Annotated in this window: 53 protein-coding genes (1 of these 53 running past the window's edge); 25 read left to right on the top strand and 28 right to left on the bottom strand. The window is 72.3% G+C overall.

The annotated features are described in order from the left end of the window. Both KUM40_RS40650 and KUM40_RS40645 read right to left on the bottom strand, forming a co-directional pair. Positions 1–850, bottom strand: the 5' portion of a protein-coding gene (locus KUM40_RS40650) for an MFS transporter (RefSeq protein WP_254396448.1). It extends 644 nt beyond the left edge of the window; the window shows 850 of its 1,494 coding nt (coding positions 1–850); its start codon is at positions 848–850; its stop codon lies beyond the left edge, outside the window. Between the two features lie 173 nt (positions 851–1,023). Further along, positions 1,024–1,668, bottom strand: a complete 645-nt coding sequence (locus tag KUM40_RS40645; RefSeq protein ID WP_217171417.1) for a TetR/AcrR family transcriptional regulator — start codon at positions 1,666–1,668, stop codon at positions 1,024–1,026. A gap of 70 nt (positions 1,669–1,738) precedes the next feature. Between KUM40_RS40645 and KUM40_RS40640 the strand changes: the two genes are divergently transcribed. Beyond that, entirely contained in the window at positions 1,739–2,629 is an 891-nt protein-coding gene (locus KUM40_RS40640) for a virginiamycin B lyase (RefSeq protein ID WP_217171416.1), read from the top strand. 107 nt (positions 2,630–2,736) lie between these two features. After that, entirely contained in the window at positions 2,737–3,444 is a 708-nt protein-coding gene (locus tag KUM40_RS40635) for a DUF5701 family protein (protein ID WP_217171447.1), read from the top strand. A 20-nt stretch (positions 3,445–3,464) separates the two neighbouring features. Here the strand turns inward: KUM40_RS40635 and KUM40_RS40630 are convergent, their stop codons facing one another. Continuing rightward, positions 3,465–4,565, bottom strand: a complete 1,101-nt coding sequence (locus KUM40_RS40630; protein ID WP_217171415.1) for a PP2C family protein-serine/threonine phosphatase — start codon at positions 4,563–4,565, stop codon at positions 3,465–3,467. A 166-nt stretch (positions 4,566–4,731) separates the two neighbouring features. Further along, positions 4,732–5,958 (bottom strand): MFS transporter, encoded by a 1,227-nt coding sequence (locus KUM40_RS40625; RefSeq protein WP_217171414.1) that lies wholly within the window; start codon positions 5,956–5,958, stop codon positions 4,732–4,734. A gap of 91 nt (positions 5,959–6,049) precedes the next feature. On the opposite strand from KUM40_RS40625, the gene KUM40_RS40620 reads away from it, so the two are divergent. From KUM40_RS40620 to KUM40_RS40610, 3 genes are all read left to right on the top strand, one after another. Beyond that, positions 6,050–7,039, top strand: a complete 990-nt coding sequence (locus KUM40_RS40620) for a helix-turn-helix transcriptional regulator (RefSeq protein WP_217171413.1) — start codon at positions 6,050–6,052, stop codon at positions 7,037–7,039. A 31-nt stretch (positions 7,040–7,070) separates the two neighbouring features. Next, positions 7,071–7,601, top strand: a complete 531-nt coding sequence (locus KUM40_RS40615; protein ID WP_254396411.1) for a glutathione peroxidase — start codon at positions 7,071–7,073, stop codon at positions 7,599–7,601. 92 nt (positions 7,602–7,693) lie between these two features. Continuing rightward, on the top strand, positions 7,694–8,575 hold the full coding sequence (locus KUM40_RS40610) for a MerR family transcriptional regulator (RefSeq protein WP_217171412.1): 882 nt from the start codon (positions 7,694–7,696) through the stop codon (positions 8,573–8,575). A gap of 68 nt (positions 8,576–8,643) precedes the next feature. Here the strand turns inward: KUM40_RS40610 and KUM40_RS40605 are convergent, their stop codons facing one another. The 3 genes from KUM40_RS40605 to KUM40_RS40595 all read right to left on the bottom strand — a co-directional run bounded on the left by KUM40_RS40605 (position 8,644) and on the right by KUM40_RS40595 (position 10,973). Continuing rightward, entirely contained in the window at positions 8,644–8,835 is a 192-nt protein-coding gene (locus KUM40_RS40605) for a DUF397 domain-containing protein (protein WP_217171411.1), read from the bottom strand. Between the two features lie 185 nt (positions 8,836–9,020). After that, positions 9,021–9,878 carry a helix-turn-helix transcriptional regulator gene (locus tag KUM40_RS40600; protein WP_217171410.1) on the bottom strand — a complete coding sequence of 286 codons (858 nt, stop codon included), beginning with the start codon at positions 9,876–9,878 and terminating at the stop codon, positions 9,021–9,023. Positions 9,879–10,229: 351 nt separating this feature from the next. Next, positions 10,230–10,973: a GPP34 family phosphoprotein gene (locus KUM40_RS40595; RefSeq protein ID WP_217171409.1), complete on the bottom strand. Its 744-nt coding sequence runs from the start codon at positions 10,971–10,973 to the stop codon at positions 10,230–10,232. A gap of 189 nt (positions 10,974–11,162) precedes the next feature. Between KUM40_RS40595 and KUM40_RS40590 the strand changes: the two genes are divergently transcribed. The 3 genes from KUM40_RS40590 to KUM40_RS40580 all read left to right on the top strand — a co-directional run bounded on the left by KUM40_RS40590 (position 11,163) and on the right by KUM40_RS40580 (position 17,870). Further along, on the top strand, positions 11,163–13,835 hold the full coding sequence (locus KUM40_RS40590) for a D-alanyl-D-alanine carboxypeptidase (protein ID WP_254396410.1): 2,673 nt from the start codon (positions 11,163–11,165) through the stop codon (positions 13,833–13,835). Between the two features lie 239 nt (positions 13,836–14,074). Then, positions 14,075–16,045 (top strand): MFS transporter, encoded by a 1,971-nt coding sequence (locus tag KUM40_RS40585; RefSeq protein WP_217171408.1) that lies wholly within the window; start codon positions 14,075–14,077, stop codon positions 16,043–16,045. 235 nt (positions 16,046–16,280) lie between these two features. Further along, a complete protein-coding gene (locus KUM40_RS40580) occupies positions 16,281–17,870 on the top strand; it encodes a sodium:solute symporter family protein (RefSeq protein ID WP_217171407.1) in 1,590 nt (529 codons plus the stop codon). 83 nt (positions 17,871–17,953) lie between these two features. Here KUM40_RS40580 and KUM40_RS40575 read toward each other — a convergent pair whose 3' ends face one another. After that, complete coding sequence (locus KUM40_RS40575; protein WP_217171406.1) at positions 17,954–18,364, bottom strand: VOC family protein; 411 nt, start codon at positions 18,362–18,364, stop codon at positions 17,954–17,956. A gap of 90 nt (positions 18,365–18,454) precedes the next feature. Next, positions 18,455–19,570, bottom strand: a complete 1,116-nt coding sequence (locus tag KUM40_RS40570; RefSeq protein WP_217171405.1) for an ADP-ribosylglycohydrolase family protein — start codon at positions 19,568–19,570, stop codon at positions 18,455–18,457. Between the two features lie 314 nt (positions 19,571–19,884). On the opposite strand from KUM40_RS40570, the gene KUM40_RS40565 reads away from it, so the two are divergent. Then, a complete protein-coding gene (locus KUM40_RS40565) occupies positions 19,885–21,042 on the top strand; it encodes a serine hydrolase (RefSeq protein WP_217171444.1) in 1,158 nt (385 codons plus the stop codon). Between the two features lie 122 nt (positions 21,043–21,164). On the opposite strand, the gene KUM40_RS40560 is transcribed toward KUM40_RS40565, so the two are convergent. Together KUM40_RS40560 and KUM40_RS40555 are read right to left on the bottom strand one after the other, a co-directional pair. Further along, positions 21,165–22,028 (bottom strand): helix-turn-helix domain-containing protein, encoded by an 864-nt coding sequence (locus KUM40_RS40560; protein ID WP_217171404.1) that lies wholly within the window; start codon positions 22,026–22,028, stop codon positions 21,165–21,167. 226 nt (positions 22,029–22,254) lie between these two features. Continuing rightward, positions 22,255–22,686 carry an ATP-binding protein gene (locus KUM40_RS40555; protein ID WP_217171443.1) on the bottom strand — a complete coding sequence of 144 codons (432 nt, stop codon included), beginning with the start codon at positions 22,684–22,686 and terminating at the stop codon, positions 22,255–22,257. A 116-nt stretch (positions 22,687–22,802) separates the two neighbouring features. Here KUM40_RS40555 and KUM40_RS40550 point away from each other — a divergent pair, with 116 nt between their 5' ends. Both KUM40_RS40550 and KUM40_RS40545 read left to right on the top strand, forming a co-directional pair. After that, positions 22,803–23,615, top strand: coding sequence for a helix-turn-helix transcriptional regulator (locus KUM40_RS40550; RefSeq protein ID WP_217171403.1), 813 nt, complete (start codon positions 22,803–22,805; stop codon positions 23,613–23,615). Next, a complete protein-coding gene (locus KUM40_RS40545) occupies positions 23,612–23,803 on the top strand; it encodes a DUF397 domain-containing protein (protein WP_217171402.1) in 192 nt (63 codons plus the stop codon). The genes KUM40_RS40550 and KUM40_RS40545 overlap by 4 nt, the downstream gene beginning before the upstream one ends. A 4-nt stretch (positions 23,804–23,807) precedes the next feature. On the opposite strand, the gene KUM40_RS40540 is transcribed toward KUM40_RS40545, so the two are convergent. Next, the gene (locus tag KUM40_RS40540) at positions 23,808–24,383 is read right to left on the bottom strand and encodes a hypothetical protein (RefSeq protein WP_217171401.1); all 576 of its coding nucleotides are present in this window, start codon (positions 24,381–24,383) and stop codon (positions 23,808–23,810) included. A 51-nt stretch (positions 24,384–24,434) separates the two neighbouring features. Between KUM40_RS40540 and KUM40_RS40535 the strand changes: the two genes are divergently transcribed. Then, positions 24,435–24,950 carry a DUF2165 domain-containing protein gene (locus tag KUM40_RS40535; protein ID WP_217171400.1) on the top strand — a complete coding sequence of 172 codons (516 nt, stop codon included), beginning with the start codon at positions 24,435–24,437 and terminating at the stop codon, positions 24,948–24,950. Here KUM40_RS40535 and KUM40_RS40530 read toward each other — a convergent pair. Both KUM40_RS40530 and KUM40_RS40525 read right to left on the bottom strand, forming a co-directional pair. Next, positions 24,934–25,497 (bottom strand): hypothetical protein, encoded by a 564-nt coding sequence (locus tag KUM40_RS40530; RefSeq protein WP_217171399.1) that lies wholly within the window; start codon positions 25,495–25,497, stop codon positions 24,934–24,936. The genes KUM40_RS40535 and KUM40_RS40530 overlap by 17 nt on opposite strands. A gap of 97 nt (positions 25,498–25,594) precedes the next feature. Further along, on the bottom strand, positions 25,595–28,198 hold the full coding sequence (locus tag KUM40_RS40525) for a bifunctional FO biosynthesis protein CofGH (RefSeq protein ID WP_217171398.1): 2,604 nt from the start codon (positions 28,196–28,198) through the stop codon (positions 25,595–25,597). Positions 28,199–28,430: 232 nt separating this feature from the next. Between KUM40_RS40525 and KUM40_RS40520 the strand changes: the two genes are divergently transcribed. Further along, positions 28,431–29,972, top strand: coding sequence for a CehA/McbA family metallohydrolase (locus KUM40_RS40520; RefSeq protein WP_217171397.1), 1,542 nt, complete (start codon positions 28,431–28,433; stop codon positions 29,970–29,972). Here the strand turns inward: KUM40_RS40520 and KUM40_RS40515 are convergent. After that, positions 29,944–30,825, bottom strand: coding sequence for an endonuclease/exonuclease/phosphatase family protein (locus KUM40_RS40515; protein WP_217171442.1), 882 nt, complete (start codon positions 30,823–30,825; stop codon positions 29,944–29,946). The genes KUM40_RS40520 and KUM40_RS40515 overlap by 29 nt on opposite strands. A 98-nt stretch (positions 30,826–30,923) precedes the next feature. Between KUM40_RS40515 and KUM40_RS40510 the strand changes: the two genes are divergently transcribed. From KUM40_RS40510 to KUM40_RS42560, 4 genes are all read left to right on the top strand, one after another. Next, positions 30,924–31,373, top strand: coding sequence for a nitroreductase/quinone reductase family protein (locus KUM40_RS40510; protein WP_217171396.1), 450 nt, complete (start codon positions 30,924–30,926; stop codon positions 31,371–31,373). A 108-nt stretch (positions 31,374–31,481) separates the two neighbouring features. Continuing rightward, complete coding sequence (locus KUM40_RS40505) at positions 31,482–34,460, top strand: BTAD domain-containing putative transcriptional regulator (protein ID WP_217171395.1); 2,979 nt, start codon at positions 31,482–31,484, stop codon at positions 34,458–34,460. A 212-nt stretch (positions 34,461–34,672) separates the two neighbouring features. Further along, entirely contained in the window at positions 34,673–34,864 is a 192-nt protein-coding gene (locus tag KUM40_RS40500) for a hypothetical protein (protein WP_217171394.1), read from the top strand. A 388-nt stretch (positions 34,865–35,252) separates the two neighbouring features. After that, the gene (locus KUM40_RS42560) at positions 35,253–35,396 is read left to right on the top strand and encodes a DUF397 domain-containing protein (protein WP_217171393.1); all 144 of its coding nucleotides are present in this window, start codon (positions 35,253–35,255) and stop codon (positions 35,394–35,396) included. A 25-nt stretch (positions 35,397–35,421) separates the two neighbouring features. On the opposite strand, the gene KUM40_RS40490 is transcribed toward KUM40_RS42560, so the two are convergent. Continuing rightward, positions 35,422–36,306: an aminoglycoside phosphotransferase family protein gene (locus KUM40_RS40490; protein ID WP_217171392.1), complete on the bottom strand. Its 885-nt coding sequence runs from the start codon at positions 36,304–36,306 to the stop codon at positions 35,422–35,424. A gap of 254 nt (positions 36,307–36,560) precedes the next feature. Here KUM40_RS40490 and KUM40_RS41980 point away from each other — a divergent pair, with 254 nt between their 5' ends. Beyond that, positions 36,561–37,367, top strand: coding sequence for a hypothetical protein (locus KUM40_RS41980; RefSeq protein ID WP_254396408.1), 807 nt, complete (start codon positions 36,561–36,563; stop codon positions 37,365–37,367). Between the two features lie 36 nt (positions 37,368–37,403). On the opposite strand, the gene KUM40_RS40480 is transcribed toward KUM40_RS41980, so the two are convergent. The 4 genes from KUM40_RS40480 to KUM40_RS40465 all read right to left on the bottom strand — a co-directional run bounded on the left by KUM40_RS40480 (position 37,404) and on the right by KUM40_RS40465 (position 42,075). After that, the gene (locus KUM40_RS40480; protein WP_217171391.1) at positions 37,404–37,985 is read right to left on the bottom strand and encodes a hypothetical protein; all 582 of its coding nucleotides are present in this window, start codon (positions 37,983–37,985) and stop codon (positions 37,404–37,406) included. A 59-nt stretch (positions 37,986–38,044) separates the two neighbouring features. Beyond that, positions 38,045–38,578, bottom strand: a complete 534-nt coding sequence (locus KUM40_RS40475; RefSeq protein ID WP_217171390.1) for a hypothetical protein — start codon at positions 38,576–38,578, stop codon at positions 38,045–38,047. Positions 38,579–38,673: 95 nt separating this feature from the next. After that, a complete protein-coding gene (locus KUM40_RS40470; protein WP_217171389.1) occupies positions 38,674–41,088 on the bottom strand; it encodes a PQQ-binding-like beta-propeller repeat protein in 2,415 nt (804 codons plus the stop codon). 207 nt (positions 41,089–41,295) lie between these two features. Continuing rightward, on the bottom strand, positions 41,296–42,075 hold the full coding sequence (locus KUM40_RS40465; protein ID WP_217171388.1) for a VOC family protein: 780 nt from the start codon (positions 42,073–42,075) through the stop codon (positions 41,296–41,298). Positions 42,076–42,209: 134 nt separating this feature from the next. On the opposite strand from KUM40_RS40465, the gene KUM40_RS40460 reads away from it, so the two are divergent. The 3 genes from KUM40_RS40460 (at position 42,210) to KUM40_RS40450 (ending at position 44,218) form a co-directional block, all read left to right on the top strand. Continuing rightward, a complete protein-coding gene (locus KUM40_RS40460; protein ID WP_217171387.1) occupies positions 42,210–42,845 on the top strand; it encodes a TetR family transcriptional regulator in 636 nt (211 codons plus the stop codon). A gap of 240 nt (positions 42,846–43,085) precedes the next feature. Next, on the top strand, positions 43,086–43,511 hold the full coding sequence (locus tag KUM40_RS40455) for a pyridoxamine 5'-phosphate oxidase family protein (RefSeq protein WP_217171386.1): 426 nt from the start codon (positions 43,086–43,088) through the stop codon (positions 43,509–43,511). 35 nt (positions 43,512–43,546) lie between these two features. Beyond that, positions 43,547–44,218 (top strand): pyridoxal 5'-phosphate synthase, encoded by a 672-nt coding sequence (locus KUM40_RS40450; protein WP_217171385.1) that lies wholly within the window; start codon positions 43,547–43,549, stop codon positions 44,216–44,218. 362 nt (positions 44,219–44,580) lie between these two features. Here the strand turns inward: KUM40_RS40450 and KUM40_RS40445 are convergent, their stop codons facing one another. Continuing rightward, entirely contained in the window at positions 44,581–45,198 is a 618-nt protein-coding gene (locus tag KUM40_RS40445) for a GNAT family N-acetyltransferase (RefSeq protein WP_217171384.1), read from the bottom strand. A 98-nt stretch (positions 45,199–45,296) separates the two neighbouring features. On the opposite strand from KUM40_RS40445, the gene KUM40_RS40440 reads away from it, so the two are divergent. Further along, complete coding sequence (locus KUM40_RS40440; protein ID WP_217171383.1) at positions 45,297–46,520, top strand: NAD(P)/FAD-dependent oxidoreductase; 1,224 nt, start codon at positions 45,297–45,299, stop codon at positions 46,518–46,520. A gap of 6 nt (positions 46,521–46,526) precedes the next feature. On the opposite strand, the gene KUM40_RS40435 is transcribed toward KUM40_RS40440, so the two are convergent. Then, positions 46,527–47,432 (bottom strand): hypothetical protein, encoded by a 906-nt coding sequence (locus KUM40_RS40435; protein WP_217171382.1) that lies wholly within the window; start codon positions 47,430–47,432, stop codon positions 46,527–46,529. A 20-nt stretch (positions 47,433–47,452) separates the two neighbouring features. Beyond that, positions 47,453–48,778, bottom strand: coding sequence for an MFS transporter (locus KUM40_RS40430; protein WP_217171381.1), 1,326 nt, complete (start codon positions 48,776–48,778; stop codon positions 47,453–47,455). Positions 48,779–48,849: 71 nt separating this feature from the next. Between KUM40_RS40430 and KUM40_RS40425 the strand changes: the two genes are divergently transcribed. Continuing rightward, positions 48,850–49,863: a GlxA family transcriptional regulator gene (locus KUM40_RS40425; protein WP_217171380.1), complete on the top strand. Its 1,014-nt coding sequence runs from the start codon at positions 48,850–48,852 to the stop codon at positions 49,861–49,863. Positions 49,864–50,271: 408 nt separating this feature from the next. Here the strand turns inward: KUM40_RS40425 and KUM40_RS40420 are convergent, their stop codons facing one another. The 3 genes from KUM40_RS40420 to KUM40_RS40410 form a co-directional block, all read right to left on the bottom strand. Beyond that, entirely contained in the window at positions 50,272–50,754 is a 483-nt protein-coding gene (locus tag KUM40_RS40420; RefSeq protein ID WP_217171441.1) for an ATP-binding protein, read from the bottom strand. Positions 50,755–51,258: 504 nt separating this feature from the next. Then, the gene (calD, locus tag KUM40_RS40415; protein ID WP_217171379.1) at positions 51,259–51,771 is read right to left on the bottom strand and encodes a calcium binding protein CalD; all 513 of its coding nucleotides are present in this window, start codon (positions 51,769–51,771) and stop codon (positions 51,259–51,261) included. 129 nt (positions 51,772–51,900) lie between these two features. Continuing rightward, positions 51,901–52,281, bottom strand: coding sequence for an STAS domain-containing protein (locus KUM40_RS40410; protein WP_217171440.1), 381 nt, complete (start codon positions 52,279–52,281; stop codon positions 51,901–51,903). Between the two features lie 372 nt (positions 52,282–52,653). On the opposite strand from KUM40_RS40410, the gene KUM40_RS40405 reads away from it, so the two are divergent. Then, on the top strand, positions 52,654–53,247 hold the full coding sequence (locus KUM40_RS40405; protein WP_217171378.1) for a sigma-70 family RNA polymerase sigma factor: 594 nt from the start codon (positions 52,654–52,656) through the stop codon (positions 53,245–53,247). Then, the gene (locus KUM40_RS40400; protein WP_217171377.1) at positions 53,244–54,524 is read left to right on the top strand and encodes a zf-HC2 domain-containing protein; all 1,281 of its coding nucleotides are present in this window, start codon (positions 53,244–53,246) and stop codon (positions 54,522–54,524) included. The genes KUM40_RS40405 and KUM40_RS40400 overlap by 4 nt, the downstream gene beginning before the upstream one ends. A gap of 141 nt (positions 54,525–54,665) precedes the next feature. Here KUM40_RS40400 and purU read toward each other — a convergent pair whose 3' ends face one another. Beyond that, entirely contained in the window at positions 54,666–55,571 is a 906-nt protein-coding gene (purU, locus tag KUM40_RS40395; protein WP_217171376.1) for a formyltetrahydrofolate deformylase, read from the bottom strand. A gap of 47 nt (positions 55,572–55,618) precedes the next feature. Next, complete coding sequence (locus KUM40_RS40390; protein ID WP_217171375.1) at positions 55,619–56,119, bottom strand: hypothetical protein; 501 nt, start codon at positions 56,117–56,119, stop codon at positions 55,619–55,621. Between the last annotated feature and the right edge of the window lie 36 nt (positions 56,120–56,155).

The raw sequence follows: 56,155 nt of genomic DNA, 5'->3' as shown, positions 1-56,155 counted from the left end.
AGGCGCTGAGTGAGACCTGGGCGTAGACCGAGGCGAAGAAGAAGAGCGGGACGAACGCCAGCATGGCGAAGAAGAGCACCAGCACGTCCACCGTGAAGGCGCGGTCGCGGAAGACCGCGAGGTTGACCAGCGGGTGGTGGGTGCGCAGTTCGTATCGGCAGAAGACGTAGAGCACGGCCAGGCCGCCCGCGATGCAGGCCCAGGTCGCCGCGCTGTCCCAGCCCCAGGCGGCCGCCTGCTGGAAGCCGAGCACGCTCAGGCCCATGCCGACGACGATCAGCAGGGCGCCCTTCACGTCCAGCGACTCCTCGCGCCGGCGGTCGGAGATGCCGGCCAGCACGGTGAGGACCAACGCGACGATCGCGACGGGGACGTTGACCCAGAAGATCGCCCGCCAGGTCCAGGCGATGAGCCAGCCGCCGAGCAGGGGTCCTACGGCGGTGAGGGCGCCGGTGAGGCCGAAGAAGAGGGCCAGCGCGCGCCCCCTGCGCTCGAGGGGGAACACCGCGACGACCACGGCGAGCGCGGCCGGGAAGAGCAGCGCGGCGCCCAGGCCCTGGGTGGCGCGGAAGACGATGAGCCAGGTCAGCGCGTAGTCCTCGGAGGGTACGCAGCCGCAGAGCACCGAGGAGACGACGAAGATCAGGGTGCCCGCCACCACGATCCGGCGTGGGCCCCACAGGTCTGCGAGGCGGCCGCCGAGGGCGAAGAACGCGGCCAGGGCCAGCAGGTAGGCGTTGATCACCCACTGCATGCCCGTGGCGGAGAGGCCGAGTTCGGAGACGATGTCGGGGGCCGCGATCGAGACGATCGTCTGGTCGATGAACGTCATCGCCACCGCGAACATCATGGCGGCGAGCGCCAACGACTGGGAGGTGGCGTGACCGTGGCCGGCGCCGGCGCCGGCGCCGGGTGTGCTCTTGTCGCGATTCGTGTGCGTTTCGCTCACCCGGTCAGTCTGCGCTCGCGCCGGTGACCGCGCATCCGGACCCGAGCCCGGGGCGCCCCGCCCGACGACGGCAACTACGCGCGCCCGTACTCCGCGAGGGCCGGTGTCAGCAGGTCGAACGCCCGAGGGGCCTCCCGGGTCAGGACCTCCGCGATCTCGGGGTTGGTGCGGCCCGCCAGGGTCAGCTCCTGGATGCGGGTGAACAGGACGCGGTGGACCCCGCACAGCAGGGCCGCGGCGGTGCGCGGCGTGATGTCGTCGGGCGAGGCGGCCGTCGTGTCGGCCAGGGCCTCGGTCAGCGCCTCCTCCCGCCGGTCGTGCAGACTCCGCAGGCACGAGGTGAGGGTGGGGCTGTCGGCGATCATGCGGGTGAAGGCCTCGCCCGCGAAGCCCGCGACGGGGTCCTGGGCCGTCACGGCCGCCAGGAAGGCACGGCGCAGGGCCGTCAAAGGGGTCTCGCCGGGTTCGCGCGCGGTCACGGTGGCGGCCAGGGCGGCGGCGAACTCGTCCTGGTGGTCGAGGGCCAGGTCCTCCTTGCGCGGGAAGTAGTTCGTCACCGTCTTCTTGGCGACGCGGGCGGCGTCGGCGATCTCGGCGATCGTCGTGTGCTCGAAGCCGCGCTCGATGAAGAGCCTGGTCGCGTGGTCGGAGATCAACTGCCGCGTCTCGCGCTTCTTGGTCTCGCGCAGGCCCAGTGCAGCCGGTGTGTTCGGTTCCATGGAGGGAATCTTACCTCGGTAGTATTTTTATGTTGACAGTCATGATACGTCGAACGTAAGGTTACCTTCAATGAATGAATTTATCGATGCCGGGCCTGTCCGGGAGTTCACCGTGAGCGACGCCGAGGCCGGTCCCTACGCCCTCGCCGAGGGTCCGGACGGCGCCCTGTGGTTCACGCTCGTCCACCGGGACGCCGTCGCCCGCAGGGACCCGGGCGACGGGCGGGTCACCGTCCACCCGGTCGGGGACGGCCCGACCGTGATCGCGCGGGGCCCGGACGGCGCCCTGTGGTTCACCGAGTACCGCGCGCACCGCATCGGCCGGATCACCGCCGACGGCGACTACTCCTCCTTCGCGCCTCTCACCCCCGAGGGCGGGCCGTTCGGGATCACCGCCGGGCCGGACGGGGCCATGTGGTTCACGCTCTCCTCGGTCGACCGCGTCGGCCGCGTCACCGTGGACGGCCGCGTCACCGAGTACCCGGCGCCCGGTGCCTTCCCGTCCGCCATCACCACCGGGCCGGACGGCGCCCTGTGGTGCACCCTCAACCAGCACAACGCCGTCGGGCGGCTCACCACCGACGGCCACGGCACCGCGTACCCCCTGCCCACCGAGGGCGCCGCGCCGGTGGGCATCACGGCGGGGCCCGACGGCGCGCTGTGGTTCACCGAGATCGGGGCCGGGCGGATCGGCCGGATCACCGTCGACGGCGCCATCACCGAGTACCCGCTGTCCGATCCCGCGGCCAGACCGCACGCGGTGACGGCGGGGCCCGACGGCGCGCTGTGGTTCACCGAGTGGGGCAGTGGCCGGGTCGGCCGGATCACCGTCGACGGCCACGTCACCTCGTACGCGCTCTCCCGCACCGACAGCGAACCGCACGGCATCGCCGAGCACGACGGCGCCCTGTGGTGCGCCCTGGAAACCGGCTCCCTGGCCAGAATCGAGGTCCAGCCATGACCGCCATGACCGCTGGCGCCATGACCGCCATGACCGCCATGACCGCGACCACGGCGCTCCTGACCGGCACCGGCCGCACCGCCGAAGCATCCACGGAAGGAACCCGCTTGACCGACCCGACGCACTCCCCCGCCTTCGACGCCCCCGTCTTCGACGCCGCCGCCGAGTTCGACCGGCAGGTCCGCACGCTCGTCGCGCTCGGATACCCGGCGCTGTCCGGCAGCACCCCGCGGCGGTTCGCCGAGGCGGTGGCGCCGCTGCGCGCCGAGGCCGTGGCCCGCACGGGCGGCACGCCCGGGTCGGCGGAGCCGCCGTACGAGCCCGCCGTCACCGGCCGGGTGCCCTTCGTGCTGGTCGTCGGCCGTGAACTCGCCCCGGTCGAAGCGACCATGCCGCTGACCACGCTGCACGGCGGCCGGCTGCCCGGGTTCGTCGACCGCACCTTCGAACCGGGCTCCCTGGAACGGTTCGTCGCCACCGAGGCGGCCGAGCCGCCCGGCCGGTACGGCATCCACCTGCTGTTCGACGTCGAGCGCGGGGAGGAGTTCTGCGGGGCCGTGCCGGGCGACGCGATGGCCGCCCTCGGCCAACGGGGCCGCACCCTGCTCACCATCGAGGAGGGCATCGCGCTGATGACCCACGTCCCGGAGATCCTGGTCAAGAACAAGTGCTTCTCGCTGGGCGGTTCACGGTGCGGTGACCGCCGGGTCCCGGCGATCTGGATCAGCAAGAGGGCCCCGAAGCTCGGCTGGTGCTGGGAGGGCAATCCGCACACCTGGCTCGGCATGGCGTCCGCCGGCGCGCGCCACGCCTGAGCGCCGGGCCCGGCGAGTGCTCACGCCGGGCCGGTCACTCCCCCGCCGTCCTGGCCCTGGCCCTCGCCCTGGTACCGCAGCAGCAGCATCGCCGCGTCGTCGTGGTGGGGTCCCGCCGCGTGCCGTACGAGGTCCTCTCGCAGGGCGTCCAGCGCTCGGTGGACATCGGGATCCTTCAGGAGGTGGGCGCGGTCGGGCAACGGATAGAAGCCGCCCCGCTCGTCCCGGGCCTCCGTGACGCCGTCGGTGTAGAGGAGCAGTTGGTCACCGGGGCGGAAGGGCACCGGGAACGGGGTCGGGCCGGGGCCGCCGTGCGCCGCCAGGCCCAGCGGGAGGGCGTACGCGGGCGGTTCGGGGAAGTCGGCGGTGCCGTCGCCGTGGACGAGCATCGGCGCCGGGTGGCCGTAGTTGAGGAGGACGACCTGATGGTCGTGGCCGATCTCGGCGAGGATCGCGGTCACGAACTTCTCGTCCTCCAGCTCCCGGGCGACGCTGCGCTCGAGCCGCTCACCGAGCTTGACGAGGTCCTTCTCGTCGTACGCCGCCTCCCGGAACGCGCCGAGGACCCGGGCCGCGGTCTCCACCGCCGCCAGCCCCTTGCCCTGTACGTCGCCCACGATCACCCGGACGCCGTGCGGCGAGGCCACCACCTCGTACAAGTCGCCGCCGATCCGGGCCTCGGCGAGCGCCGAGGTGTACGAGACGGCGGCGTGCAGCGGGCCCGCGGTCAGCGGCACCGGGCGCAGCAGGACCCGCTGCGCCGCCTCCGCGATCGAGCGCACGCTGGCCAGCTCCGCCTCGCGGCGCGAGCGCGTCACGGCCGCCGCGATGCCGACGCCGGTCACACCGGCCACCGACACCATGGCGGTGTAGCCGCGGGGCCGGTCGAAGAGGCCGTTGTACATCCCGAGGCCGACGCAGAGCAGCAGCGCGACCAGTCCGATCACCGCCGTACGCCGCCAGCCGCCGACCAGCCCGGCGAACGCCGGTCCCAGCGACACCAGCGGCAGCAGCCCCACGCCCGGTCCGGCCGTGACGTCCACGACGGCGACGACGGCCATGGCCGCGGCGGGCATCCAGGAAAGCACCGCGGAACCGGCCGGCTCCTTCTTCACGGTCATGACTACTCCGGTGTCGCAGCGCTCAAGAGCCGCCCTCTCCCTGTCCCCAGGCGTCCCTCCCCAGTCTCTTAGACTATGCACGGGCCGGAGCGCGCAGGAGTTCCCCGGCGCTCCTTAACCCAATCGAGGCCGAGTCGCACCGGGCAGACCGGCACGTCACGTCGCCTCACGCGGACCGTACCGCCGCCCGCGCCGCCCGCGTCGGCAGCAGTCCGCCGTCGGTCGCGTCCCGTCGGCTCGCCACCGTCAGCGTGAGCGTCACCGCGAGCGAGGCGAGGGCCATCACGGTCATGGCCGTCGCCGGGGAACTGAACTGGGCCACCGTTCCGGCCAGGGTCGCGGCGACGCCCTGCATGGTGAGCATCCCGGCGGAGTGCAGGCCGAGGGCGTGCCCGGAGAGTTCGTCGGGGGTCAGGCCGACCAGGCGCTCCTGCTGCACCAGGCTCGAGCCGAAGCCCACGGCGGCCAACGCGACCAGGACGGCCGTCACCGGCAGCGGCGGACGCAGGAAGAGGACGAGGTACGGCGCGGCCAGCAGCACCAGCAGCGGGATGCCGAGACGCGGGCGCAGCCGGGCCGGCAGCAGCCGCCCGATCGTCACGTCCCCGGCCAGCATGCCGAGCGCGGCGCAGGCGAACAGCGTGCCCGCGGCGCGGGGGTCATAGGAGACGTACAGGGACTCGCAGCCGACGACGAGGCCGTTGGGGATCCACAGGGCCAAGTACACGTGGCGGCGCGGACGGGCGGACCACAGCCGGGCGTTGGCGCGCCAGGTGGCTTTCACGGAGGGGCGGCCCGCGGTGCGCGGCGGGCGGCGGGTCAGCCGGAGGGCGAGGCCGGCCGCCACGCCGTACAGAGCGGCCGCGAGCAGCAGGCACAGGCGCGGCGACAGCAGGGTCACCAGGACGCCGCCGGCCGCGTATCCGGCGATCTGCATGATGCCGCTCATCATGTTGAAGAGCGAACGCCCCGACAGGTATCCGTCCTTGGCGAGGATCTCGGTCAGCAGGCCCCAGCGGACACCGCCGCCGAGGGAGGCGATCAGGCCCTCGACGAGGACGATGGCGAGCATCCCCCAGACCGGCAGGCCGGGCAGCGCGAGGGCCGCGGTGGCGACGGCGAAGGAGAGCGAGAGACCCGCCAGCGTCGCGCGCGGGGCCAGCCGGTCGGCCCCGGAGAGGAAGAGCGTGGCCCCCAGCACCTGGGCCAGCGCCGGCCCGAACATGCTGACCGCGGACAGCAGCGGCGAGTTCGTCGCCCGGAACACCAGCGTGCCGAGCGCAAGGCCGCTCACCGTCTGGGCGGCGATGTTGGCCGAGGAGGAGAGGAAGAGGGGGCTGAACTCGGGGGTGCGGAAGAGGTCCGCGTAGCTCTTGCGGCTCGTGTCTGGCATGCGGGGAGTGTGGGGTGATCGCGAGAGAGGCCGTTAATGTTTCGCGTGGACGCGAAAGACCAAAGAAGGGAGAAGGGAGGGGAGGGGCCGCATGGGCTGGTGGGAGATCGACACCGACACGCTCGCCCGCAGCCGTTTCGTCGTCTCGCCGCTCGACGAGACCCTCGCCTGCCTGAAGATGCTGCACGCCGGTGTGGCCGGCCACCCCGGCGAACGGGCCTGGCTCGACACCCACCGGCCCGCCCATCTGCGCCGCATGGCGGCCGACCCGGTGGCCGCGCTGCTCGTCGGCTCGGGTCTCGGCCGGGAGTGGAACGCCGACTTCCTCACCCCCACCCCGTACGAGGGCGAGAGCTTCGAGGAGGGCGTCGCGCGGATCCGGGCGGCCCGCCCCGACGAGGCCCGCGCGGACCTGGCCGTCTCGCTCGGGGGCACGCTCCCCGCCGCCCTGGACCGCGACGACCTGCCCGAGCGGGCCGCCGCGCTCCTGGAGGACGTCTGGACGGAGGCGGTACGGCCGGACTGGGACCGGCGCCGCCGGGTCCTGGAGGCGGATGTCGTCGCGCGGATCGCGCAGGTGAGCCGAGGAGGCTGGGCGGCCGTGCTGGACACGCTGCGGCCGGGCACCCGCTGGCTGGGCGACAGCCGGCTGCAGATCAACCTGAACCCGTACCCGCCCCGCGATCTGTCCGGCGCCGAGCTGATCCTGGTACCGATCACCGCCCAGCGGCACGGCTGGGTGGCGTGGGAGGAGCCCGAGCGGTACGCGGTGGTCTACCCGTGCACGGGTGCGCTCGCGGACGACGGTGCCCGTGCCGTGCCCGCGGCCCTTGGCGCGCTGCTCGGTCCGGCGCGGGCGGGGGTGCTGATGCTGCTCGGCTCCCCGATGAGCACCAGCCAGTTGGTCGGCGTGACCGGGCAGACCCTCGGCTCTGTGGGCCGGCATCTGCGGGTGCTGCTGGACGCGGGTCTGGTGGAGCGGCGGCGGGCGGGCCGGTCGGTGCTGTACTCGCGGACGGCCGCCGGGGAGGTGCTCGTCGAGGCGGGCGGGGCGGGCGAGGCGGGCGAGGGGTGGACGTGACGCGTCCCGGCCCCGGACTAGCATCCGTTCCATGACGACCTCACAGAACGCGCGAAGCAACGGCAACGACGACAGCCTCCCCCTCGACGTCGGGATCGGTGCCCTCCAGGGCGGGACCGCGGACCTCTCCCAGTACGCGGGCCGGGTCGTGCTGGTGGTCAACGTGGCCTCCAAGTGCGGGCTGACCCCGCAGTACTCCGGCCTGGAGCGGCTGCACGAGCGCTACGCGGAGCAGGGCCTCACCGTGCTCGGCGTGCCGTGCAACCAGTTCATGGGCCAGGAGCCGGGCAGCGCCGACGAGATCGCCGAGTTCTGCTCGGCGACGTACGGCGTCACCTTCCCGATGACCGAGAAGGTGGAGGTCAACGGGGAGGGCCGGCATCCGCTGTACGACCGGCTGACCGGATTCGCCGACGCCGAGGGCCACAGCGGGGACATCCGCTGGAACTTCGAGAAGTTCCTGATCGGGCGGGACGGCAAGGTCGCCGCCCGGTTCTCGCCGCAGACCGAGCCGGAGGCGGCGGAGGTCGTGGCGGCGGTCGAGGCACGGCTGGCGGGTTGACCACGCGGGTCCGAGCGAGTCCGGGCGGAACGCTTGACCTTGCCCCTGGGGCAGACCCGAGTGTCGTCGTCGCCGGGCGGACCAGCCACCCGGTGACGGAGGACGACGACGTGGACGGTGCGGGCGACGGCGAGTTGCTGACCATCGGTGCGTTCGCCGCGCGGGCCCGGCTGTCGGCCAAGGCACTCAGGCTGTACGACCGGATGGGCCTGCTGGCGCCCGCCCATGTGGACGAGACCACTGGCTACCGCTACTACCGCGCCGGTCAGACCGAGCGTGCCCGGCTCGTGGCGCTGCTGCGTCAACTGGACATGCCGCTCGCGCGGGTCGCGGAGGTGGTCCACGCGGACGGGCCCGGAGCCGCCGCCGCGCTGCTCGACGCCTACTGGGCGGGAGTGGAGGCCCGGGTGGCCGGTCAGCGCACGCTCGCCGAATACCTCCGTGGACGGCTTTCGGGGAGGAGCTCCGAGGTGTACGGAAAGTTCGTGGTCGAGACGGTGGACGTGCCAGGGCAGGTGGTGCTCAGCGAGACCCGGCACATGACGCCGGCCGAGCTGCCGGCGTGGATAGGTGCCTCGCTGGGGCGTCTTGAGGAGGCGGCCGGAGGATGCGGGGGTGTGACGGCGGCGCCGTTCGTCGTCTACCACTCCGAGGTGTCGGTGGAGAGCGACGGCCCGGCCGAGTCGTGCGTGCCGGTCGCCGACGAGGCGGCCGCGCGGGCGTGGAGCGAGGAGGGCGGACGGGCCCGGCAGACGCGGGTGCGGGTGGAGCCGGCCGGGCGGCTGGCCTACACCCGGATCACCAAGGCCCAGGTGGCCCATCCGCAGCTCCTGGCCGCCTTCGAGGCGGTGGAGGAGTGGATCGCCGGGCAGGGTCTGACGGTGGCGGGGCCGTGTCGCGAGGTGTACTTCGCCGACTGGGACGCCGCGGGCCCCGAGGACCCGGTGTGCGACATCGCGTTCCCGGTGCGGTGAGACAGAGCCCTCTCGGCAAGGTCGGCGAACTGGTCGAGAGGGCTCCGCCGTCGGCACTCCTGGGAGTGCTACTCCTTGACCGAGGTCACGAACGCGGTCCACGCGTCGGCGGGGAAGGCCAGGACCGGACCCTGCTGGACCTTGGAGTCACGGACGGCGAGTGCCGCCACGACCGGTGACCTGACCTCGACGCACGCGCCGTTTCCTCCGGAGTAGGAGGACTTGGTCCACGATTCCTGGGCGCCCTGAAGAATTGCCATGTCTGCTCCGATGGTGAGTCGCTGAGCGTGGTTCACGCCAATGACGCTTGATCTTTGGCGTGATCGACGCTACTCGCTGACCTCACCGTTCGGAGCAGCCATTCACTCGACCGGATGGCATATTCCAGGTGAGTCTTCCAGTGCCGCCAGTCAGGGGTGTACCATCCGCCGCCCGTCGGCGCGGGTCAGCGCGCGTACTCCTTCGCCACGTCCTCGATGCGCTGCCGCGACTGCTCCACGTTCAGGGCCTGCGCCCGCAGATGCTCGTACATCACCGTGTACTTCTGCACGTCAGGCGCCTTCTCCAGGTACAGGTCGCTGGTGACGCCCTCGATGTACACCACGCTCGAGTCGGCCGCGTCGGCGAACTCCAGGATCGAGTACTGGCCGTTGATGCCCGGATGCGCCCCGACGTCGAACGGCAGCACCTGCACGGTGATGTGCGGTAGCTGCGACATCTCGGCGAGGTGCTCCAACTGCTCCCGCATCACCTGCCTGCTGCCCACCACGCGGCGCAGGCCGGCCTCGTCGAGCACCACCCACAGCCGCAGCGGATTGTTCTCGGCGGAGATGCGCTCCTGGCGCCGTATGCGGACCTGCACCCGTTTCTCGACGTCGGCGACCGACGTCTCGGGCAGGGCACCCTGGATGAGCGCCTCGGCGTACGCCCGGGTCTGCAACAGGCCCGTGATGATCTGGGGTTCGTAGGTGCGCAGCGACTCCGCGTCGGTCTCCAGACCGATGTAGACGCTGTACGGGATGTCGCCGAAGGCGTGCCACCAGCCCTGCTGGCGCGAGTCCTTCGCCATCTGCATCAGCGAGTCGACGATCCGCTGGTCCTCGACCTCGTACACCCCGCACAGGTCACGGACGTCCCGCTGGCTGATGCTGCGCCGGCCGTTCTCCAGGCGGCTGATCTTCGACTGCGAGACCAGCAGTCGCTCCGCGACCTCCTCGGCCGTCATGTTCTTGAGCTCACGGAGCCGGCGCAGCTCCTGGCCCAGCCGACGCCGCCTTACGGTGGGATTGACACTCGACGCCACGGGACGTGCACCTCCGGCTGCGTGACTCGTACTTGCCACTTTGTGTATCTGCTGCTGAGCAGACTGCCACCAAGGTGCTTTCTACCGCTGGGAAACGGTCGATATGCGCCGCGTACACGCCAGTTCGGGGCGCCACCCTCGCAGGCGGCCGCGCGGGGCGGCGGGGCCGGGCCGTCACCCGGGCATGCCGGACGTACGGCCGGCCCCGCCGCCCCGCGCGGACCTGCGGCTCCCGTGACCGGGCTTGGGGACTGACGGTGCGGCGGTGCGGCGGTGCGGTACTGCGCGTGTACGCGTGCTCAGGTACTCAGAGTGCTCAAGCGTTCAGGGTGCTCAAGGTGCTCAAGGTGCTCAGTGGGCCACCGCTCGCGCCATGGATCCGTGGCGTGGTTGCGCCGGAACACCGCGAGCGGGTTCCGAGGCCGGCCTGGCGGCACCCGGTCCCGGGGCCGGACTGCGGCGTGGCTGGGCCACGGCGCCGTTCTGGACGTCCATCACCGCGTGCGCCACCAGTCCGCCCATGGGGTCGTGCCTGATGAGGTCCCGCAGCCGGGACCGCGACGAACGCCCTTCGTTGCCCGGGTAGAGGTGCTTGCCGAGACCGACCGCGTGGGCCAGCGCGGCGAGCGCCGCGGTCCGCGGATCCGGCGGGACGCCGGTGCGGATCGCCGAGTCGAGACGGGCCTTGATCTCCCTGCTGATCGCCGTCTCCGTCGCCTGGTAGCGCGTCGTCGGCAGCACCCCGCACATCTGGCCCTCCACGGCATGCACCATGCCGCATCGCTCCAGATGCGAGAGATAGGTCTGGCGCAGCCCCAGGCGGGGTCCGCCAATCCAGTTGACCGCCCGTACGGGAGCGCCACGCCTTCGCAGCAACTCCAACGCGCAGTCGAGTGTTGGATCTCCTGTCGGCCGTGGGGCCACCACGGCGATACGATCCCCGTCTGGGGCTATCCGTCCGGCCAGCGCCAGCTCCACAAGCTGTGCTCCGGCCAGACCGAGGTCGAGCGACTGCGGCTGTGCGGTGGTACCCGTGGTCGGGTCCAACGCCAGCAGTAGCAGCTCTTCCGGAAGTGTTCTGCGGCTCCTGCCCATCCATGCCTCCCCGCGTGGATGAAAGACAGGGTGACCCCTCTCACATTGGTCTGTCGAGGGTGCGTGACCGCTTCGTAGTGGAACCAGTAGGTATGTCGTTCTCGTCTACCGCGTGGGTTCCCCCCGTACACAGGACACTGGTAAATGGTTTCGGTACGGGTTCGGCAGCGCGCACAGGACGTGCGGCGCATGGAGGAGGCATCGGTGGCGGGCGAGTCCCCCGACAGTTCGAAGCAGCAGCGCGAGTCGTCGGAAGAACCGACGTCGGGGAGCGCGGGTCCGGTTCCCGAAGCCAGGACCGAGGCGAGCGAGCCGCGTGATCCGCGGCTGGCGGTGGCACACGAGAAGCGGGCCGGCGGGTCCCGTGGCGGCGTCGACACGGCGACGCGTGTGCTGTCGGTCCGCGAAACGGAGGCCGAGGCAGAGGCCGACGCGGATACGGAAGCGGATGCGGAGGCCGCGGACGCCGGTTCGGAGGACGCCGCCGAGCCGTCAGGGACGTCCGCCGACCCCGAGGCGGCCGAGGCGGCCGATACGTCGGACACGTCCGAGAAGTCGGAGAAGTCCGACGCGTCCGAGGGCAAAGACGGCCGACTGCGGGACGCCGTCGCGGCCTGGGTGGCCACCGCGGACGAGCGAGCCGCGGCCAACGCGCGACTCGATGACGCGGGGAGCGACGGCGCAGACGCACCTGAGGGCACCGAGGGGCCCGAGGAGGCCGGGGAGCCCGGGGACGAGCCGAACGGCCCTCAGCGGGACGCCGAGCAGCGCGAGGAGGCCGACAGCGACTCCGCCACGGACCCGGCCGCAGACTCCGCCTCAGACTCGAAGCCGGGCTCGGACACGGACGCCGATGCGGACGCGGACGTAGCTTCGGACTCCGCGCCGGACACGGCCTCCGGCTCCGGCACGGACCCGGACGCGGAGACGGACTCCGGCCGGGGCGGCAGCGCGGCAGCCGACTCGGGGTCGACGTCGGACGAAGCATCGGACGACTCCACGCCGGACACGGCCTCGGGCTCGGACGCGGGCTCGGGCTCGGACGCGGGCTCCGGCACGGACCCGGACGCGGAGACGGACTCCGGCCGGGGCGGCAGCGCGGCAGCCGACTCGGGGTCGACGTCGGACGAAGCATCGGACGACTCCACGCCGGACACGGCCTCCGACTCGGACTCCGGCTCCGGCTCGGACTCCGAGGATGGTGCCGACGGGGGTGAGAAGCCGCGGGTCGATCAGCCCACTGCTGTGTTCAAGTCGCTGCGGCCCGCCAAGCCCGGTGTTGATCAGCCGACGACCATGCTGAAGCTGGGCGACGCCGCCGCCGCGTCCGAGAAGGCGCCACGGTCCGAGGGCGATGCCGAGCGGACCAGCAAGTTCGTGGCGCTGCGACACCCGGACGACCCGTCGACCCGCAAGCCCCCGAAGCCGCCCCAGGCGGCCAAGGCTGCCCAGGCGGCCCCCCAGACGCCCCAGGCCCCGACGCCGCCGTCCGAGGCCCCCAAGGCCCCGAAGAAGCCCCGTACCGGGACCACCGCCGCCGTATCGCACGTCGGGCCCGACCGGACCACCCAGCAGCCGTTGCCGCCCAAGCCGCCGCTGGATCTGCTGGCGGAGCTGACGAACACCCCGCCGCCCCCGGAGACCCCGCTGCGGACGACGGTGCGCCGGGTCAAGATCTGGACGCCGCTGGTCGTCCTGCTGCTGATCGTCTTCGGCGTCGCGCAGTCCATGCGCTCGCTGCCCGCGCCGACGCTCGACCTGACGGCGGAGGACAGCTTCACGTTCGACGGGGCCAAGCCGGAGCTGCCGTGGCCGTCCAGCGGGCAGGCCGCGCTCGACGTGCAGGGCATCGGCACGTTCGGCTCGTCCGGCGACCAGAAGCCCGTGCCGATCGCGAGTGTGGCCAAGGTCATGACCGCGTACGTCATCCTGCGCGACCACCCGCTGAAGAGCGGCGCCGGGGGCCCGAAGATCAAGATCGACCAGGTGGCGGAGGACGAGTCGGACGCGGGCGACGAGTCGACCGTCCACGTCTACGCCGGTGACTCGATCTCCCAGCGCGAGGCCCTGAAGGCCATCCTGATCGCTTCCGCGAACAACGTGGCGCGGCTGCTGGCCCGCTGGGACGCGGGGTCCGAGAAGGCGTTCGTGGCGAAGATGAACGCCGCCGCCAAGGACCTCGGCATGACCAACACGACGTACACCGACCCGTCGGGGCTGAACAACACGACGGTGAGCACGGCCGCGGACCAGGTGAAGCTGGCCAAGGAAGCCATGAAGGCGCCCGCGTTCCGGGAGGTCGCCGCGATGATGTCGTACGACGACTACAAGGGCGTCAACCACCCCAACTGGAACCAACTGGTCGGCCACAACGGCGTCGTCGGCATCAAGACCGGCACCACCACCTCCGCCCTCGGCAACCTCGTCTTCGCGGCGAAGAAGGAGATCGGCGGAGAGACCCGCACCATCGTCGGGGCCGTGGTGCGCCAGCCGGACGTCGGCGAGGGGATCCTCGCCGCCGCCCTGGACTCCAGCGACAAGCTGATCCGGGCCGCGCAGGACGCCCTGAAGTCGTCGACGATCCTGAAGAAGGGGACCGTCGTCGGGTACGTCGACGACGGTCTCGGCGGCCGCACGCCGGTCGTCGCCACGAAGGACGTCAAGGCCGTCGGCTGGGGCGGACTGACCGTGAAGCTGACCTTCGACGCGGACGATGTGCCGCACACGGCGAAGGCCGGTACCAAGGTCGGCACCCTCACGGTCGGCGACGGCGGCACCAGCGGCGCGGTGAAGGTGCCGGTGGCGCTGCGGGACGACCTCGTCGAGCCCGGCTTCACGGACAAGCTGACCCGCCTGGGCTGACCGTCGGCCCTTCCGGGCCGACCGCCGACCCGCCCCGAACGCCCCCGCGGCCACCCGGCCGCGGGGGCGTTCGCATCCTCGATGGTGCCGGAAGGGTGCGGGTAGCTCCCGTGGGGTCCCGAAAGGGAGGAAGCCACGGTGCGGGCGTGCGTGCTAGCGTCACGAAACGGGGCAGGTCGCCGGTCGCGGGAACGGGATCCGGCCCAAGGAAGAAGACGGGACACGGGGAGTGCCTTCAGGTGGCCACTGCGGAGCCGACACGCGCCGACGACGCCGATCCGGGCCCGGGAGCCGACCCGGGTGCCGGTCCGCGACCACGCGTGCCCGCACCCCGCGGGGACGACGCGGAGCGCTCGGAGAGTACGGAGACCCCGGAGAGTACGGAGAGTACGGAGAGTACGGAGAGCGGGCGAGCCGGTCACGGCCCGAAGGGCGGCGGACGTGAGCCGGCGGACGCCGGCGAGCCGAAGGCGCCGTCGGCGGTGAACGCCGCGTTCCTGGCCCTGCGCGAGCGCATGCTGCGCCACCCCGTGCTGTCCGTGACGGCCCTGGCAGGGGTCCTTCACATCGCCTGGTTCTTCACGTTCGCGAACGGTGGCGGTGACCTCGCGGCGCAGGACGCGTGGGCGGAGTTCGTCGGCCGGCACCCGGACTCGGCGTACAACCTCGCCTGGTACGGCGGCATGCACCCGGTGTCGTACAGCGTGGTCTCGCCGTATCTGATGTCGGTGCTCGGCGTGCGGACCACGATGATGATCGCGGGGACGCTGTCGGCCGGGCTGCTGACGATGATCCTGATCCGCAGCCGGGTGGTCCGCAATCCGCTGTGGGCGTCGCTGGCGGGCCTGTTCGGGCTGCTGGGCAACGCGGCGTCGGGGCGGGTGACGTTCGGTCTCGGCATGATGTTCGGTCTCGGCGCGGTCGCGGCGGTGTTCTGCTGGCCGTACCGCTGGCGGCACGAGCGCTGGGCCAAGGGGCTGTGCGCGGCGCCGCTGGCCGCGCTGTCCACGATGTCCTCGCCGGTCGCCGGTCTGTTCGTGGGCCTGGTGGCGGTGGCCCTGTTCCTCCAGAAGCGGCGGCCAGGCGCCTGGTCGCTGGGGCTGGCGCCGAGCGCGGTCGTGGGGCTGTCGGCCTGGCTGTTCCCCTTCTCCGGCACACAGCCGATGGCCTTCGGTTCGGCGGTCCTGCCGATCCTGTACGCGGGCCTGGTGTACGCGTTCGTGCCGCGCACCTGGACGACCGTACGGATCACGTCGGCGGTCTACGGCCTGTCCGTGCTGCTGGTCTGGCTGATCAGCTCCCAGATCGGCTCCAACATCACGCGCCTGGCGATGCTCTTCGCCGGGGTGGCTCTGGTGGCGGCGCTGCCGTTCACTGTGCCGAAGTCGCGCAAGTGGTACGCGCTGGTGGTCTCGCTCGTCGGCTTCGTGGGCTGGATCGGCTTCAAGTCGGCCGACGACATCATCCACACCCAGCCGGCCGCCTCCTGGGCGCGCGAGCTGGCGCCGCTGGTGAACGAGCTCCAGGAGGTCGGCGCCGAGCGCGGCAGGGTGGAGGTCGTGCCGGCCCGCTCGCACCGGGAGGCCTCGGCGCTCGCGCCGTACGTGAACCTGGCGCGCGGCTGGAACCGCCAGGCCGACATGGAACGCAACCCCCTCTTCTACGACGACACGCTCAACTCGGCGAACTACCACGAGTGGCTGCAGCGGTGGGCCGTGCACTTCGTGGTGCTGCCCAAGGGCGAGCCGGACGGCGACGGCGGCCAGCGCGAGCGGGAGCTGGTGCAGCGGGGCATGCCGTATCTGAAGCAGGTCTGGGGCGACGCCAACTGGCAGCTTTTCCAGGTGACCAACCCGACTCCACTGGCGGAGCCGCACGCGGAGGTCCAGCGCGCCGAGCAGGGCGAGTGGACGATCGACGTGAAGGAGCCGGGCCGGATCCTGGTCCGGATGCCGTACTCGCCGTGGCTGAGCCTCGTCGACGCGGAGGGCAACAAGCTCGAGGCGCCCCAGGAGACGGAGGCCTCCAAGAACGCTCCGGAGGGCACGCCGAAGACGTTCGACAACGTCAACGGCTGTGTGACGGAGACGGAGGAGACCGCGGAGGGCGACAAGTGGACGTGGCTGCTCGCCCCGAAGGAGGGCACGTACCGGCTGGCCGCGCCGTACGGGCTGCAGCGGGGCACGCCGTGCCCGGAGGAGCTGAAGTAGCCCGGCGGACGCACTCCCGAGGGCGTTCAGGTTGTTCATGTAGGTGAACCGAGGTCAGTAAGCCGAACATTTTTACCCCCTCTTGACCTTCCCCTTCCTTGTCGTGCCCGCGTCGACGCAACCACGATGAGCGGGCACTTCGCGCCCTGTCTCGCCCTGCCTCGCTCCAACTCCGCTCTCGCGAAGTGTCAACCGGCTGAGCGGAGTTCACAAGGCGGACCCCGGAAGGGGGCACATGAACGGTCTCGACTGGTCCGTGCTCATCGGCTACTTCGCCGTCATGGTGGCGATCGGCGTCTGGTCGCACAAACGTGTGGGCAACGTCAGCGACTTCTTCACGGCCGGCGGCAAGATGCCCTGGTGGCTGTCCGGCATCTCGCACCACATGTCCGGCTACAGCGCGGTGATGTTCACCGGGTACGCGGGCATCGCCTACACGTACGGCGTCACGTCCTTCGTGACGTGGTCGTTCCCCATCGCGCTCGGCGTCGCCATCGGCTCCAAGCTGTTCGCGCCGCGCATCAACCGGCTCCGCTCACGGCTGCACGTGGCCTCTCCCCTTGAGTACCTGAAGAACCGGTACAACCTGCCCACCCAGCAGGCGCTGGCCTGGTCGGGCATGCTGCTGAAGATCGTGGACGTGGCCGCGAAGTGGGCGGCCATCGCCACCCTCCTGTCGGTCTTCACCGGTATGTCACTGAACCAGGGCATCCTGATCACCGGCGTCATCACGGCCTTCTACTGCACCATCGGCGGCCTGTGGGCGGACGCGCTGACCGAGCTGGGCCAGTTCATCATCCAGTTGCTCGCCGGCGTCGCGATGTTCGTGACCGTCGTCATGGAACTCGGCGACCACGGCGGCTTCTTCGGCGTCTGGGACGAGCCCGCCCTCCAGGGCCACGGCAAACCGCTGGTCGGCCCGTACGGAACGGTGTTCCTGCTCGCCTTCCTCTTCATCAAGCTCTTCGAGTACAACGGCGGCATGCTCAACCAGGCCCAGCGCTACATGGCCACCTCCAACGCCCGCGAGGCCGAACGCTCGGCACGGCTGTCGGCGGTGGTGTGGCTGATCTGGCCGGTGGTGCTGTTCTTCCCGATGTGGATGTCGCCGCTGCTGGTGGAGTCGCAGAAGGCGGACGGTTCCGACTCCTACGCCCTGATGACCGAGCAGTTGCTGCCGCACGGGCTGCTCGGCCTGGTCGTCGTCGGCTTCTTCTCGCACACCATGGCCATGTGCTCCTCCGACGCCAACGCGATCGCGGCCGTGTTCACCCGTGACGTGGCGCCCGTACTGTCGAAGCGGGCGCGGGGCTGGGGGCAGCGGTCCGGGCTGCTGGCGGCGCGGGTGACGACGGTGATCTTCCTGGGTCTTTCGATGGCGGTGGCGACGCAGGTCGACTCGCCGACGTTCAAGGACATCATCACCGTCGTCATCAAGTGGGTCGCCGGGCTGATGGGACCGATCGCCATCCCGATGATGCTCGGTCTGCTGCGGCCCTTCCGCCGCTCGGGCCCGACGGCCGCGCTCACGAGCTGGGGGCTGGGCCTGGTCGCCTTCTGGCTGGTCAACTACCCGATCAACTGGAACGTCGAGGGCGGGGTCCCCCTGGAGTACCAGGTGTCCATCCCGCTGGCGGTCTCGCTGGTGCTGTACATCCTGGTCGGCTACCTCAAGCCGGAGGACACCCCGGAGCGGCTCGCGATCATCGAGCAGGTCAACACGGACGGGGACGGGGACGGCGACGCCTCCGGCGCGGCGGCTGCGATCCCGACGCCCGCGGGTGGGGTGGACGACGTGGTGGGGCGCAGCCGGGTGGGCGACTAGCACCCTGGGCCTGGGGCGCAGCCGAGCGGTGTGCGGCCGGTGTCGGCCGGTGTCCACGGATCGTGGTCACCGGCCGCGCCCCCTCAGCGCAGTTCCTGGATGCGGATCTGGTTGCCGGCGGGGTCCCGGAAGGCGCAGTCGCGGATGCCGTACGGCTGCTCGGTCGGCTCCTGGATGATCTCGGCGTTCCCGGCGCGCAGCTTCTCGAAGGTGCCGTCGAGGTCCTCGGTGGCCAGGAGGATCCACCCGTAGGTGCCTTTGGCCATCATCTCGGCGACGGTGCGGCGCTCGGCGTCGGTGACGCCGGGGTCGGCGGCGGGCGGCGAGAGGAGCAGCGAGGTGTCCGGCCGGCCGGCCGGACCGACCGTGATCCAGCGCATCTTGCCGTGCCCGACGTCCGTGCGGACCTCGAAGCCGAGGACGTCCCGGTAGAAGGCCAGGGACGCGTCCGGGTCGTCGTGCGGAAGGACGGTGGTGTGGATGCTGATGTCCATGGCAGCCACGCTAGCCGCGGCTCACCGTCCCCGCTCCCGATCCCCACACTCGATCCGCGCTACCGATCCGCCTCGCGAAACGTGACCGTCCTACCCGCGCGGGTATCGTGCCAGCCAACCCGGGGACGAGCCCGCCGGGCCGTGCAGTGCGGGGCCCTGGGTCATCTCCATGGCGAAGTCGTCGGCCAGTTCCAGGAGGGTCGGGCGGCCCTCCAGCTCGGCCAGCCAGGCCGGGGGCAGCGCCGTCTCGCCGTGCAGGGCGCCGAGCAGGCCGCCGGTCAGCGCCCCGGTCGCAGCCGAGGGGCCGCCGTGGTTGACGGCGAGCCGCAGCCCGTGCCGTACGTCCTCCCCGACGAGGGCGCAGTACACGGCGGCGGCGACCAGGCCCTCCGCCGTTCCCGCGCCGATCAGCTCGGTCACCCGGGCCGGGGTCGGCAGCCCCTGCCGTACCGAGCCGAGCGCGTGCTGCAGAGCGTCCGCCACGGGCTCGTGTCCCGGCCGGGCGGCGAGCAGCGCGAGTGCCCGCTGCACCGCGGCGTCCAGGCTCTCGCCGCGCGCAAGACCGTGCACGATCACGGCGTACGCGCCCGCCGTGAGGTAGCCGGTGGGGTGGCCGTGGGTCTGCGCCGCGCACTCCACGGCGAGCTGGGCGACCAGTTGCGGCTCCCAGCCGACCAGCAGCCCGAACGGCGCGGACCGGGCGGCTGCCTCGGGCCCGTACTCACCGGGGTTCTTGGGCGCCTCGGGGGTGCCCATCGTCTCGTCGCCGAGCCCGAGCAGCAGCGTGCGCGGGGCGTCCCTGCGGACGTACAGCCACTCCTCGTGGGCCAGCCAGCCGTCGTCCTTGCGCCGCAGGTCGGGCCCCCAGTCGCGCTGGGTCGCGACCCAGCGACGGTAGGCCCGGTGCAGGTCGGTCGGCGGATGCCAGGCGCCGGTGTCCCGCCGTACCTGGGCGCGGATCAGCCCGTCCACGGAGAACAGGGTGAGCTGGGTGAGGTGGGTGACGGCACCGCGCCGGCCGTAGGCGGAGGCCAGGTCGGTCAGCCCCTCCGCGCCGTGCGCCTCCCGGATCCCGTCCAGGTCGAGACCGTCGACGGGCGCTCCGAGGGCGTCCCCGACGGCCACGCCGAGCAGCGTCCCGCGCACCCGGCTGCGGAAGTCCTGCTGCTCGGCACGCCCCCAGACGGCACCGGTCGTCCCGCCCACCTGGAACTCCCCTCGGCGCTGTGCGTACGTACGACGCCCAGCACTGTATGCGAACGGAAGCGGTCGGTTCAGGGCCGGAACGGGCCGGAACTGTGTGGAAACGCTCACGACCGGGGGTGGCACCAGGTACACCCCGTATCCGCCGCCTGGCACCATCGAGCGGACAGCCGGGCTGCGACAGGCTCAAGGGGTCGCGAGAACAGCCCTGTTGGAAGGAACCCTCCGTGCCCGCTCGTCTCCACGCCCCCTCCTCCGCCTCCGCCTCCTCCGCCTCCTCCGTCCGGAAGGGGCCGAAGAAGCAGCGCGGGCGCGTGCTGTCCGTGGTCGCCGCGCTGGCGGTCCTGGGCGGCGGCCTCGCCGTGAGCGGCTCCCCGGTCTACGGCGCCCCGGACCACGCCGGTCACCACCGCGACGCCGTGCGCGAGGCTGCGAAGGACCTGGTGCGCGAGGACGGTTTCCCCGCCGCGCTGGTCGCCGACCAGGGACGTGACGGACGCGTCCGCGACTACACGGCCGGCACCGGTGACGTCGAGACCGGCGCGGCCGTGCCGGTGAACGGCCAGGTCCGGGCGGGCAGCAACACCAAGTCCTTCACCGCGGCGGTGGTGCTCATGCTGGTCGGCGAGGGCAAGGTGAAGCTGGACGAGCCGATCGAGACGTACCTGCCGGGCCTGGTGCGCGGCGACGGCATCGACGGCAACCGGATCACCGTGCGGAACCTGCTCCAGCACACCAGCGGCCTGCCGGACTACGTCCAGACACTGGGCCTGGACCCCTTCGAGGTCCGCGACACGTACTACAACCCGCGTGACCTGCTCGACCTCGCCCTGAGCCAGAAGGCGGCGTTCGAGCCCGGCGCGAAGTGGCAGTACAGCAACACCAACTACATCCTGGCGGGCCTGCTCGTCGAGAAGGTCACGGGCCGCCCCTTCGGCGAGGAGATCACCGACCGGGTCATCCGCCCCCTCGGCCTGAAGGACACCTACTGGCCGGGCGTCGGCGAGCGCGGCATCCGGGGCGCCCACCCCAAGGGATACGCCGCCGCCACTCCCGGCGCTCCGCTGGAGGACATCACGCGCCTCGACCCGTCGCAGGCCTGGGCCGCCGGGCAGCTCGTCACCACCCCGCGCGACCTCAACCGCTTCTTCTCCGCCCTGCTCGGCGGCGAGGTACTGGATGCCGCCGAACTGAAGGAGATGAAGACCACGGTCCCGGTGACCGAGGGCGCCCCCGCGCCCGGCACCGGATACGGCCTGGGCCTCTTCCGCACTCCCCTGTCCTGCGGCGTCGAGCTGTGGGGCCACGGCGGTTCCATCCACGGCTACGAGTCCTACGGCGGCGCCACGCAGGACGGCCGCGCGGCCACGGTGGCGGCGACGGCACTGTCCAGCTCGGTGGCCGCCGAGCCGGCCGACATGATGGCGGCGCACCAGCACGTCTTCGACGTGGTGGACACGGCCGTCTGCGAATGAACGTGGCCCCGCTCGCCCCGGTGACCAGTTGAGTCGAAAAACGTGAGCACTTCGGCCCGGTTTGTCCTTGAGCCGCTCGGATGAGCGCGTGGAGGACAGTTTCCCGCCGAGTGCTCACGCTTTTACGCAGCCGCCTGTTCCGAGAGGGGGCGCTCGCGGCAGTCACGGCAGCGACCCGGTCGGGAGGCGCGGAAGGCACGTTCGCAGCCGTCGCAGGTCTGGAGGGGGTCCGGCCGGCGCGGGCCGGGGGCAGGCGTGCGGGGGGCGGGCAGGGCAGGCGGAAGGTCTGAGGTGAGACGGCGTTCCAGGAAGGCCGCCGGGTGACGGATCGGCTCCTGGGGCAGCCCGGCCGTCAGCGTCCGCTCCACGGCGGTCGGGGGTACGCCGCGCTCCAGCCAGGCCATGACGGCCGGGGCGAGACGCCGGACGTCGCGCTCGGTCAGGAGCAGGCGGGAGTCATGCACCCGGAGACGGACAAGCAGCTCCGTCGCCGCAGGGTTCGCCACCAGTTCCGTCTCCGGGGCCACCACCGGAGCAGAGCCGACGCCGACAACCGGGGCGGTGGCCGGGGAGGGGGCCGGGGAGGACGGCTCGTCAGCGACCGGCCGGGCGGGCCACGCCGCCGCGAAGGCGGCGCGGGGCTTGTTGCGGGAGACCGTCCGGGTCACGACTCGCCCCGATTGAAGACGCTCCTTGGTGCGTGCGAGGTAGCCGTGCTCTTCCAACTCCCGCAGGGCGGCGGCGATCCGGATCTCGCCCTCCGGGAACTTGCCCGCCAGCGACTTGATCCCGACCGGAGTCCCGGCGGGCAGCGACTGGATGTGGACGGCCAGTCCGATCGCCGTCAGGGACAGCTCGGGGTGCTGGAGGAGGTGGTTGCCGACCACGGTGAAGTGGTCGTGGTGGGGATGGTTCTCGTGCTCGACACCGCCAGGGTGACGGCCGGACACGGGGCGCGTGGGCGCGCTAGGGTTCTGCTCAGTCATCAGGAAGCTCTCTTCTTCCTCGGTGATCAGGCCCTCGCAGTGGGATTGCCTTCCCGGCGGGGGCCGAATCATGTCGGGGTCTGCTGCCGCTGACGCTGCACCATGAACGGCTCGCCACGCCAGCCGAGTTGGCGATGTTCACTCCGGAGGGTGACGGGCGGGGACGGCAGGGGCGGGTTCGGTTCTTTCCCCGGTTCTTTGGTCTTTGGCGTCGCGCCCGACCGGGTCACGTCCGGCCACGACCCGGTGCCAGTTCGGCCCAGACGGTCTTGGCGGGGTCCGGTCCCGCGTCGACACCCCAACGGTCCGCGTACGCAGCCACGATGCGCAGCCCGCGCCCGCACTCCTCGTCGTCGGCGGCCGGGTCGGGAAGACGCGGGACCCGGTCGCCCCGGGCGTCCGTGACCTCGACGCGGAGGGTGCCGCCGGGGAGCAGGCGCAGGGTCAGCCGGAAGTACCGCCCCGGCACCCGGCCGTGCAGCACGGCGTTCGCCGCCAGCTCGGCGACCACCTGCACCGCCTCCCCCGACGGCACGCTCCAGTCGTCGAGTTGGCGTTCGGTGAGCAGGCGCGCAAGCCTGGCGCCCCTTCGCGTCGCGGACAACTGGACCGCGAAATGCGGTGCGTTCGGGATGCCGTGCAGGGCCAATTTCTCCATCACGTCACCCAGCGTGGCCGTCTGTCCCTACTCTGAACAGCAACAACCACGGTACCGAGCGTGACTGTCCGGGAGCCCACCGTGGTCGTACGGTTCGTACGCAAGGAGGGGAAGACATGGAGGACGAGGAGACCACGGCCGTGCTCAAGGCGGTCGGGCGGCAGATCAAGATGTGGCGCGAGGCCGCCGGAATGCGGCAGGCGGAACTGGGCACCGCCATCGGATACGGCGAGGAGATGGTGTCGTCCGTCGAGCGCGGGCGCCGGGTCCCGAAGCCGGATTTCCTGGACAAGGCCGACGAGGTGCTGGGCGCGAGCGGGAAGCTCTCGGCCATGAAGGAGGACGTGGAGAAGGCCCGCTACCCGAAGAAGGTGCGGGACCTGGCCAAGCTGGAGGACGAGGCGGTCGACCTCGGCGCCTACGCGGGCCACCACATCCACGGGCTGTTGCAGACGCCCGAGTACGCCCGCGCGTTGTACGCGATGCGCCGTCCGGCGTTCACGGAGGAGGAGGTCGACCGCTACGTCTCCGCCCGCATGGCGCGGAAGACCGTCTTCGAGCGCGTTCCCCGCGCCCAGCTCACCTTTGTCCAGGAAGAGGTGACGCTACGGCGCCCGCTCGGAGGCAGAATGGTGCTGCGGCAACAGCTCGAACATCTGTTGGAGGTCGGGAGGTTGAGGCACGTCGAGATCCAGGTCATGCCGACGGACCGCGAGGACCACGCGGGGATGGCTGGGTCGCTGCAACTGCTGAAGCTGCGGGGCGGCAAGGCGTTCGGCCACTCGGAAGCTCAACTGCACAACCGAGTCATCGCTGATCCGCACGAGGTCCAGACCCTGGACTTGCGCTATGGGATCATCCGGGCGCAGGCACTCACGCCCCGCGAGTCACTGGCCTTCATCGAGAAAGTCATGGGAGAAGAAACATGACCCCCGCGCTCAAGTGGTTCAAGAGCAGCTACAGCAGCAACGACGGCCCTGAGTGCGTCGAGGTCGCCATAGCCTCCGTCGACACGACCGTCCACGTCCGCGACTCCAAGAACCCCGAAGCAGCCCGCCTCTCCTTCACCGACGCCTCCTGGACCTCGTTCCTGGCGTTCAGCGGCGGGCGATCGTAGCGGTTCAGCGGCGAAGCGACTCGCGCGCCTCGTCGGTCCTGGGGTCCAGGAGGTGACCGAGAGGCCTGGTGCGGCGCCGGAATCCGACGCTCTCCCACAGCGCCGCGATCTTCTCACCGGCCCGCCGGAACGCGGCCTCGGAGGCGAGGACCGGACCGAGGCCGAAGCCCCGCCAGGCGGGGTCCAGCCGCACGTCGAAGAGGACGAGCAGGTCGCCGTCGCAGGTCGTCATGGCGTCCCGGAACTCCTGGCGGTAGCCGCCCCGGCCGAGGTCGTAGACGCCGAGGACCAGGTTGGACAGGTCCGTGTCGTAGGCCTCCGCGTCGGAGAACGGGAACGGGCTGAACCTCTCGTCCATCCGCAGGCGGAAGAGCCGCATCGAGCCGATCTCGTGCGGGACGGTCTTCGCGGCCGCGCTCTTCGGCCGGTCCACGTACCGGCTGGACCGGACGGAGACGTCCCACTCGTCGAAGCCGTTCTCGTCGCCCTCCGAGCCGACGAAGTGCCACGTCCGGTACTCCAGGTTCAGCCGGCGCGGGTCACCCGGCAGTTCGTCGACGGAGCGCTTCGGGGAGATCACGTTCCGGACCCTACCTACTCGCCCCGTCCCCGGCTTCGGAATAGTGCTGCCATGGCCAACTTCCCACGAACCAGCCCCCTTTCCCTCGCGGGCACCGTGCTGACCGCCGTCCTCGCCCTCTACATCGCCCTCGTGGCCCTGGGGAACATCACCGACTTCGACAACAACCAGCAGTACGTGCGGCACGTCCTCGCGATGGACACGACGTTCAAGGACGACGACCTGATGTGGCGGGCGATCACGAGCCGGGGCCTTCAGGACACCGCGTACGTCGCGATCATCGTCTGGGAGACGGTCGCCGCGCTGGTGCTGATCTGCGCGACCTGGCTGTGGATACGCAGGGACCACGCCCTCGCGCGGCGTATGACCACGTACGGCACGCTCATGCTGATGCTGCTCTTCGGCGCCGGGTTCCTCGCGATCGGCGGGGAGTGGTTCGCGATGTGGCAGTCGGAGGACTGGAACGGGCTGGACGCGGCGACGCGGGTGTTCCTGTTCAGCGGCGTCGTGCTGATCGTGACGCACCTGCCGTCCGGCGAGGCGGCGGAGGCTACGCCACCACGGTGACCGTCGTGCCGGACGAGCCGAACTCCCAGAGCGCGTCGGCGTCCGCCTTGGGCAGCCGTATGCCGCCCGTCCTGGCATCGTCGGCGGGCGGCGGCGGCGAGGAGCCGTCCACGGCGTTGGAGAAGGCGACCCAGATGCCGTCCTCCTGGGTGAAGTACATGATCTGCTCGACCTGGACCCCGTCGGATCCCGTCGTCGGGTCCTGGCGGCGGGTGCCGACGCTGTACTTGCCGGGGTCGGGGTCGACCGTCCCCGGCCACACCGTGAACGACCGCCGGGTGGCGTCGCTGGCGTCGACCAGCCACACCCGGTCCTGGCCGACCGAGTAGACGACGCGCCGCCCGGTGCCGGAGCCCTCCGGTACCGGGGCCGGCGCGGTCTCCTCCGGCGTGGGATGCGCGTCGGCCGACGCGGACGGGCTCGGCCTGGTCGCCGCGGCGGTGGGATGGGGGCCCTGGTCCGCCTGTGCGGCCAGGAAGGTCACCGCCGCGATCGCCCCCACGGTCAGACCGGAGACCCAGGTCCATGAGGGAAGTCGGGCAGGCACGGGCACGCATCTCCTCAGCGGTCAGCTACGAGAACCCCGACACACACGGGGCCCGATCATCGTACTGCGCGACCGCCGCACCCCCGACGCGCGCGCCTCAGTCCAGGACCGGCAGCAGCTCCGGCAGATGCCCGTCCGAGTCCCGGGCCGCCCGCTGCCGCTCCTCCGGCACCTGGCCGTACAGCGTCGTGCGCGGCCTCGCCGGGCGGCCTGCCGCGTCGGCGACCGCGATCAGGTCCTTGACCGACTTGTACGACCCGTACGACGAGCCCGCCATGCGGGAGATCGTCTCTTCCATGAGGGTGCCGCCGAGGTCGTTGGCGCCGGAACGGAGCATCTCCGCCGCACCCTCCGTGCCCAGTTTCACCCAGCTTGTCTGGATGTTGGGGATGTGCGGGTGCAGGAGGAGGCGGGCCATCGCCGTGACCGCGCGGTTGTCGCGCACGGAGGGGCCGGGGCGGGCGATGCCGGCGAGGTAGACCGGCGCGTTGGTGTGGATGAAGGGGAGCGTCACGAACTCCGTGAAACCGCCCGTGCGCTGCTGGATCCCGGCGAGGGTGCGCAGGTGGCCCAGCCAGTGCCGGGGCTGGTCGACATGGCCGTACATCATCGTGGACGAGGAGCGGATGCCCAGCGCGTGGGCCGTCTCGACGACCTCGATCCAGGTGGCCGTCGGCAGCTTGCCCTTGGTCAGGATCCAGCGGACCTCGTCGTCGAGGATCTCCGCCGCCGTGCCGGGAATGGAGTCGAGTCCGGCCTCCTTCGCCGCGCTCAGCCACTCGCGGATCGACATCCCGGTGCGGGTCGCGCCGTTGACGACCTCCATCGGCGAGAAGGCGTGCACGTGCATGCCGGGGACGCGTTCCTTGACCGCCCTCGCGATGTCGAAGTACGCCGTGCCCGGCAGGTCGGGGTGGATGCCGCCCTGCATGCAGACCTCGACGGCGCCCACGTCCCAGGCCTGCTGGGCGCGGTCGGCGACCTGGTCCAGGGAGAGCGTGTAGGCGTCGGCGTCCGTGCGGCGCTGGGCGAAGGCGCAGAAACGGCAGCCGGTGTAGCAGACGTTGGTGAAGTTGATGTTCCGGGTGACGATGTACGTGACGTCGTCGCCGGTGACCGACTTGCGGACGTCGTCGGCGACCGCGCACAGGGCGTCCAGCGCCGGGCCGTCGGCGTGCAGCAGGGCGAGGGCCTCGTCGTCCGTCAGCTTCGTCGGGTCGTCGGCCGCCGTGGCCAGCGCGGCGCGTACGTCGGTGTCGATGCGCTCGGGTGCCATGCCGGGGGCGGCGGCCTCGCGCAGGGCGCCCCAGTCGCCGTACACCTCGTCGAAGTCGTCGCGGCGGTCCGACGTACGGCCCTCGGTGTCGATGGTGGCGTGCAGGTCGGTGCGGCCGGTCGCGGTGAACGCCTCGTCCGGCTCCTGCCACGGGTGGCCCTCGACCGTCGCGTCCGCGCGGGCCAGGCCGGTCTCGGGGTCGGCGAGCGCGGCGACGTGCGGGCGCAGCCGCGGGTCCAGCCAGGGCTCGCCGCGCTTGACGAACTCCGGGTAGACGCACAGACGTTCACGCAGCTCGAAGCCGGCCGTCCGGGACTTGGCGGCGAGTTCGTCGATCTGCGGCCAGGGGCGCTCGGGGTTGACGTGGTCGATGGTGAGCGGGGAGACGCCGCCCCAGTCGTCGATGCCCGCGCCGATCAGCCGCTCGTACTCCGAGTCCACCAGGTTCGGCGGGGCCTGGAGGCAGGCGGACGGGCCCATGATGTGCCGGGCGACGGCGACCGTGGCGACCAGTTCGTCCAGTTCCGCGTCCGGCATGCCGCGCATCGCGGTGTCCGGCTTGGCGCGGAAGTTCTGGATGATCAGTTCCTGGACGCCGTGGTAGGAGCGGGAGACCTTGCGCAGCGCGAAGAGGGACTCGGCCCGCTCCTCGTGGGTCTCGCCGATGCCGATGAGGATGCCGGAGGTGAAGGGGACGGAGGAGCGGCCGGCGTCCTCCAGGACGCGCAGCCGTACGGCGGGTTCCTTGTCCGGGGAGCCGTGGTGCGGGCCGCCCGGCTCCGACCACAGCCGGGTCGCGGTGGTCTCCAGCATCATGCCCATGGACGGCGCCACGGGCTTGAGCCGCTGGAAGTCCGTCCAGGACATCACGCCCGGGTTGAGGTGCGGGAGCAGGCCCGTCTCCTCCAGGATGCGGATCGAAATGGCGCGGACGTACGCGATCGTGTCGTCGTAGCCGTGCGCGTCGAGCCACTCCCTCGCCTCCGGCCAGCGATCCTCGGGCTTGTCGCCGAGGGTGATGAGGGCTTCCTTGCAACCGAGGGCGGCACCGCGCCGGGCGATGTCGAGCACCTCGTCCGGGGACATGAACATCCCGTGGCCCTCGCGGCGCAGCTTGCCGGGGACGGTGACGAAGGTGCAGTAGTGGCACTTGTCCCGGCACAGCCGGGTCAGCGGGACGAAGACGCTCTTCGAGTACGTGATGACGCCGGGGCGCCCGGCGGCCTCCAGGCCCGCGTCCCGGACCCGGGCGGCGGACGCGGTGAGGGCGTCCAGGTGCTCGCCGCGCGCCTGGAGCAGCACGGCGGCCTCGGCCGCGTCGAGGGCGACGCCGTCCCGGGCGCGTTTGAGGGCGCGACGCATGGAGTTCTCGGTGGGGCCGGTGGGGTCGGCGGGTCCGGTTCCGGAGGTCGCGGGAGTCGTCATCCTTCGAGCATACGAGCGCCGTGATCAGCGCGGGCGGCCCGTCCCGGCGAGCGGTCGCCCCCCTCGCGGCCGCCCCGCACTGCCCCCGCACTGCCGCGCACCGCCCGGTTTCCGGCCCTCAATCCGTCCAACCCCTTTCCTTGCCCGGGAGTTCACGGCTCAATACGAGGGTTGCACGCACCACCCCTGCACCACCGATGTCATGTCACTGACGACACCTGGGAGCAGCAGCATGTGCGAGGACGACCACGCCGGAATCGGCAGACGCGCGATGTTCGTGACGGGAGCCGCCGCCGCGCTTACGTTGGGAAGCGTGAGCTTCGCCTCGGCGGCACCCCGGGAACAGCGGAAGAGAACCGTGCGCGGCACCCTGCCCACCGGCTCCCCCGACTTCGTGTACGTCCCGGTCGAAGTCCCGGCCGGCGTTCGCGAGATACACGTCGCCTACACCTACGACCGCCCCACCGTCCCGGCCGGCACCCAGGGCAACGCGCTCGACATCGGCCTCTTCGACGAGCGCGGCACCGAGCTGGGCGGCCGCGGTTTCCGGGGCTGGTCGGGCGGGGCCCGCACGGAGTTCCTCGTCCGCGCGGACGACGCGACCCCCGGATACCTCCCGGGGCGGATTCGGCCGGGCACCTGGCACCTCGCGCTCGGCCCGTACACGGTGGCCCCGCAAGGGCTGTCGTACGAGATCACGATCACGCTGACGTACGGCGAGCAGGACGAGACCCCGCGGCCGGTGTACCCGCCGGAGCGGGCCAAGGGGCGCGGCCGCGCCTGGTACCGGGGCGACTGCCACCTGCACTCCGAGTACTCCGACGGCCGCTACACCCTCGCCGAGATCGCGGAACTGGCGCGCGCGGCCGGCCTGGACTTCATCAACTCCTCCGAGCACAACACGCACTCGGCACACGCCCACTGGGCCGGCCTGGCAGGGGACGACCTGCTGATCCTGCTCGGCGAGGAGGTGACGACCCGCAACGGCCACGTCGTCGCCCTCGGCACCGATCCCGGCACCTTCGTCGACTGGCGCTACCGGGCCCGCGACAACCGCTTCGGCCGGTTCGCCCGGCAGATCCGCCGCGCCGGCGGCCTGGTGGTCCCGGCCCACCCGCACGCCACCTGCATCGGCTGCAACTGGAAGTTCGGGTTCGGGGAGGCCGACGCGGTCGAGGTGTGGAACGGCGCCTACACGCCCGACGACGAGGTGGCGCTGGCCGACTGGGACGGCATGCTGGTCGCCGCCGTGCGCGAGGGGCGCGACGGGCGGGGCGAGGGGGGCGTGGAGGGCAAGGGGGGCTGGCTCCCGGCGATGGGCAACAGCGACTCCCACCGCTCCCCCGACGTGATCGGCCGCCCGCAGACCGTCGTCCTCGCCGACGACCTGACCCGGGAGGCGATCCAGGAGGGCATCCGCGCCGGACGGTCGTACGTCGCCGAGTCCTCGCGGGTGTCGCTGGCCTTCACCGCGTCCGGCGGCCGGGGCGAACACGCCGGCATCGGCGAGCGGCTGCGCGTGGACCGCGACACCCCGGTCACCGTCCGCGTGGAGGTGACGGGCGCCCCGCGCTGCACGGTGCGCCTCGTCACGGATCAGGGCGTGCTGTTCACCGGTGATCCGCTGCCGGTGTCCGGTTCGGGCGTCGTGGAGTGGCGGACGACCGCCTCGTACGCGGCGTACGTACGGGCGGAGGTGCGCCACGAGACGGCGGCGGGCCCGCTGCCGGGGGCGTTGGCGGCGTTCACCAACCCGGTCTTCCTGGGCCGGTAGCCGAATCCGAACCCGAATCCGAAGCTGTATCCGAGGCCGAGGATGTGGTCGCCCCGCCGTCCTCCAGGTCGGCGACGACCGCCGCGTGGTCCGAGGGCCAGACCCCGTCCACGGGGCCGTCACCGGCCCGCCGTACCGCCCGGACCCGGCCGAGTCCGCCGGGTCCGGGCGGGCCCACGTGGACGTAGTCGATCCGCGTGCTCGGCTCGCCGTCCGCGTGCGCGACGTACGGGTTCGCGGTGTCCCAGGTACCGGACGGCGCGCCCGGCTCGGCGTGCTCCCAGGCATCGTGGAGACGCGCCGCCACCCGCAGCAGGCGGACCTCCGGCGACTCGGGGCGGGCGTTGAGGTCGCCGGTGACGACGGGCGGGTGACCGGTGCCGTGCCGGTGCCCGGCGACGAACCGCGCGAGAGCGGTGGCCTGCTCACGGCGCACGGCGGCGGCGTGCGCGCCGGACGTCAGGTGGACGGTGAAGAAGGGCACCTGATGGCCGGGCGCGTCCAGTCGCGCGTGGAGGGCCAGCCGCCCGTCGTCGAGTTCCCCGGGGACGGGCAGCCGCAGCACCGCCCGCTCCACGACGGGCCAGCGGCTGAGCACGGCGGTGCCGATGCCCACGGTGTCGTCCCCGATCCGCCGCTGCCACCGCTCGGGGGCGGGCGAGGGCGCCCAGGCGCAGTGCAGGCCGAGTTCACCGGCCAGCCAGCCAGCGAGGTTCTCCCCGCCCTCGACGGCCCACACCTCCTGGAGCCCGACGACATCGGGCCGCAACTCCCGCAGCACGGCGAGGATCGCCTTCTGCCTGTCCGCCCACGGCCCGAACCGCCACCAAAGATTCCAGGTCACCACGCGCACACCCGTACCACCCGTCCGTCCGCCCGCCACGCCCCGCCGCTCCCCCTGAGGTTTTCCGGGAACATGGAGACACAAGAGAACGGGAGCGTGAACGAACAATGTCGAAGTCGCCCCACACACAGAAGACACAAAAGACCCAGAAGACAGGCAAGGCAGGCAAGGCCGAGCAGAAGTACCGGACCGTCACGGCCTTCCAGCGCCGCCTCAACGCGATGACGCGCCGGCTGCCCGGCCAGACCCTCCTGGAGACCACCGGCCGCGTCTCGGGCCTCCCCCGCCGCACGCCGGTGGGCGGGCGCCGGGTGGGCGACGACTTCTGGCTGGTGTCGGAGTTCGGCGAGCGGTCCCAGTACGTCCGCAACATCCGGGCCGACGCCCGGGTCCGGGTGCGCATCCGGGGCCGCTGGCACACGGGAACGGCCCGTCTCCTGCCCGACGACGACCCGCTCGCCCGCCTGCGTCGGCTCCCCCGGCTCAACAGCACGGCGGTACGGGCGATGGGAGTGGGGACAGGGCTGCTCACGGTGCGGGTGGAGCTGGAGAGGTAAGGGTAAGGGAGCAGGTGAGAACCTTGTGATCGGCGTCTCCCACGGCTGACGTGGTCGGCATGAACAAGGCAAACTGGCGTGGTTGCTCAGGATGTCTAGGGGGACGGCATGGACGGTGTACCGCGGGTTCCGGAGCAGCGGCGTCCCGGACCCCCGGCGGAACCGGAGGAATCGGGCGCGCTGCGCTTCGGTGTGCTCGGACCGGTGCGTGCCTGGCGTGGCCAGGAGGCGCTGGCCACCGGCTCTCCCCAGCAGCGCGCGCTGCTGGCCGCGCTGCTGCTGCGCGAGGGCCGTACGGCCACGGCGGCCGAACTGATCGACGCCCTGTGGGGCGAGGAGCCGCCGTCGCAGGCGCTGGCGGCGGTACGGACGTACGCGTCGCGGCTGCGGAAGGTGCTGGACCCCGGGGTCCTGGTGAGCGAGTCGGGCGGGTACGCGGTGCGGGGCCTCGCCGAGGGGGCGTTGGACCTGGCGACTGCTCAGGACCTGGCCGCCGGGGCCGAGAAGGCCAGGAGCGCCGGGGACCTGTGCCACGCCCGTGACCTGCTGCGCCGTGCGCTGGCGCGGTGGGACGGCGAGGTACTGGCGGGGGTGCCGGGCCCGTACGCGGAGGCGCAGCGCGTCCGTCTGGAGGAGTGGCGGCTCCAACTCCTCGAAACCTGCCTCGACATGGACCTCGACCAGGGCTGCCACGCGGAGGCGGTCTCGGAGCTGACGGCCCTCACGGCGGCGCACCCGCTGCGCGAACGCCTGCGCGAGCTGCTGATGCTGGCCCTGTACCGCAGCGGACGCCAGGCGGAGGCCCTCGCGGTCTACGCGGACACCCGGCGCCTGCTCGCCGACGAGCTGGGCGTCGACCCTCGCCCCGGCCTCCAGGAACTCCAGCAGCGCATCCTCCGGGCCGACCCGGGGCTCGCCGAACCCCCGGCGCCGGCCGAGGAGAGGGCGTCGTCCCCGGTCCGCCCGGCCCAGCTTCCCGCCACGGTGCCCGACTTCACCGGCCGCGCGTCCTTCGTGCGCGAGCTGAGCGACGTGCTGGCGTCGGCGTCCGGGCCCGGGGAGGGCGACGCGGGCCGAGTGATGGCGGTCTCCGCGCTGGCCGGCATCGGCGGCGTCGGCAAGACGACCCTCGCGGTGCACGTCGCCCACCGGGCGCGGGCCGCCTTCCCGGACGGGCAGTTGTACGTCGACCTCCAGGGCGCGGGCGCGCGGTCCGCGGAACCGGAGACGGTACTGGGCTCCTTCCTGCGCGCCCTGGGCACAGCCGACTCCGCCATCCCCGACTCCCTGGAGGAGCGTGCCGCGCTCTACCGCTCCGTCCTGGACGGCCGCCGCGTCCTCGTCCTGCTGGACAACGCCCGCGACGCCGCCCAGGTACGTCCCCTGCTGCCCGGCACGGACGGCTGCGCCGCGCTGGTGACGGCACGGGTGCGGATGGTGGACCTCGCCGGGGCGCACCTGGTCGACCTGGACGTGATGTCGCCCGAGGAGGCGCTGGCCCTCTTCACGAGGATCGTGGGCGAGGAACGGGTCGCCTCGGAGCGGGAGGCGGCCCTGGACGTGGTCGGCGCGTGCGGTTTCCTCCCCCTCGCCATCCGCATCGCGGCCTCCCGCCTCGCGGCCCGCCGCACGTGGACGGTGTCGGTCCTCGCGGCGAAACTGGCGGACGAGCGCCGCAGGCTGGACGAGCTCCAGGCCGGTGACCTGGCCGTCAAGGCGACCTTCGAGCTGGGCTACGGCCAGCTCGACCCGCCCCAGGCCCGCGCCTTCCGGCTGCTGGGCCTGGCGGACGGCCCGGACATCTCCCTTGCCGCGGCGGCCGCTGTCCTGGACCTCCCCACGGAGGACACCGAGGATCTCCTGGAGTCCCTGGTCGACACGTCCCTGCTCGAATCGGCGGCGCCCGGCCGCTACCGCTTCCACGACCTCGTCCGCCTCTACGCGCGTGCGTGCGCGGAACGGGACGAGCATCCGCCGGGCGAGCGGGAGGCGGCGCTTTCGCGGCTGCTGGACTTCTACCTGGCCACGGCGGCGGGGGTGTACGCGATCGAGCGGCCCGGGGACCGGCTGGTGGACGGCCTGGAGCCGACGGAGTATCCGGGGCTCACGTTCACCGAGGGGTCTGCGGCGCTGGACTGGCTGTACACCGAGGCGGCGCCGTTGCTGGCGTGCGTGCGGCAGTCCGCCGGAACGGCGAGGTCGCGGCGAGCGGTGGACCTGCTGTGGGCGGCGAAGGACCTGGCGGAGTCCGGCGCGAACGCTCACCAGTACGAGACGACGGCGAGCGCGATGTGCGATGCCACCAGGGCCGCCGACGACGCACGCGCGCAGGGTCGGGCCCGGACCACCCTCACCAATGTCCTCCTGGTCTCCGGCCGTATCCAACAGGCCGCCGAACAGGCGGAGCTGGCCATGACGCTGGCGGAGTCCGCCCAGGACACGACCGCCGTTAGCTGGGTCGCCAACGACCGAGGGCTCATCTCGCTGCACCAAGGCCGGTACGCGGACGGACGAACCTTCCTCGAGCAGGCCATCGACGGATACCGTGCGGCCGACAACCGGGCCGGCGAAGCACTCAGTCTGTGCAATCTCTCCCGCGCACACCTGGGCATGGGCAACACCGCGAAGGCGGTGGCCATCGCCCACCGGGGTCTGACCGCGCAGCTCGACATCGGCCGAACCATGCGTCTGGCCAACGGGCATTTCACCCTGGGTATCGCGCTGACCAAGGCGGGCCGCCACAGCGAGGCTCTGCAACAGTTCTCCGACGCCCTGGGCATCTTCGAGGCCCACCGACAGCGGCTCTGGCAGGGGACGACGAACTTCCGCATCGCGGAGGTGCATTTGGCCGCCCGTCGCCCCGCGCAGGCGGCGCAGCACTCCGAGCAGGCGCTTGCGCTGGGCTGTATCGGCGGGGACCGGATGCGGGCCGGCGTCCTCACCCTGCTGGGACGCTCTCTCTCCGCACTCGGGCAGCCGGACCGGGCGAAAGCATGCTGGCAGGAGGCTCTCCACCTCTTCCAGCAGTGCGGCGCACCCCAGGCAGACGAGGTACGGGCCCTCCTCTCGCCCCTGACGGCCGCCTGAACAACCGCCGCCTGCGTGCGGACGACGCGTTCAGCATTCGTTTATCGCCCTCGGGCACTGTCGTCCTGTCACACCGTCGCGTCGGGGGGCAGACGGGGTGGCCGGGAGCCCGGGACGTATCGTGCGGCTCCGAACGCCCGTCCGGCGGTCCTCGGGGGAGCTTCCGGGCGGGCGTTGCCCACTCGCCGACTTCGCAGCAAAGGATGGAAGACATGAGCGACAAGAAGAAGGACACGGACGTCACCACGCAGGACAACGCCATGCCCACGCCGCCGGCGAACGACGAGACCGTGACCACGCTCGACAACGCCATGCCCAGTGAGCCCGCCAAGGACGCCATCAAGACGATGGACAACGCCATGCCGGCCCCGCCCGCCCTGGACCTGGACGGCGACGGCAAGTAGACCTTTTTCTCGCACGGGGATCGGCCGCGGCGGCGCGGAGGGGAGCCGCCGCGGCCGCCGTGTGCCGACAACGCCATGCCCGTGCCGCCGCAGGACTCGGTCTGCGTTGATGAGGCCGGGGGAGACCCCGGCCTCATCGGCATACGGCACCCACCTCGCACCGCAGTCCGGACACCGCCCCGGCGACGGCGAGCAGATCGATCTGAAGGCCGGGCAGCTCCCGAAGCCGCCCGCTCACCCCTCGGCCGCCTTCCGAAGAACCTCCGTCAGCAGGCGCGCCGTCTCCAGGTTGCAGTTCCCGAGGGCGATCAGATCGGCCGGAGGACTGTAGGCGCCCGCAAGAGTCGGCAGGTCCACGCGGAGGGACGGAAGCCGGAAGCCGGATGCCGTGCTCGGCGAGGGCGTCGACGGGCTCCCCGGCCTTGTCCCCGTCCGCGACTCCAAGCGGGCGTGGGACGGCACGGACGCCCCCGTCCTGCTCTTCCGGCGTCGCGCCTGGCAGACCTTCGTAGACGGGTGCCGCAGCACCTGAGGTCCGCGCGGGCGCCGCGCGGGCGTCAGCCGAGGAGGGCCTGGGTGATCTGCCGGGTGGTCTGCGCGGCGACCCGGGGGTTTTCGGCGGCGTAGGCGACGTGGGCGTTCAGGCCGGTGGCCAGGGCCCAGCCGCGCCCCCGCGTCCAGGTGGCGTCGTCCACGCCGAGCGCGTCGCGGAAGACGGAACGGCTCGCGGGCGACATCAGGGTGAAGGCGATCACGAGGTCGCGGGCCGGGTCTCCCCTGCCGAGCCCTTCGAAGTCGATGACGGCGCTGAGGCGGCCGTCAACGGTCAGCAGGTTCCCGGTGTGGAAGTCGCCGTGGAACCAGACCGGCGGGCGGCCCCAACCAGGGGCGCCCATCGCCTCGTTCCACAGGTCCGTGAGCGCCGCCGCGTCGAACACGCCGTCGGTCCGGGCGATCGCCTCCCGCGTCGCGCGGTCCCGCTCGGACAGGGGGCGCCCGGTGAGGTCGTCGCCCCCCGTATCGACGTCGGGGGCGAACCGCTGCAGGGCGGTCAGGAATCCGGCCAGTTCGACGGCGGCCCCGGCGGAGTCGGCCAACGCCTCGACGGTTGCCACCTCGCCGTCCAGCCAGCCGGTCACCGCCCACTGCCACGGGTACCCAAAGCCGGGCTCACCCACCGCCACGGGCACGGGGACGGCCAGGGGGAGGTGCGGGGCGAGCCGGGGAAGCCACCGGAACTCCTTCGCGGCCTGCCCCACGGCTCCGGCGTGACGGGGCAGCCGGACGGTCAGCTCCGCGCCCAGCCGGTAGATCACGTGGTCGGAGCCTGCCGGGTCGAGTGGCTCCAGCGGAAGTCCTGACCACTGCGGGAACTGCGCGTCGACCAGACGCCTGGCCAGACGCACATCGGTGTGCGGGCCGGGGCCGGTTGTCGTCGTCACGTACGACTCCTGTGGGCAGCGGGCAGCGGGCAGCGGGCGGGTGGAGCAATCACAGCGGCTCCCGGCACCGTCTGTCGACCGGTTTTGCAGCCGTGGGCGGTTGTCCACAGGGCCGGAGCCGGTCCGCGGTTCCACGGCAGACTGACGCCGTGGAACCGAAACGCACGGACCTGCGCGCGCTCGTCGAGTGCGGTGTCCTGCTCACTCCGCGTGCCCTGGACGCCGGGTGATCCCGGTCGTCGCTGTCCCGGCGATTGAAGGACGAGGACTGGATCGCGCTGCGGCCTGGCGCCTGGGCCGAGCCGAAGACCGCTGTCGATCCCGGCCTTCGGCTGAAGGCGGCCCAACTGCTCCACCCCGAGCTCGTCGTGAGCCACCGTACGTCCGCTCGGCTGTGGCGCATCGAGACGTGGGAAGGCGGAGCTCCGACGGGCGGGGCCGACGGGCCCGTCGACTTCACGGACCCGCTGCTGACGTCCCGCCGAAGGCTCACAGGCGTCCACGTGCACCATCTCCCGCTCGCCGACACCGACGTGGAGACCATGGGACGCCACCGGCTGCGGATCACGTCCGTCGCCCGCACCCTCGGCGACCTGCTGCGGTCAGGGCCGCGGGACGACGCCCTGGTCGCCGTCGAGTCGGCCCTCACACAGCGCCGGTTCGCGGAGACCCCCCGTTCCCCGCTCATCACGCCCACCGCGCTCGCCGACGCGCTCGCGGCTCCGCTCCTCGGCGGTACCAGAGCACGGCAGTGGCTGACCCTCGTAGACCTCGGCGCCGGTTCCCCGGCGGAGACCCTCGCCCGGCTCCGGATGCGCGACGCCGGCCTGCGTCCCGAAACGCAGGCCGAGGTACGCACGCGCGGCGGACGCCGGCCGGGACATGGCCCGCTTCAACGAGATCGTGCACTGCCCCGAGGTCCACCGCCTCCTCCGCTTCCCGGCCACGGACGTCTTCCACCACCCGTCCCGCATGCTGCGGGAGATCCGGCAGGCGCTGTGCGCGTCCAGGGCGTGAGATTGGACAGTCTCTCCCACCCCCTCGCCGGCAAAAAGCCCTGATGGCGCCACCGCCGACGCGGGACAGACTGTCCAGTCTCAGACCCGCCCGCCCAGTCGCGCGAGTTCGTCCGCCCTGCGGTGGTCCTTCGGGCGGCCCAGGGCGCGGCGCATGCGGATGAGGTCGTCGAGTGCGGCGTAGCGAATGGTGAAGCCGGCGGGGTCACGCGTGGTTTCGGCCCGGGTCAGGCAGGGGGCGACGTTCATGGCGCCCCAGGGGAGGGCGGGGGTGCACAGGTCGCCGTCGGCGCCGGTCACCCGGTAGGGGACCTGCGCGCGGTCGAGATCGGGCGGTTCGGTGCAGCCGGACCGGGCGAGGGCCTCGCGCAGGGCGCGGGCCTCGTCGGGGGTGCCGTCCCAGAGCAGGTCGAGGTCTCCGGTCAGTTCGGTGGAGCCGTGCATGATGCCGGCGACCTGGCCGATGACCACGGCGTGCGAGTGGGCGTCGGCCAGCGCCCGGAGGAAGGGGAAGGGGTCGAAGCCGAGGGCCCCGTCGGTGGCGAAGGTGCCCTCGGAGTCGTCGGCGTCCTCCGGCCCCCGGCCGGTGGGGACGCGATCGCGCGTGGCGTCCCCGGTCCGGGTGATCGCCTGTCTGAGGCGCAGGGCGGCTGTCGGGTTCATGTCCTCGTCCAGTTCGGGCTACGGCTCCGGTTGCGTTCCGGCTCCGGCTCCGGCTCCGGCTACGAGAGCGGCAGCGGGGCCGCGTCGTCCAGTTCGCAGTGGTCGGGGGTGGCGGAGCCGTCCAGGGGCACGCGGACCTCGGTCACGTCGCGGGCCGGGACCGTGGTCTCCTCGCGGCCGTCGGCGATCGTGGTGTCGGCCGCGTCCTTGAAGAAGACCGTGACGGCGAACGTGTACTCGACGTCGTTCGGGTTGGTGATCTCGACGGTGGCGTACCGGGCGGACTCGGACGCGCAGGTCACCAGTTCCACGGTGGCCGGCTCCAGGCTGCCGGAGCTGCTACTCCCGCTGCCGCCGCCGCTGACCGTGGTGTCGTCGTCGTAGGTGTCGTCGTAGGTGTCGTCGTCGTCCTTGTAGGCGCCGCCGCCCGACGTGGACGACGAGCTGTCGTGGTCCTGGCTGGAGCTGCTGCAGCCGCCCCCGCCGTCGCCTCCGTGGCTGTGACCGTGGCGGCCGGTCGAGAAGCCCGTCAGGCTGAGGACCACCAGTGCCGAAATCGCCGTGAACCTGAGTGCTCGCCCCCGTGTTGTCATGTCGATCATGCTAGGCCGTGGATGTCACGGACACGTCACCAACCGGGCACGGCCCGCCACGCCGCGTCACGCCCCTTCACGGCACCGCGCGTTCGTCACGTCGTACGGGCCGTCCCCGTGCCCTTCTCCGCGTCCAGCGCGTACACGCAGCGGTCCTTGCTGCACGCGTACACGATGCCGTCGCGGACGACCGGGGAGCCGGTGATCTCGCCGCCGGTCGCCAGCTTCCAGCGCAGGCGGCCGTCGTCGGCCTTCAACGTGTAGAGCAGGTGGTCCGTGGAACCGAAGTGGATACGGCCCTCGGCGACCGCCGGGGCGCCCACGATGTCGCCGCCCGCCTGGAAGCGCCACTTGGGAGTGCCCGTGACCGCGTCCAGGGTGTAGAGGCCCTTGCCGCTGCCCACGTGGACGTGTCCTGCGGCGACCAGGACCGGGTCGGTCGAGGAGCGGGCCTCGGTGGCGATGCGCCAGCGGTCGCGGCCGTCGGTGGCGTCGAGGGCGTAGACGGTGCCGAGGTAGTCGGCGAGGTAGACCCCGCCGCCGGTCACGGCCGGGCCCTGGACGAAGGTGGGCGGGGCCAGGAAGACCGCCGGGGCCTCGAAGTGCCAGCGGACGTGGCCGGAGGTGACCTCCAGGGCGAGGACCCGGGTGCCGGCCGCGACGTAGACGTAGCCGTCGGGTGCCTGGGTGAGGCGGACCGGGACTCCGCCGCAGGAGGCCGCGTCGCCGATGGGGTACGACCATCTCTCGTCGCCGGTACGGGCGTCCAGGGCGCGCAGGCGGGCGTCCTGCCAGACGTACACCGTGCCGTCGTGGACCGAGGCGCCCGCCTCCGGGGACTCGAAGTCGGTCTGGGCGCCGGTGATTTCCCACAGCTTCTGGCCGCCCACGGCCTCCCGGGCCTGGACGCCGCCGCCGCGGGTGGCGGTGACGACCGTGCCCCGGTCGGCCTGGAGGGAGTAGACCCAGGCGTCGGTCTGCAGGCGCCAGAGGTCGGCGCCCTCGCGGGCGTCCAGGGCGAAGAGGGTCGGCCCGTCGGAGGCGTGGATACGGCCGTCCGCGACCGCCATCGACCAGGCGACGTCCCGGGTCTTGAAGCGGCGGCGTCCGGTGCCCACGTCCAGGGCGTGCACCTCGAAGGAGGTGACGTAGACCAGGTCGCCGGCGACGCGGGGCGTACCCCAGACGTCGTTGGACATGCGGAACCGCCAGGGGCGCCAGCCGGCCGGCGAGGCCTCCGGGGGCGCGGGCGGCGCGGCCGGCAGGGCGGGGCCGACGCCATTGACGCCGGGGCGCGGGCGGGACCAGGACGCGGCGAGGGCGGACTCCGGCGGGGGCGCGGCCACGGCGGTGACGCGCATGTCGGCGACGCGCGGGCCGGGGCCGATCGGCACGGCCGCGCCGGCCAGCCGTACCGGCCCGCCGTCGGGTGCGCCGACGGGCGCGGAGGCGGGCGCGGGGACCACCGGGGCCGCCGGTCCGTGCGCGGGCGGCGCCGGTACGACGGGGTCGTGCGCGGGCGGGGGCGGCAGCGGGGGCGCGTGGACGGGGGCGCGGGCGCCGGACGGCCCACCCGGGCCGCGGCCGCCGGCCGTCGTGGCGGGCTTGGCCGGGCGGCCGTTGCGGCGCCCCTCGATCAGGCTCACGGCCCGCTCGGGCAGCCACGCCGACGCCGTACCGCTGTCGTCGGAGCCGGAGCCGAAGAGGTGCGGGGCGAGCTGGGACTGCAGGTCGGCGGGGTTGGGGCGGCCGGTGGCCTCCATCTGCATACAGGACTCGATGAGCGGGCGCAGCTCGTCGGGGAGGCCTTCGAGGTCGGGGCCCTCGCGCAGCAGCATGAAGACGGTCTCGACCGGGTTGGCCCCGTGGAAGGGCGGGTGTCCGGTGGCGGCGAAGACCAGCATGGAGCCGAGCGAGAACACGTCGCTGGCGCCGGTGACGCTGCGGGAGTCCTTGGCCTGCTCCGGGGACATGTAGGCGGGGGTGCCGACGGCGACGTTGGTCATCGTCAGACGGGTGTTCGACACGCCGGACGCGATGCCGAAGTCGATCACCCGGGGGCCGTCCTCGACGACGAGGACGTTGGACGGCTTGAGGTCGCGGTGGACGAGTCCGGCGCCGTGGATCGACTGCAGCGCCTCCGCGACGCCCGCCGCCAGCCAGCGCACCGCCTGGGCCGGCATCGGCCCGCACTCGTTCACTATCTCCTCGAGGGAGGGGGCGGGTACGTAGGCCGTGGCCAGCCACGGCACCGCGGCGCGCGGGTCGGCGTCGACCACGGCCGCCGTGTAGAAGCCCGAGACCGCGCGGGCCGCCTCCACCTCGCGGGTGAAGCGGACGCGGAAGAGCTGGTCCTCCGCCAGCTCCGTGCGCACCGTCTTGATCGCCACGCGCCGCCCGGACGCCGAGCGCGCGAGATAGACCAGCCCCATGCCGCCGGCGCCGAGCCGCCCCAGCACCTCGAACGGCCCGATCCGCCGCGGATCGTGCTGCGTAAGCTGATCCACCACTTGCCTGCCACCTCCCCGTACGAGCCGCGCCACCCACATATGTACGCGACCGAAGTGCAGCGTCTCACCACCGCACGTCCGTGGCGCCACGCACCCCGATTCTTCCTGTCCGAGGCGCTGGTGGCGAACCTGGGGACAATCGGGGTGTCTCACCCGATCCCGGGCAAAGGGCGGCGCTCGTGCTCCTCCCGGTCCCGTTCAGCGTCTTCAACGTCGCAGAAGTGCGAACTGCGCCCCCTGGTCGTCCGAGACCACGGCCACCCGCCCGTACGACGTCTCGAAGGGCGGCACCCGCACCCGCCCGCCGAGCCCGGTCACCGCGGCGAGCGCGGCCTCGACGTCCTCGACCCGGAAGTGGGCGAGGAAGTGCGGCGGCATCTCGGCGGGGAACACGTCCAGGACCGGGGCGCGGCCGAAGTCGGGCGAGGCGTCCGGGCCGAAGAGCGCGTCGTGGAACAGGTCGCCGTAGAAGGCGTTGGCCGCCTCCGTGTCCCGGGTGTACAGCTCGGCCCAGGCGAAGGTGCCCGGCTCGCGCCGGCGTCCGAAGCCAGTACGGCGGCCCGGCTGCCAGAGCCCGAAGACGGCGCCCTCGGGGTCGGCGGCGAGGGCGGCGGTGCCCAGGTCGTCCACCGGGTGGGGCGGGGTGAGGATCTGGCCGCCGCCCGCCCTGATCCGTCCCGCCAGCGCGGCGGCGTCCGGGGTGTGGAAGTACACGGACCACACGGTGGGCATCCGGCCGTCCGTCTTGCGGACCAGCTCGGCGACCGGCTCACCGTCCAGGTATGCGCGTACGGACTCCGCTCCGGCCGTCTCCCGCGCCTCTCCCGCCTCTCCCGCCTCTCGGAAAGTCCAGCCGAACAGCTCGCCGTAGAAGCGTCTGCCCGCCGCGAGGTCGGAGAGTTGTGCGTCGACCCAGCAGGGGTCGCCCTCCCGACTGGTGGACGGACGGGCTGACGCCCTTTTCTCGGATGCCCCGTTTTCGGCCATGCCGTCAAAGTATCCGCGCCACCCGCACCACGCAGACCAGGCACACCAGCCTCTCTTCGCCCTCGCACCCCATTTGCAGTCGGCCGAATCGCGCTCGGATCACCCGTCGGTAAGCTGACGGCATGACAGGACAAGTGCGTACCGTCGACGGCCGCGTGGCCGGTCGACGTGGGCAGGCGACCCGGCAGAAACTGCTCGACTGCCTCAGCGAAATGCTCAGCTCCTCCCCCTATCGCGATGTCAAAGTCATCGATGTCGCCCGCAGGGCGGGCACGTCGCCCGCGACCTTCTACCAGTACTTCCCGGACGTCGAGGGCGCCGTCCTGGAGATCGCCGAACGTATGGCCGCCGAGAGTTCCACGCTGGCCGAACTGACGGCGGGCCGCTCGTGGGTCGGCAAGGCCGGCTGGCAGACGGCACAGGAACTCGTCGACGGATTCATGGAGTTCTGGCGCAAGAACGACGCGATTCTGCGCGTGGTGGATCTCGGCGCGGCGGAGGGTGACAAGCGGTTCTCCAAGATCCGCATGAAGATCCTCAACTCGGTGAATTCCGCACTCGCGGATTCCGTCGCCGATCTTCAGGCCAAGGGCAAGGTCGACAAGGACGTGAACCCCGCGGCGATCGCCGGTTCACTGGTCGTCATGCTCGCGGCCGCCGCCTCGCACCAGAAGGGGTTCTCCTCGTGGGGCGTGAAGCAGGCCGAACTCAAGCCCAATCTGGCCCTGTTGATGTATCTGGGCATTACCGGAAAGAAGCCCACCAAGTAGTATCCCGCGCCGCAGCCTGTCATCCGGGCCGCGCCCTGGCCCGCCGTACGTCCAGCCCCTTCGCCACCCCGCAGACCGCCCGCTCGAACTCGGCGACCGTGTCCCGGCCCGCCGGCCGCGACGACACGACGTCCAGCGCCTCGAAGTTCAGCCACGCGGTGGCCGCGAACGGGGAACAGCCGCCCGCCCGGCCGATGTTGTGTTCAGCACCTGTGCCCGTACTCGCCGGAGGAGACCGCCATGGCCCTGACCCGCGAAGAGCGTGAGACGTTCCTGGCCGAGCCGTACATCGCCGCGCTCGCGGTCGACGCGGGAACGGGCCGCGCCCCGCTGACCGTGCCGATCTGGTACCAGTACGAGCCCGGCGGCGACGTCTGGATCATGACCGGCCTCGACAGCCGCAAGAACACGCTGATCCAGAAGGCAGGCCGGTTCTCGCTGATGGTCGACCGGCTGGAGCCCACCATCCGCTACGTGTCGGTGGAAGGGCCGGTCGTCGAGACGGTCACCGCGACCGAGGAACACCTGCGGGAGCTCTCCGCGCGCTATCTCCCCGCCGAGAAGGTCGACGGATACATCGCCTTCGCCACGGCGAACCACGGCGACCAGGTCATCGTCCGGATGCGACCCGAGCGCTGGGTCTCCTCGGACCTGGGCTCCGTGTGACGTCCCGGCACCCCTGACGGTACGACAATCGGGGCATGGGAACCGATCTTCAAGAGCTGCTGAGGTCGCTGCGGGTGTGGGATCCCGCGGTCACCGAACTGCCGCCCCTCGACCCGGCCACCGCGCCGGGCGACCCGCTGGACCTGTTCACCCGGTGGTTCGCCGAGGCGGTCGCGGCCGGGCAGAGCGAGCCGCACACGGTGTCGCTGGCGACCGCGGACGCCGAGGGCCTGCCGGACGCGCGCATCGTGATGCTGCACGGCGCGGACGCGGACGGCTGGGCCTTCGCCACCCACGCCGACAGCCGCAAGGGCCGCCATCTCGCCGCCCGGCCGTACGCCGCGCTCGTCTTCTACTGGCCGGTACTCGGCCGCCAGGTGCGGCTGCGCGGACCGGTCGCCGTCGCCCCGGCCCAGGAGGCGCGGGCCGACCTGCACGCGCGGTCGGCCGGCGCCCTGGCCGCCGCGCTCACCGGCCGGCAGAGCTCGGAGCTGGGCTCGACGGACGAGCTGGCCCGCGCCTCCGAGGCGGCCTGGGAACGGGCCGGGCGGGAACCGGACGCGCCGGTCCCGTCCTGGACGCTGTACCGGCTGCGCCCGGACGAGGTGGAGTTCTTCCAGGGAGACACCCGCCGACGCCACGTACGCCTGTCCTACCGGCGCACGGAGCCCGACGACGACTGGCAGACCCGGCTGCTGTGGCCGTGAACGACAGCCGCCCGCTGCGGCTGCCGTGAACGGCGACCGACCGCGACCGCTGTCGTTCGCGGCGACTGCCGTGAACGGCTGCCGCCCACCACGGACGTCGTGAAGGGCGACCGCCCGCTGCCGCTGCCTTGAGCGGCTGCCGCCCGCTCGCCTGCCGGGCCCGTCGCCTCACCATGTGTCGCGCCCGTCACCTCACCGAGCCCCTGAGCCGCCGCCTCCCCGTGGACCGGAGGCCGCCGCCCCGGCGTGGGCCCACGCCCACCGCCTCACCCTGGGCCCACGCCCGCCGCCGCACCGTGCCCCGGCGCCGCCTCACCCTGGGCCCACGCCCACCGCCGCACCCTGGGCCCGGAGCCGTCGCCTCACCGGCGGCCCACGACCGGCGGCTCCTCGTCCGTCGTCAGGCGTGCGTGCAGGTGTACGTCCCGGAACGCGTCGTGGCGGCCGGCCTCGAACATCGCCTCGCGCAGGGTTCCCTCGGCGACGTAGCCGCTCCTCTCGGCGATGCGGCAGGAGGCGTCGTGCCCCACCGCGTGGCCCAGTTCCAGGCGGTGGAGGCCGATCTCCGCGAAGGCCCAGCGGGAGGCGAGGAGCAGGGCGCGGGTGGCGACGCCCCGGCCCCGGGCCTCGGGGAGCACCCAGTAGCCGACCCGGGCCACTTTCATCTGCCGGCTGATCTCGTGGACGCCGATGCCCCCCAGCGTCGTACCGCTCCCGTCGTCCGTGATCCGGAACGACGCCGACCTGCCGTCCGCCGCGTCCCGCGCCCGTGCGCGCAGCGACTCGCGGGCCCCGGCGAGGTCGGTCCAGAGCTTGAGCGGCGTGTTCCAGCGCTGGAAATCGGGGTCGAGGTGGCCGCGCAGCCACGTCTGCGCGTCGGCGTCCGAGCCGGCGTCCCAGGCGCGCAGGCGCAGTCCGTGTCCGAGCGGTTCGGTGCGGGAGAGGGCGGGGTCGAGGGTGTACATGCGTGTGTGGGCCATCCGGCCATTCAATCCGACGGCGCCAGTCGTGACCGATCCGCAACCGATTTCGGTCTTGACCGAGACCCATCAACCCGGAGCGCGATTACGCTCGCCGCATGGCCGACTCCTCAGCGTCCGCTGCACCGCAGCAGCCCGCACCCGCCGCGGACCGCCCCGTGTACGTCATCGGCGCGGGTCCCGGCGGCCTCGCCGTCGCCCACGCGCTGCGCGCCCGCGGTCTGCGGGCCGTAGTCCTGGAGCGGGCCGACCACGTCGGCTCCTCCTGGCGGCGCCACTACGACCGGCTGCGGCTGCACACCACCCGCCGGCTGTCGGCACTGCCCGGCCTGCCGATGCCGCGCCGCTTCGGGCGGTGGGTGGCCCGGGACGACGTGGTGCGGTACCTGGAAAAGTACGCCGAGCACCACCAGTTGGAGGTCGTCACCGGCGTCGAGGTCTTCCGGGTCGAGCGCGCGCCCGACGACGCCGGCTGGCTGCTGCACGCCTCCGGGGGCCGGGAACTGACCGGCGCCGCGGTGGTGGTCGCCACCGGCTGCAACCACACCCCGCGCGTGCCGGACTGGCCCGGCCGGGACACGTACACGGGCGAGTTCCGGCACGCAGCGGAGTACCGCGACCCGGCGCCGTACGCCGGCCGGGACGTCCTGGTGGTCGGCGTCGGCAACACCGGCGCCGAGATAGCCGTGGACCTGGTGGAGGGCGGGGCGGCCCGGGTCCGGCTGGCGGTGCGCACCGCGCCGCACATCGTCCGCCGCTCGACCGCCGGGTGGCCCGCCCAGTACACCGGTGTCCTGTGCCGAAGGCTCCCGGTCGCCCTGGTCGACCGGCTGGCCCGCCCGGTGGCCCGGATCAGCGTCCCCGACCTGTCGGCCCAGGGGCTGCCGCGCCCCGAAACCGGTCTCTACAGCCGGGTGTCGCAGGGCGCCATCCCGGTCCAGGACGTCGGCCTGATCGACGCGGTGCGCACCGGCCGGGTGGAGGTCGTCGCCGCCATGGACGGCTTCGAGGACGGCAAGGTCCTCCTGTCCGACGGCACCCGCATCGCCCCGGACGCGGTGATCGCGGCCACGGGGTACCGGCGGGGCCTGGAGGGGCTTCTCGGACACCTCGGCGTCCTCGACGACACCGGCAGACCTCTCGCGCACGGCGGCCACACCCCGGCCACCGCCCCCGGCCTGTACTTCACCGGTTACACCAACCCCATCAGCGGCATGCTCCGCGAGCTGGCGATCGACGCCGAGCGGATCGCCGGGGCGGTCGTGAAAAGGGAGAAGAGAGAGAAGAGGGGGGCGGGAGGGGTGTCGCGGCTGCCGGGCTGAGCGACCTCAGCGTCGGGTCAGGATGCGCAGTTCCCCGGAGCCCGGGTCGCCGAACCGCACGAACAGCTCGGGTTCCTCCTCGGTGCCGCCGATCGTCCAGTACGTCTCCTGGCCGCACCCGCCGTCGAGGCGTACGAGGATGCCGTCGCGGTGAGTGTCCCGCCACTGGGCGTCCTTTTCACGCGTCCACGTGCCGGTGCCGTCGCACAGGGTGAAGTCGACGTCCTCGTCGACGCCGCCGTGGGCCGGTACGCGGGTCAGCTCGGCCCGGCCGCCCGGGGCCAGCCGCAACACGCCGCCGTCCGCGCCCCGCCAGTCCCCGGCGAGTTGCCCGGCGGACAGTTCCGGGGGTTCGTAGTCGTCGGCCAGGGAGGCGGCCGGCACTCCGCACACCACGCAGAGGACGAGGCTCGCGCCCGCCGAACCGAGCCAGACACCGCAGCCTCCCCACGGTCGTCGGCGCAGGGAGTGGAGGACCAGCACCGGCAGGACGCCGACCCCGGCGAACCACGGGAGGGTGTCGCCGGCCTGCCACCCCCACAGCACGAGTCCCAGCACCGACCAGCCGGCGCCGATCAGTACGGACCCGGCCAGATGCCAGGCCCACTCGGGGCCAGGAGCGGTGCGGGGCCGCAGTCGGGCCAGGGCCGCGGCGGGTGCGATCTGCACGGCCGCGTGGAGGAGGCCGACGAACGGCAGGATCAGCGGCACGCAGCAGATGCCCAGATAGCCGCCGCCCCCGTAGTCGTAGCCGTAGCCGTAGTCGTCCCGGCCCGCCTGCGTGGTGAACCACCACGCCAGCCACACCAGCGGCGCCTGCCCCGCGCACAGGGCGATCGCCCGGTTCCAGTCGTCGTCCGGCCGGTTGGGCCGCCGACGCCCGCCGGGCTCCCCCGTTCTTCCCCGCCCCATGCGCGCAGCCTAGGACTTGCTCATGACAGGACGGACACCGGAGCCGGTCGCCGCCGGAGCACCAGCGCCATTAGGGCCGCCGCAGCGCACAGGGCGCCGGAGGCGATCCAGACCACGTCGTAGGAACCGAAGTGGTCGCGGGCGAGGCCGCCGAGGAAGGCGACGAGGGCGGCGCCCACCTGGTGGGAGGCGAGGACCCAGCCGAAGACGATGGCGCTGTCGTCGCCGTAGTGCTCGCGGCACAGGGCGAGGGTGGGCGGGACGGTGGCGACCCAGTCGAGGCCGTAGAAGACGATGAAGAAGATCATCGGGGGGTGGACGGTGGGCGCGAGGAGCATGGGGAGGAAGAGGAGGGAGATGCCGCGCAGGGCGTAGTAGACGGCGAGCAGGCGGCGCGGTTCGAAGCGGTCGGTGAACCAGCCGGAGGCGATCGTGCCGACCACGTCGAAGACGCCGATGACGGCGAGCAGCGAGGCGGCGGCCGTCAGCGGCATGCCGTGGTCGTGGGCGGCGGGCACGAAGTGGGTCTGGATCAGGCCGTTGGTGGAGGCGCCGCAGATCGCGAAGGTGCCGGCGAGGAGCCAGAACGGGCCGGTGCGGACGGCGGAGGACAGGACCGTGAGGGCGCGGCGGGCGGCGCCGGGTACGGGGGCGGGCTTGGGTACGAACTCCTCGGCGCCGTACGGCTTCTGGCCGACGTCGGCCGGGTGGTCGTGCAGCAGCAGCCAGACGAAGGGGACGACGGCGAGGGCGGCGAGCGCGACGGTGACGGCCGCCGGGCGCCAGTCGTACGTCTCGACGATCCAGGACAGCAGCGGCAGGAAGATCAGTTGCCCGGAGGCCGAGGCGGCGGTGAGGACGCCGGTGACCAGGCCGCGCCGCTCGGTGAACCAGCGGTTGGTGACGGTGGCGGCGAAGGCCAGGGCCATCGAACCGGAGCCGAGGCCGACCAGCAGGCCCCAGCAGAGGATGAGCTGCCAGGCGGATTCCATCCACACCGTGGCGCCGGAGCCGAGGGCGATCACCACCAGGGCGACGGCGACCACCCGCCGGATGCCGAAGCGGTCCATCAGGGCTGCGGCGAAGGGGGCGGTCAGGCCGTAGAGCGCAAGGTTGACGGAGACGGCGGCGCCGATCGTGCCGCGCGACCAGCCGAACTCCTGATGGAGCGGGTCGATGAGGATGCCGGGCAGGGAGCGGAAGGCGGCGGCCCCGATGATCGTCACGAAGGTGACGGCGGCGACCCACCAGGCACGGTGGATGCGCGGGCGGCGGCGCGGCCCGGCGGGCTTCGGCTTCGGCCGGTGTGCGGGTGCTGCTGCTGCGGCGTCGGTTGTCTGGGTCACGTCACCGAGTTTCCGCAGGAGAAGCCCGCCGATCGAGTGGCCCGAAAGACAGGGTTCGCTAGGATCGGGCCATGACGTCCGAACACCCGCCCCGCGCGGACCGTCCGCACCGTGTCGTCGTCCTGGCCCTCGACGGGCTGCTCCCCTTCGAGCTGGGCATCGCGCCGCGCATCTTCGGCCTCGCCCGCGACGAGCGAAAACGCCCGCTGTACGAGGTCGTCACCTGCTCGGTCCGGCCACCGGGGCCGGTCGACACCGACGCCGACTTCGCGATCATGGTCGAGAACGGCCCCGAGATGCTGGCCGGCGCCGACACGGTCGTTGTCCCCGCCTCCTACGAATTGGGCCCGGTCTACGAGAAGGGTGTACTGACGGAGGAGCTGGCCGCCGCGCTGGCCCTGATCCGGCCCGGCACCCGGCTCGTCGCGATCTGCACGGGCGGCTTCGTCCTGGCCGCCGCCGGGTACCTCGACGGCCGTCCGGCGACCACGCACTGGGCCTCGGCCGAGCACTTCCAGCGGCTGTTCCCGAAGGTGCGGGTCGACGCCGACGTGCTGTTCGTCGACGACGGCGACGTGCTCACCTCGGCCGGGGTGGCGGCCGGGATCGACCTGTGCGTGCACGTCGTGCGCCGGGACCACGGCACCGCCGTCGCCAACGAGGTGGCGCGCCGCACCGTCGTACCGCCCCATCGGGACGGCGGGCAGGCGCAGTACATCGAGCGGCCGGTGCCCGATCCGCAGCAGTCCTCGACGACCCGCGCCCGCGCGTGGGCGCTAGGCCGTCTCCACGAGCCGATCCAGCTTCGGGACATGGCCGCCCAGGAGTCGATGTCGGTACGCACCTTCACCCGCCGTTTCCGCGAGGAGGTCGGCGTCAGTCCGGGCCAGTGGCTCACCCGGCAGCGCGTCGAACGGGCCCGGCACCTGCTGGAGTCCACCGCCCTGTCCGTCGACCAGGTGGCCCAGGACGCGGGATTCGGCACGGCGCAGTCGATGCGGCAGCACCTTCAGGTGGCGCTCGGCGTCACACCGACGAGGTACCGGCGGACCTTCCGCGCGGAGTTGTCCACAGCCTGTGGATAGTGAGCCTTCGCGGGGACTGCCGAGAATTCCCGCCGAGAATTCCCACCGAGCACTCCTCCGGCCGACGGCGCGGCGCTGTCCGCCCCGAGCATGGCACCGCGCGCCGCCGGCCGACTCCGGCGCTCCCGCCCGGCTCCCGTCGCCCCCGAGGGAACCGCCGCCGAATCACGACCCACGCTCGTCGAGGGCCCCGTCACCGAGCCCTCGTCGTCCCCTCGCGGCGAATCGTTGCCTACAAGCGTGAGGAAGCGGTCACGATCCGTCAACCGGGAGCGGGCGTTTCGTCACTTGCGTCCCGTTTCGCGAAGACGCGCACGGAAGCACACCCCGGCGCACTCCCGCATCACCCCGGGAGAAGACGGCTGCCCGCACACCCGACGCGCCCCGCACCCACATCCACACCGGTGGCTACACGACTTCGTACGCGAACCCCTCGTACGCCACCGCGCCGCCACCGCCGCTCCCGCAGACCGGGGCGGTGTCCTCGCGTCCGGCGGTGCAGCGGTCCAGTTCGCACCAGATGCGCTTGCCGGTGCCCTCCCGGCTCCAGCCCCAGCGGTCGGCGAGGCCGTCCACGAGGGCGAGGCCCCGGCCGCCCGTCGCCTCGCCGTCCACACAACGGGGCACGGGGGCACGGTCGCTGGCGTCGTCCACCTCGAGGCGGACGGTGGCCTCCTTCGTCTCCTCGGTCACCGCGCCCGGCAGCACCAGCCGCAGCACGGCCGCACACCCGGTGTGCACCACGGCGTTGGTGACCAGCTCGGAGACGAGCAGGACCAGTGTCTCGGCGAGTGGCTCATCGGCCCGTATCCCCGACCCGGCGAGCCGTGAACGCGCCCACCGCCGGGCACGTCCCACTTCCGAGGGGTCTGGACGGACCTCCAGTTGCACTTGAAGCACCTGCACCGCTCACACCATCCGAACCGGCGGACACAAAGGCTCACGCCTCATGAGGGCCACGATCGTAGCCATTTCCAGCATGGCCAGAACAACGGCCGGGGCGGGGATCACGGAACGTGAATCCCTTGTGGGACAGCATGGTTGACGTACAGTCACGCCAACAAGCGCTTCGGGCATATTCCAGCGCGAAGGAGTACCCGTGCGGCATACTGTGCGACGCGCGTTCCGAGGAGTCGAACAGGCGGCGGCCGACGGCCCTTCCGCCCTGCGGGGCATGGCGCACACCGCCGGTTGCGGAGCCGCCCCAGGGGCAACTCCGGCACGGCTGGCGCTCGGGAGCACTCGCATCCCACACAAGGTACCGGAATGTGGCACCGACTCCGGGCCGTGACGGGTCACACGGCGGACACAACCCGGTATCAACGCTCTGTGATGCCGTTCCGCCACGATCCGCGACATCCGCGCTGTTGGTTACTCGGGTGGTAACTCGGGGGGTTACTCGGGCACGGTGAAGTAGCGGGCGAAGGCCGGGACGATCTCCGCCTCCCCGACCTTGCCGTCGCCGTCCGTGTCGAGCGCGGCGGCGACGGACCGGGCGAGGTCCTCGGGCACGCCGAACGCGGTGAGCGCGCGTGCGGTGTCCGCGACGGTGGCCGCCCCGTCACCGTCGGTGTCGGCGACGCCCAGGGCGGCGTGCAGGAAGGGGCGGGCGATCTCGGCGAACCGGTCCGGCTTGTCCCGCAGCCGCTTGACCGCTCCGGTGACGAACTCCTCGCGGGTGATGCGCTGGTCGCCGTCCCGGTCGGCGATGCCCGCCAGGCCCTGCCAGAGCGCCTCCGCGCCGCCGTACAGGGCCTGCCCCTTGTCGGAGCGGGCGGCGAGGCCGAACTCGGCGAGCAGGGCCTTGGCGGCCCTGCTGAAGTCGGAACGGTCGATGTGGCCGTTGCCGTCCTGGTCGAAGGTGGTGAACCGCGCGGCGATCCTGCGCTCGTACTCGCTGTTGACCATGGTTCTCTCCGGCCGCCTCACGTCGGTGTCGGGTGCGTCTCGCCCGGAGCGTACGTCGCCGGACGCCGCCGCGGGCGGGACTTGCCGCGACTTGCCGCCTCCGACGCGGACGGGGGCCGGGGCCGGGCTCTACGCGGACAGGGGCCGTGGCTCGTCGCCGGTCGCCGAGGCGAGGTCGGGATGGCAGTCGAAGAGCCGGCGCACTCCCAGCGCGCCGAGGACACGGTTGACGTGGGAGCCGTCGACGGCGCCCTGGGCGGGCAGTATCAGGCGCAGCCTGCCCTGGCAGGAGCGGATGAGCCGCCGGGAGGCGATGAGCACGCCGACCCCGCTGGAATCGCAGAACAGGACGTCGGAGAGGTCCAGGACGAGGCTGTGGCGTCCCTCGGCGACCTCGTCGTGCACGCGCTGCCGCAGCACCGGTGACGTCACCATGTCCAGTTCGCCCGACACCTGGAGCACGGCCCACCGGCCCTGCTCGCCGCCGGTCACATTGAACGTCACCACCATGCCCTTCATTCGCCGGAAAGTCTGGAAGCTGATGCAATCTTCTGAAACTGCTGGATTCGTCCAAAAACGGAAGCCATGCTTACGCTTCCTGGCCGCGCGCCTGCCCACCGGCCGTGCCCGCAAACTCCGGGCCGAAAACGGGGTTCGGTCGGAAGAGGCTTGTTTCAGACGGTTTCGATCCTGTTCGATCGAATTTGGTCGCACGATAGAGGGTAGTGGAGGCGCATACCACCTCCGACCGGCCGGGGGCGCGCATTGAAACAAAGGGGCGTGCGCTGTCGGACGTGCCGACTACATTCGGGGAGAGAAGGGCCGCAGGCTGGACAGCGGGACAGTGCGACGAACAGGACGAACAGGGGGTGGAGGGACCGCATGGCGAAGAGGGACGTGCCGCTGCGCTGGGACCGCAAGATGCAGCAGCGGCTCGCACGCGGCGAGGCCGCCGCCCTGGGCGAGCTGTACGACCGGTTCGCCTCGCTCGTGCACGGCCTGGCGCACCGCGTGCTCGACGACGAGCGGGCCGCCGACCACATCACGCGCGACGTCTTCGCGCACGTCTGGGAGCATCCCGACTCCTACGACCCCCGGCAGGGCCCGCTGCGCACCTGGATCGCCACGCTCACCCACCGTTTCGCCGTCCAGCGGCTGCGGGCCACCGAGACGGCGGCCCTCGTCCGTGGCGGCACGGGCACCGCGGAGGAGCTGGAGACCAAGGTGCGCCACGCCTCGGTCGCCGCCCGTGCCGACTACATCGTGCAGTCCATGCCGGCCCCGCTGCGCGCCGCCCTCGAGCTGGCCTACTTCCAGCGCCGCGACTACCGCCAGACCGCCGCCGACCTCGGCGTCACGGAGGACGAGGCCCGCCGCCGCCTCCGCCTGGGCCTCCAGCTCCTGTCCACGGCCCGCGACGCCGACACCTCCCCGCACACCCCCGGGGTCCCGCCCGGATACGGCGGTGCGGCATGAAGGCGTACGACGAGAACGGCGAGCACGGCGAGAACGGCGAGCACGACAGGAACGGCGCGAACGGGGCAGACGGTGACGAGAGCCCCGGCACCGGTACCGGGGCGCGTATACCGATGCCGCGCGTGTCCGTCGAGGACGGCGGGCGGGCGTTGCCGGAGGTGGGGGCGGTCACGCTGGAGCATCAGGTGCTGACCTCGCTGCTCGGGGCGTGGGCGCTGGCCGCCTGCTCGGCGCAGGAGGCGGCGGCCGTCGAGGAGCACCTCGGGCAGTGCGACGCCTGCGCCGACGAGGCGCTGCGCCTGCGCGAGGCCGTCGGGCTGCTCCAGCGCCCGGAGAGCCTCGACCTGGACCCCGCCCTGCGCACCCGCGTCCTGGACAACTGCCTGGAGCGGCGCCCGCCCTGTATCCCGGTGCCCGAGTGGGCCACCCCGTACGACGCCGAGACCGCACGCCTCGACGCGCTGCTCCAGGACATCGGGGACGCCGAGTGGCACGCTCCGGTCCGGCTGCGCTGGTTCGAGGCCGACAGCGCCGCGAGCCGCCGTACCACCGTCGCCGGGGTCATCGCGCACCTGCTGACGGTCGACGGGACGGTCTCGGTCGCCCTGGGCCTCGCCGACCCGCTGGGCGACATCACCGCGCCCTCCCGCACGCCGGCCGTCCGGACGGAGGCGTACTGGCGGGCCTCGCACTACCCGCCGACCCGTGCGGTGCGGGCGCCCTGGCGCGAGCAGAGTCACGGCATCGTCAGGACGGTGTCGTTCACCGGCGACGCGGGCGGGCTGCCGGTCTCGTACGGCGACTTCGAGCTGCCGCTGCGCGACGCGATGCTGGACCGGGCGTTCGAGTGCTGGGTGCACGCGGAGGACATCGCCGAAGCGGTGGACTACCCGTACAGGCCGCCCTCCGCGCGCCATCTCAACAGCATGATCGACCTGGCGGCCCGGATGCTGCCGGGCGTCCTGGCGGCCCGCCGCCGGGCCGGTCTGGCCGCGCCGGGCGAGGGTCCGCACCTGGTCGCGGCGGGTGAGCCGGGGCGCAGCCTGCGGCTGGAGATCGAGGGCTCGGGCGGCGGCGAGTGGCTCATCCCGCTCGACTCCCCCGGCGCGGTGGGCTCCGCCGACTACGAGGTGGCCCATGTCGCCCTGGACGGCGTGGAGTTCTGCCGACTGGCGGCGGGACACGTGCCTCCGGCGGAGGCGGCGGCGGGGCAGGTCGGAGACCGGGAGGCGATCCGGGACGTGCTGTTCGCTGCGGCGAGCTTGAGCCGGATGTAGGGGGCGGTGGCTGTTTCGTCGGCGGGTGCGGGTGCGTCGTGGCTTGTCGCGCAGTTCCCCGCGCCCCTTCAGGGGCGCGGGGAACTGCGCGAGCAACCACCGAGCACCCGCACCCGCCGACGAGGCAGAAGCTCCCTCCCGCTAGGCGAACACCACCGTCCGGCGGCCGTTCAGCAGAATCCTCCGCTCCGCATGCCACTTCACGGCCCGCGCCAGCGCCTGGCACTCCACGTCCCGGCCGATCGCGACCAACTGGTCCGGCGTGACGTCGTGGCCGACCCGCTCGACCTCCTGCTCGATGATCGGCCCCTCGTCGAGGTCGGCCGTCACGTAGTGCGCGGTCGCGCCGATCAGCTTCACGCCCCGCGCATGCGCCTGGTGGTACGGCTTCGCGCCCTTGAAGCTCGGCAGGAAGGAGTGGTGGATGTTGATGATCCGGCCGCTGAGCCGCTTGCACAGGTCGTCCGAGAGGACCTGCATGTAGCGGGCCAGCACGACGAGTTCGACGTTCTCCTCGCGCACGATCTCCAGGAGCCGCGCCTCCGCCTCCGCCTTGGTGTCCCTCGTCACGGGGATGTGGTGGAAGGGGATGTTGTACGACCCCACCAGCTCCGCGAAGTCCGTGTGGTTGGACACCACGGCCGCGATCTCCACGGGCAGCGCGCCGATCCGGGCCCGGAAGAGCAGGTCGTTCAGGCAGTGCCCGAACTTGCTGACCAGGAGCACGATGCGGGTCTTCTCGTCGGCCCGGTTGACCTGCCAGTCCATGTGGAAGGCGTCACCGATCGCGGTGAAACTGGCGCGCAGCTTGTCCAACGTCACCGGCGAGTGGGCCGAGAAGTGGACCCGCATGAAGAACAGTCCCGTGTCGTGGTCGCCGAACTGCTGGCTGTCCTCGATGTTGCAGCCGGTCATGAAGAGGTAGCTCGAGACGGCGTGCACGATGCCCTGCTTGTCGGGGCAGGACAGGGTGAGGACGTACTGGTCGGCCGGGACGTCGGCCGGGGCACCGGCCGAGGGGACGGCGGCGGAGGACTGCTCGTTCATGCAGCACAGGGTCCCATATCCGGCCCCCCGCCCCGAGTGCCGTCCCGTCAGGCGGACCGGGAAAGGATCTGCAGGACCTCCAGCGTGCGCGGCTCCGCCTCCGGGTCCTCGTCGTCACTGGTGGCCAGCCGTACGTGCGCGTCGCGCGCCGCCCGCACCGCCTCCGGCCAGTCCGCGTGCTCCAGATACGCGGTCACCGGGGCGTCCGGCCCCACCTGGTGCATGATCCGCAGGACCCGCAGCACCGCGGTGTCGACGAGCGCCGCCTCCTGCGAGTCGCGGAAGACCGTGCCCACGTACTTCTCGGCGGACCAGTGATCCAGCCAGGTGTCCTCCACCAGGCGGTACACGGCGTCGGTGACGTCCCCGTAGCCGTCCACACCGGCCAGCCAGACGTCCCGCTGGAAGGCGGGGGCGGAGAGCATGTGCAGCGCGGAGCGCACCTGGCTGCGCCAGCGCCACCACGGCATGTCGTTGAGTGGCATGCCGCCCATGGTGGAGGAGCGACGGCCGCGACGGGAAGAGTTCTCCGAACCTTGCACGGTCATCGATCCTACGTTCCTCTCTCCCGCGCCCCGACGGCC

It is taken from the genome of Streptomyces sp. AC512_CC834, from assembly GCF_019049325.1.
In the GTDB taxonomy this organism is placed as follows: Bacteria; Actinomycetota; Actinomycetes; order Streptomycetales; family Streptomycetaceae; genus Streptomyces.
Note: the sequence above shows the minus strand (reverse complement) of the source record. Positions and strands in the feature narration are given on the sequence as shown.

What these genes read in the sequence shown, in the direction of transcription:
- KUM40_RS40555 (WP_217171443.1), bottom strand. Translation starts at nt 22,686, where the DNA reads ATGGAGAAATTGGCCCTGCACGGCATCCCGAACGCACCGCATTTCGCG.
- KUM40_RS40465 (WP_217171388.1), bottom strand. Translation starts at nt 42,075, where the DNA reads ATGGCCGAAAACGGGGCATCCGAGAAAAGGGCGTCAGCCCGTCCGTCC.
- KUM40_RS40605 (WP_217171411.1), bottom strand. Translation starts at nt 8,835, where the DNA reads ATGGCAATTCTTCAGGGCGCCCAGGAATCGTGGACCAAGTCCTCCTAC.
- KUM40_RS40425 (WP_217171380.1), top strand. Translation starts at nt 48,850, where the DNA reads ATGACGTCCGAACACCCGCCCCGCGCGGACCGTCCGCACCGTGTCGTC.
- KUM40_RS40625 (WP_217171414.1), bottom strand. Translation starts at nt 5,958, where the DNA reads ATGCCAGACACGAGCCGCAAGAGCTACGCGGACCTCTTCCGCACCCCC.
- calD (WP_217171379.1), bottom strand. Translation starts at nt 51,771, where the DNA reads ATGGTCAACAGCGAGTACGAGCGCAGGATCGCCGCGCGGTTCACCACC.
- KUM40_RS40535 (WP_217171400.1), top strand. Translation starts at nt 24,435, where the DNA reads ATGGCCAACTTCCCACGAACCAGCCCCCTTTCCCTCGCGGGCACCGTG.
- KUM40_RS40580 (WP_217171407.1), top strand. Translation starts at nt 16,281, where the DNA reads ATGAACGGTCTCGACTGGTCCGTGCTCATCGGCTACTTCGCCGTCATG.
- KUM40_RS40450 (WP_217171385.1), top strand. Translation starts at nt 43,547, where the DNA reads ATGGGAACCGATCTTCAAGAGCTGCTGAGGTCGCTGCGGGTGTGGGAT.
- KUM40_RS40545 (WP_217171402.1), top strand. Translation starts at nt 23,612, where the DNA reads ATGACCCCCGCGCTCAAGTGGTTCAAGAGCAGCTACAGCAGCAACGAC.
- KUM40_RS40505 (WP_217171395.1), top strand. Translation starts at nt 31,482, where the DNA reads ATGGACGGTGTACCGCGGGTTCCGGAGCAGCGGCGTCCCGGACCCCCG.
- KUM40_RS40500 (WP_217171394.1), top strand. Translation starts at nt 34,673, where the DNA reads ATGAGCGACAAGAAGAAGGACACGGACGTCACCACGCAGGACAACGCC.
- KUM40_RS40445 (WP_217171384.1), bottom strand. Translation starts at nt 45,198, where the DNA reads ATGGCCCACACACGCATGTACACCCTCGACCCCGCCCTCTCCCGCACC.
- KUM40_RS40400 (WP_217171377.1), top strand. Translation starts at nt 53,244, where the DNA reads ATGAAGGCGTACGACGAGAACGGCGAGCACGGCGAGAACGGCGAGCAC.
- KUM40_RS40440 (WP_217171383.1), top strand. Translation starts at nt 45,297, where the DNA reads ATGGCCGACTCCTCAGCGTCCGCTGCACCGCAGCAGCCCGCACCCGCC.
- KUM40_RS40615 (WP_254396411.1), top strand. Translation starts at nt 7,071, where the DNA reads ATGACGACCTCACAGAACGCGCGAAGCAACGGCAACGACGACAGCCTC.
- KUM40_RS40475 (WP_217171390.1), bottom strand. Translation starts at nt 38,578, where the DNA reads ATGACAACACGGGGGCGAGCACTCAGGTTCACGGCGATTTCGGCACTG.
- KUM40_RS40575 (WP_217171406.1), bottom strand. Translation starts at nt 18,364, where the DNA reads ATGGACATCAGCATCCACACCACCGTCCTTCCGCACGACGACCCGGAC.
- KUM40_RS40390 (WP_217171375.1), bottom strand. Translation starts at nt 56,119, where the DNA reads ATGACCGTGCAAGGTTCGGAGAACTCTTCCCGTCGCGGCCGTCGCTCC.
- KUM40_RS40560 (WP_217171404.1), bottom strand. Translation starts at nt 22,028, where the DNA reads ATGACTGAGCAGAACCCTAGCGCGCCCACGCGCCCCGTGTCCGGCCGT.
- KUM40_RS40595 (WP_217171409.1), bottom strand. Translation starts at nt 10,973, where the DNA reads ATGGGCAGGAGCCGCAGAACACTTCCGGAAGAGCTGCTACTGCTGGCG.
- KUM40_RS40640 (WP_217171416.1), top strand. Translation starts at nt 1,739, where the DNA reads ATGAATGAATTTATCGATGCCGGGCCTGTCCGGGAGTTCACCGTGAGC.
- KUM40_RS40455 (WP_217171386.1), top strand. Translation starts at nt 43,086, where the DNA reads ATGGCCCTGACCCGCGAAGAGCGTGAGACGTTCCTGGCCGAGCCGTAC.
- KUM40_RS40510 (WP_217171396.1), top strand. Translation starts at nt 30,924, where the DNA reads ATGTCGAAGTCGCCCCACACACAGAAGACACAAAAGACCCAGAAGACA.
- KUM40_RS40435 (WP_217171382.1), bottom strand. Translation starts at nt 47,432, where the DNA reads ATGGGGCGGGGAAGAACGGGGGAGCCCGGCGGGCGTCGGCGGCCCAAC.
- KUM40_RS40525 (WP_217171398.1), bottom strand. Translation starts at nt 28,198, where the DNA reads ATGACGACTCCCGCGACCTCCGGAACCGGACCCGCCGACCCCACCGGC.
- KUM40_RS40520 (WP_217171397.1), top strand. Translation starts at nt 28,431, where the DNA reads ATGTGCGAGGACGACCACGCCGGAATCGGCAGACGCGCGATGTTCGTG.
- KUM40_RS40550 (WP_217171403.1), top strand. Translation starts at nt 22,803, where the DNA reads ATGGAGGACGAGGAGACCACGGCCGTGCTCAAGGCGGTCGGGCGGCAG.
- KUM40_RS40590 (WP_254396410.1), top strand. Translation starts at nt 11,163, where the DNA reads ATGGAGGAGGCATCGGTGGCGGGCGAGTCCCCCGACAGTTCGAAGCAG.
- KUM40_RS40410 (WP_217171440.1), bottom strand. Translation starts at nt 52,281, where the DNA reads ATGGTGGTGACGTTCAATGTGACCGGCGGCGAGCAGGGCCGGTGGGCC.
- purU (WP_217171376.1), bottom strand. Translation starts at nt 55,571, where the DNA reads ATGAACGAGCAGTCCTCCGCCGCCGTCCCCTCGGCCGGTGCCCCGGCC.
- KUM40_RS40630 (WP_217171415.1), bottom strand. Translation starts at nt 4,565, where the DNA reads ATGACCGTGAAGAAGGAGCCGGCCGGTTCCGCGGTGCTTTCCTGGATG.
- KUM40_RS40645 (WP_217171417.1), bottom strand. Translation starts at nt 1,668, where the DNA reads ATGGAACCGAACACACCGGCTGCACTGGGCCTGCGCGAGACCAAGAAG.
- KUM40_RS40480 (WP_217171391.1), bottom strand. Translation starts at nt 37,985, where the DNA reads ATGAACCCGACAGCCGCCCTGCGCCTCAGACAGGCGATCACCCGGACC.
- KUM40_RS40620 (WP_217171413.1), top strand. Translation starts at nt 6,050, where the DNA reads ATGGGCTGGTGGGAGATCGACACCGACACGCTCGCCCGCAGCCGTTTC.
- KUM40_RS40405 (WP_217171378.1), top strand. Translation starts at nt 52,654, where the DNA reads ATGGCGAAGAGGGACGTGCCGCTGCGCTGGGACCGCAAGATGCAGCAG.